General features: G+C 70.0%; 48 protein-coding genes (1 of these 48 cut by a window edge). 6 read left to right on the plus strand and 42 right to left on the minus strand.

What is annotated here, in order from left to right:
* The 6 genes in view from H6693_09515 to H6693_09540 are tightly spaced (at most 60 nt apart) and all read right to left on the minus strand, a layout consistent with a single transcriptional unit that may run on beyond the window.
* A protein-coding gene (locus H6693_09515) for a BtpA/SgcQ family protein (protein ID MCB9516417.1) crosses the window boundary here: on the minus strand, window positions 1-285 show its 5' portion. Its footprint begins 507 nt before the window's first position; the window shows 285 of its 792 coding nt (coding positions 1-285); it begins with the start codon at window positions 283-285; the stop codon falls past the left edge of the window.
* A 19-nt stretch (window positions 286-304) separates the two neighbouring features.
* Window positions 305-1384: a D-alanine--D-alanine ligase gene (locus H6693_09520; protein ID MCB9516418.1), complete on the minus strand. Its 1080-nt coding sequence runs from the start codon at window positions 1382-1384 to the stop codon at window positions 305-307.
* Window positions 1385-1444: 60 nt separating this feature from the next.
* The gene (locus H6693_09525; protein ID MCB9516419.1) at window positions 1445-2302 is read right to left on the minus strand and encodes a polyphosphate kinase 2 family protein; all 858 of its coding nucleotides are present in this window, start codon (window positions 2300-2302) and stop codon (window positions 1445-1447) included.
* A complete protein-coding gene (locus tag H6693_09530; GenBank protein ID MCB9516420.1) occupies window positions 2299-2703 on the minus strand; it encodes a DUF814 domain-containing protein in 405 nt (134 codons plus the stop codon). Before H6693_09530 ends, H6693_09525 begins: the two co-directional genes overlap by 4 nt.
* Window positions 2700-3407, minus strand: coding sequence for a hypothetical protein (locus H6693_09535; protein MCB9516421.1), 708 nt, complete (start codon window positions 3405-3407; stop codon window positions 2700-2702). Before H6693_09535 ends, H6693_09530 begins: the two co-directional genes overlap by 4 nt.
* Before the next feature lie 34 nt (window positions 3408-3441).
* A complete protein-coding gene (locus H6693_09540) occupies window positions 3442-3975 on the minus strand; it encodes a DUF1572 family protein (GenBank protein MCB9516422.1) in 534 nt (177 codons plus the stop codon).
* A 513-nt stretch (window positions 3976-4488) separates the two neighbouring features.
* Here H6693_09540 and H6693_09545 point away from each other — a divergent pair.
* The gene (locus H6693_09545; GenBank protein MCB9516423.1) at window positions 4489-5052 is read left to right on the plus strand and encodes a hypothetical protein; all 564 of its coding nucleotides are present in this window, start codon (window positions 4489-4491) and stop codon (window positions 5050-5052) included.
* A gap of 9 nt (window positions 5053-5061) precedes the next feature.
* Here H6693_09545 and H6693_09550 read toward each other — a convergent pair whose 3' ends face one another.
* The 8 genes from H6693_09550 to H6693_09585 form a co-directional block, all read right to left on the minus strand.
* Window positions 5062-7839 (minus strand): S8 family serine peptidase, encoded by a 2778-nt coding sequence (locus tag H6693_09550; protein ID MCB9516424.1) that lies wholly within the window; start codon window positions 7837-7839, stop codon window positions 5062-5064.
* Between the two features lie 102 nt (window positions 7840-7941).
* The gene (locus H6693_09555) at window positions 7942-8472 is read right to left on the minus strand and encodes a DinB family protein (GenBank protein MCB9516425.1); all 531 of its coding nucleotides are present in this window, start codon (window positions 8470-8472) and stop codon (window positions 7942-7944) included.
* On the minus strand, window positions 8469-9356 hold the full coding sequence (locus H6693_09560) for a hypothetical protein (GenBank protein ID MCB9516426.1): 888 nt from the start codon (window positions 9354-9356) through the stop codon (window positions 8469-8471). The genes H6693_09555 and H6693_09560 overlap by 4 nt, the downstream gene beginning before the upstream one ends.
* Window positions 9353-10276 (minus strand): cation diffusion facilitator family transporter, encoded by a 924-nt coding sequence (locus H6693_09565; GenBank protein ID MCB9516427.1) that lies wholly within the window; start codon window positions 10274-10276, stop codon window positions 9353-9355. The genes H6693_09560 and H6693_09565 overlap by 4 nt, the downstream gene beginning before the upstream one ends.
* A gap of 60 nt (window positions 10277-10336) precedes the next feature.
* Complete coding sequence (locus H6693_09570; protein ID MCB9516428.1) at window positions 10337-11881, minus strand: gamma-glutamyltransferase family protein; 1545 nt, start codon at window positions 11879-11881, stop codon at window positions 10337-10339.
* A 165-nt stretch (window positions 11882-12046) separates the two neighbouring features.
* Window positions 12047-12568 (minus strand): DinB family protein, encoded by a 522-nt coding sequence (locus tag H6693_09575; GenBank protein MCB9516429.1) that lies wholly within the window; start codon window positions 12566-12568, stop codon window positions 12047-12049.
* Window positions 12569-12640: 72 nt separating this feature from the next.
* Entirely contained in the window at window positions 12641-15286 is a 2646-nt protein-coding gene (locus H6693_09580) for a carbohydrate binding family 9 domain-containing protein (protein ID MCB9516430.1), read from the minus strand.
* Between the two features lie 180 nt (window positions 15287-15466).
* Window positions 15467-16738 carry a hypothetical protein gene (locus H6693_09585; GenBank protein ID MCB9516431.1) on the minus strand — a complete coding sequence of 424 codons (1272 nt, stop codon included), beginning with the start codon at window positions 16736-16738 and terminating at the stop codon, window positions 15467-15469.
* A 188-nt stretch (window positions 16739-16926) separates the two neighbouring features.
* On the opposite strand from H6693_09585, the gene H6693_09590 reads away from it, so the two are divergent.
* Window positions 16927-18021, plus strand: a complete 1095-nt coding sequence (locus H6693_09590) for a T9SS type A sorting domain-containing protein (GenBank protein ID MCB9516432.1) — start codon at window positions 16927-16929, stop codon at window positions 18019-18021.
* A 97-nt stretch (window positions 18022-18118) separates the two neighbouring features.
* Here the strand turns inward: H6693_09590 and H6693_09595 are convergent, their stop codons facing one another.
* A complete protein-coding gene (locus tag H6693_09595) occupies window positions 18119-19531 on the minus strand; it encodes a glutamate--tRNA ligase (GenBank protein ID MCB9516433.1) in 1413 nt (470 codons plus the stop codon).
* Window positions 19528-20700: a 2-C-methyl-D-erythritol 2,4-cyclodiphosphate synthase gene (locus tag H6693_09600; protein ID MCB9516434.1), complete on the minus strand. Its 1173-nt coding sequence runs from the start codon at window positions 20698-20700 to the stop codon at window positions 19528-19530. The genes H6693_09595 and H6693_09600 overlap by 4 nt, the downstream gene beginning before the upstream one ends.
* A 70-nt stretch (window positions 20701-20770) precedes the next feature.
* Here H6693_09600 and H6693_09605 point away from each other — a divergent pair, with 70 nt between their 5' ends.
* The 3 genes from H6693_09605 (at window position 20771) to H6693_09615 (ending at window position 27685) form a co-directional block, all read left to right on the plus strand.
* Entirely contained in the window at window positions 20771-22534 is a 1764-nt protein-coding gene (locus H6693_09605) for a S8 family serine peptidase (GenBank protein MCB9516435.1), read from the plus strand.
* 175 nt (window positions 22535-22709) lie between these two features.
* Window positions 22710-24287, plus strand: a complete 1578-nt coding sequence (locus H6693_09610) for an exo-alpha-sialidase (GenBank protein ID MCB9516436.1) — start codon at window positions 22710-22712, stop codon at window positions 24285-24287.
* Window positions 24288-24382: 95 nt separating this feature from the next.
* Window positions 24383-27685, plus strand: a complete 3303-nt coding sequence (locus tag H6693_09615) for a cobalamin B12-binding domain-containing protein (protein MCB9516437.1) — start codon at window positions 24383-24385, stop codon at window positions 27683-27685.
* Window positions 27686-27692: 7 nt separating this feature from the next.
* On the opposite strand, the gene H6693_09620 is transcribed toward H6693_09615, so the two are convergent.
* The 15 genes from H6693_09620 to H6693_09690 all read right to left on the minus strand — a co-directional run bounded on the left by H6693_09620 (window position 27693) and on the right by H6693_09690 (window position 41322).
* Window positions 27693-28307 (minus strand): hypothetical protein, encoded by a 615-nt coding sequence (locus H6693_09620; protein ID MCB9516438.1) that lies wholly within the window; start codon window positions 28305-28307, stop codon window positions 27693-27695.
* Window positions 28304-30511 (minus strand): hypothetical protein, encoded by a 2208-nt coding sequence (locus tag H6693_09625; GenBank protein MCB9516439.1) that lies wholly within the window; start codon window positions 30509-30511, stop codon window positions 28304-28306. Before H6693_09625 ends, H6693_09620 begins: the two co-directional genes overlap by 4 nt.
* A gap of 35 nt (window positions 30512-30546) precedes the next feature.
* Entirely contained in the window at window positions 30547-31431 is an 885-nt protein-coding gene (locus H6693_09630; GenBank protein ID MCB9516440.1) for a GNAT family N-acetyltransferase, read from the minus strand.
* 45 nt (window positions 31432-31476) lie between these two features.
* On the minus strand, window positions 31477-31935 hold the full coding sequence (locus H6693_09635) for a VOC family protein (protein ID MCB9516441.1): 459 nt from the start codon (window positions 31933-31935) through the stop codon (window positions 31477-31479).
* Between the two features lie 75 nt (window positions 31936-32010).
* Window positions 32011-32484 carry a PaaI family thioesterase gene (locus H6693_09640; GenBank protein MCB9516442.1) on the minus strand — a complete coding sequence of 158 codons (474 nt, stop codon included), beginning with the start codon at window positions 32482-32484 and terminating at the stop codon, window positions 32011-32013.
* Window positions 32481-33023 carry a hypothetical protein gene (locus H6693_09645; protein ID MCB9516443.1) on the minus strand — a complete coding sequence of 181 codons (543 nt, stop codon included), beginning with the start codon at window positions 33021-33023 and terminating at the stop codon, window positions 32481-32483. Before H6693_09645 ends, H6693_09640 begins: the two co-directional genes overlap by 4 nt.
* Window positions 33020-33373, minus strand: coding sequence for a translation initiation factor Sui1 (locus H6693_09650; protein ID MCB9516444.1), 354 nt, complete (start codon window positions 33371-33373; stop codon window positions 33020-33022). The genes H6693_09645 and H6693_09650 overlap by 4 nt, the downstream gene beginning before the upstream one ends.
* A gap of 8 nt (window positions 33374-33381) precedes the next feature.
* The gene (locus H6693_09655; protein ID MCB9516445.1) at window positions 33382-33846 is read right to left on the minus strand and encodes a DinB family protein; all 465 of its coding nucleotides are present in this window, start codon (window positions 33844-33846) and stop codon (window positions 33382-33384) included.
* Entirely contained in the window at window positions 33843-35291 is a 1449-nt protein-coding gene (locus H6693_09660) for an SUMF1/EgtB/PvdO family nonheme iron enzyme (protein ID MCB9516446.1), read from the minus strand. Before H6693_09660 ends, H6693_09655 begins: the two co-directional genes overlap by 4 nt.
* Window positions 35292-35348: 57 nt before the next feature.
* Entirely contained in the window at window positions 35349-36146 is a 798-nt protein-coding gene (locus H6693_09665; protein MCB9516447.1) for an alpha/beta hydrolase, read from the minus strand.
* Complete coding sequence (locus H6693_09670; protein MCB9516448.1) at window positions 36143-36439, minus strand: hypothetical protein; 297 nt, start codon at window positions 36437-36439, stop codon at window positions 36143-36145. Before H6693_09670 ends, H6693_09665 begins: the two co-directional genes overlap by 4 nt.
* 64 nt (window positions 36440-36503) lie before the next feature.
* Window positions 36504-36908 carry a VOC family protein gene (locus H6693_09675; GenBank protein MCB9516449.1) on the minus strand — a complete coding sequence of 135 codons (405 nt, stop codon included), beginning with the start codon at window positions 36906-36908 and terminating at the stop codon, window positions 36504-36506.
* 8 nt (window positions 36909-36916) lie between these two features.
* On the minus strand, window positions 36917-38329 hold the full coding sequence (gene radA, locus H6693_09680; GenBank protein ID MCB9516450.1) for a DNA repair protein RadA: 1413 nt from the start codon (window positions 38327-38329) through the stop codon (window positions 36917-36919).
* A gap of 44 nt (window positions 38330-38373) precedes the next feature.
* Window positions 38374-39759 carry a hypothetical protein gene (locus H6693_09685; protein ID MCB9516451.1) on the minus strand — a complete coding sequence of 462 codons (1386 nt, stop codon included), beginning with the start codon at window positions 39757-39759 and terminating at the stop codon, window positions 38374-38376.
* A 267-nt stretch (window positions 39760-40026) separates the two neighbouring features.
* A complete protein-coding gene (locus tag H6693_09690; GenBank protein MCB9516452.1) occupies window positions 40027-41322 on the minus strand; it encodes a hypothetical protein in 1296 nt (431 codons plus the stop codon).
* Window positions 41323-41474: 152 nt separating this feature from the next.
* Between H6693_09690 and H6693_09695 the strand changes: the two genes are divergently transcribed.
* Window positions 41475-44096 carry a hypothetical protein gene (locus H6693_09695; GenBank protein ID MCB9516453.1) on the plus strand — a complete coding sequence of 874 codons (2622 nt, stop codon included), beginning with the start codon at window positions 41475-41477 and terminating at the stop codon, window positions 44094-44096.
* A gap of 17 nt (window positions 44097-44113) precedes the next feature.
* On the opposite strand, the gene H6693_09700 is transcribed toward H6693_09695, so the two are convergent.
* From H6693_09700 to H6693_09750, 11 genes are all read right to left on the minus strand, one after another.
* A complete protein-coding gene (locus tag H6693_09700) occupies window positions 44114-45439 on the minus strand; it encodes a hypothetical protein (GenBank protein MCB9516454.1) in 1326 nt (441 codons plus the stop codon).
* A 41-nt stretch (window positions 45440-45480) separates the two neighbouring features.
* Window positions 45481-47997, minus strand: coding sequence for a hypothetical protein (locus tag H6693_09705; protein MCB9516455.1), 2517 nt, complete (start codon window positions 47995-47997; stop codon window positions 45481-45483).
* Window positions 47998-48072: 75 nt separating this feature from the next.
* Window positions 48073-48951 (minus strand): MCE family protein, encoded by an 879-nt coding sequence (locus H6693_09710; GenBank protein MCB9516456.1) that lies wholly within the window; start codon window positions 48949-48951, stop codon window positions 48073-48075.
* A gap of 11 nt (window positions 48952-48962) precedes the next feature.
* The gene (locus tag H6693_09715; protein ID MCB9516457.1) at window positions 48963-49709 is read right to left on the minus strand and encodes an ABC transporter ATP-binding protein; all 747 of its coding nucleotides are present in this window, start codon (window positions 49707-49709) and stop codon (window positions 48963-48965) included.
* Window positions 49706-50431, minus strand: a complete 726-nt coding sequence (locus H6693_09720) for an ABC transporter permease (protein MCB9516458.1) — start codon at window positions 50429-50431, stop codon at window positions 49706-49708. The genes H6693_09715 and H6693_09720 overlap by 4 nt, the downstream gene beginning before the upstream one ends.
* A 139-nt stretch (window positions 50432-50570) precedes the next feature.
* Window positions 50571-50969: a VOC family protein gene (locus tag H6693_09725; GenBank protein ID MCB9516459.1), complete on the minus strand. Its 399-nt coding sequence runs from the start codon at window positions 50967-50969 to the stop codon at window positions 50571-50573.
* A 313-nt stretch (window positions 50970-51282) separates the two neighbouring features.
* Complete coding sequence (locus H6693_09730) at window positions 51283-52860, minus strand: hypothetical protein (protein MCB9516460.1); 1578 nt, start codon at window positions 52858-52860, stop codon at window positions 51283-51285.
* Window positions 52857-54311 carry a hypothetical protein gene (locus H6693_09735; protein MCB9516461.1) on the minus strand — a complete coding sequence of 485 codons (1455 nt, stop codon included), beginning with the start codon at window positions 54309-54311 and terminating at the stop codon, window positions 52857-52859. The genes H6693_09730 and H6693_09735 overlap by 4 nt, the downstream gene beginning before the upstream one ends.
* Window positions 54312-54560: 249 nt before the next feature.
* Window positions 54561-55862, minus strand: coding sequence for an NADP-dependent isocitrate dehydrogenase (icd, locus tag H6693_09740; protein ID MCB9516462.1), 1302 nt, complete (start codon window positions 55860-55862; stop codon window positions 54561-54563).
* Between the two features lie 161 nt (window positions 55863-56023).
* A complete protein-coding gene (locus tag H6693_09745; GenBank protein ID MCB9516463.1) occupies window positions 56024-57124 on the minus strand; it encodes a metallophosphoesterase in 1101 nt (366 codons plus the stop codon).
* A 63-nt stretch (window positions 57125-57187) separates the two neighbouring features.
* Window positions 57188-57655 (minus strand): flippase-like domain-containing protein (locus H6693_09750; protein ID MCB9516464.1); only part of this gene is annotated, 468 nt, incomplete at its 5' end.

A 57655-nucleotide genomic window follows, 5' to 3' on the forward strand; every position in this document is an offset into this window, starting at 1 on the left:
GGCCTCGCCGTCGTTGCGCAGGACGTTCACGCCCAGGGCCAGGTCCGGCTGGTCCAGCCGCACGGCCCGGACGATGCGCGCCATCGCCGCGACGGTCTCCGGCCCCACGCGGTCGGGCCAGAAGGGCGCGTCGCCGAAGTTCTCCAGCACGAGTCCGTCGAAGCCGGCCCGGGCATAGGCGCGCGCGTCCTTGAGCGCGCGGGACTCCACCGCCTCGAGACTGAGCCGGTTGTCCGGGGCCCCGGGCAGGGCGGCCAGATGGATCACGCCGTAGAGGGCCTTCACGGAATCTCCTGGGCAGGGGTCAGACCCCGTCGCCGGCCTCGTTGGGGGGCACGGACGCCGCGGCGTCGGCGAGGGCGAGACGAGCAATCTCCGCCACCAGCGCGGGGAAGTCAAGGCCCGCGGCGGCCGCCGCCATGGGGAAGAGGCTCGTCTCGGTCATGCCGGGGATGGTGTTGAGCTCCAGGCAGTAGGGCGTGCCGTCGGCGGCGAGACGGAAGTCCACCCGCGCCAGATGGCGGCAGCCGAGCAGCTCCCAGGCGCGCAGGGCGTCGGCCGCCAGCCGCGCCGCCAGGGCCTCGTCCACGGGCGCGGGGCACAGGTAGCGCGTCTGCCCCTTGGTGTACTTGTGGGCGTAGTCGTAGAGGCCGCTCTCGGGGACGATCTCCACCGCCGGCAACGCCTTGCCCCCCAGCACGGACACGGTCAGTTCGCGCCCCGGGATGTACTCCTCCACCAGCAGATCGTCCGAGACCCGGATCACCCGCGGCAGCTTGAGACTCGCCTCCTCCCGGTCGGCCAGCACGGCCAGCCCCACGCTCGAGCCCTCGCGGTTGGGCTTGATCACGGCCGGCCAGCCGGGATCGGCTTCGATGCGGTGGGCGAGCTCGTCGACATAGCCGGGATCCGGCACGCGCTCGGCAGGCACCCGCACCCGATAGCCGGCCGGCACGGCGAGCCCGCCGTCGCGGAAGATCATCTTGCTGCGCCACTTGTCCATGGCCAGCGCGCTGGCGGCGAGCCCGCAGCCGGTGTAGGGAACGCCCAGCCAGTCGAGCACGCCCTGCAGCGTGCCGTCCTCGCCCACGCCCCCGTGCAGCGCGTTGAAGACGAGATCGGGCCGCCAGCCCGTCGCGCCCCCGGGGGCGGAGGCGACGAGCGCCCGCGTGAAGGCGGCCGGCTCGGGCAGCGCGGCCGCGGGGCCGGAGGGCAGGGCGACGAAGTCGTCCAGCGGCAGCGCCGGCAGCTCGGGGCGGCCGGTGTCCAGGACACGCAGATCCCAGCCCAGGCCCGCGAGGGCCCGCGCCACCGCCAGGCCCGTGGCCAGGCTCACGTCGCGCTCGTTCGAGCGCCCGCCCACAAGAACTGCAACGCGCGCCATGGGCCCTCCGGCTCGGCTGGGGTTCGCGCTAGCGTAGCACTCCCCGCGCCAGGGTCAATGTCAGGCCTCGGCCTCGAGGATGCGCCGGCATTCGGTGAAGCGCGCCTCCTGGGCCTCCGGCACCTCGGGGTAGCGCAGGTCCATGCCCTCCAGCGCCGCCCGCACGATCCGCGCCACCGCCAGCCGCGCGAAGGGCTTGCTGTCGGCGGGGACCGCGTACCACGGCGCCCATGGGCGGCTGGTGGCGGACAGCGCCTCGCGGAAGGCGAGCTGGTAGTCGTCCCAGCGCTCCCGCTCGGCCAGGTCCGCCGGCGAGAACTTCCAGTACTTGTCCGGCTCCTCGAGCCGCGCCAGCAGGCGCTGCCGCTGCTCCTCGCGCGAGATGTTCAGCCAGAACTTGAGGATCGTCGTGCCGTTGAGGCTGAGGTGACGCTCGTGCTCGCGGATCGAGGCGTAGCGCTCCGGCCAGCGCTCGGCCGTCGGGATGTCCCGCGGCAGATTCTGCGCGCCCAGGAACTCGGGGTGCACGCGCACCACGAGCACCTCCTCGTAGTAGCTGCGGTTGAAGACGCCGATCATCCCCCGCGCCGGCAGCACCCGGGACGTGCGCCAGAGGAAGTCGTGATCCAGCTCCACCGCGCTGGGCTGCTTGAAGCTGGTGACGCGACAGCCCGCCGGATTCACGCCGCTGAGCACGTGGCGGATGGTGCCGTCCTTCCCGGCGGCGTCGAGCGCCTGGAAGACGAGCAGCAGGGCGTGCCGGCCGTCCGCGAAGAGCCGCCGCTGCAGCGCGCTGATGGCCTTCACCTCGTCGGCGAGCGCCTTCCTGCAGTGCTTCTTGCCCGGGGTGTCGCTGGACGCCGTGGGGAAGCTCGGGAGGCTGCCGTCGAAGGGCACCAGGAAGGGGGACTCGGTCATGGCGTCTCCTCGCTCGCGGCCGGGATCGCCGGACGCACCTTGAACACGCGCTCCTTGCGGATGTTGACGGTCCCCCGCGGCGCCCCGCGGGGTTTCGTGACGAACTGGGCCAAGGTCCCGGACACCGCCACGGTGCCCCCTGTGCGCGCCTTGCTGTGCCAGGCCGCCACGGCGGCGGCGGCGTCGAGGATCTCGCGTGGCGGCTCTTCGTCCTCCACGCGCAGGAGCACGTGACTGCCCGGCATGCCCCGCACGTGGAACCACCAGTCGCGCGGCCGCGCCAGCTTGATGCTGAGGCGGTCGTTGTCCGCGTCGGTCTTGCCGGCCAGCACCGTCCAGCCACCGGGAAGGGTGTAGACGTAGAGGTTGGCCAAGTTCCGCGGGTCCTCGGGCGAACTCACGGGGACTCCTCCAGCGCCGCGGCGCGGCCGGCGATCGCCATCTCCCGCACGCGCGCCTGGGCGTAGTAGATGAAGAGCAGCGCCACGGGGAAGGCCAGCAGCAGGTCCCAGACGCAGTCGGCCAGCGCCGCGACCCACCAGCTCGCGTCGAGGCTCTCGCCGAAGCGGATGCCGACCCACCAGCTCAGGCCCCAGATGGCCATCACGGGCAGCTGCCAGGCCAGCAGGATCTCGGCGCGCGAGCCCTCGGTGAGGCTCACGCTGCGCGCACGCGCCTGCGACGGCACCGCGGCCTCGAACACCACCGCCGCATCGGCCAGCGCCCAGCGCGACATGAGGATCAACCCCGGCACGATGAAGAGCAGCAGCCCCGCCCCCACCAGGATCTGCACGATCAGCCGGTTGGCGAAGAGCAGCCCATAGCGCGCGACGGCCACCGACATGGCCCCGCGGTAGCCGGTCTTGCCCCCGTAGAGCGAGGCGCGCAGCAGCACGTAGAGCGCCCCCACCACGAGGGGCGCCGCGAGCAGGTCGTAGGCCAGCGCCACCACCAGCAGGCGGGCTGAGGTCTCTTCCCAGCCGAGCGACAGCGTCAGATAGTTGAGGAGCAGGTTGCCCGGCAGCCACATCGTGAGCACGATGAGCGCGGCCGTGAAGCCACGGCCCCAGAGCAGCCGCGCGGCCGCGTCCAGACGTTCGAACATGCTCCCCCCTGTGCCCGCTGCGGGCGAGGGGACCTTAGCATCGGCCGCGCTTTTTGTCGCTGGTGTACTGCTCGGACATGTCCCGCGGAATGCTCAGCGACCCCCAGTTGTCGAAGCGATAGTGCTTGGCCAGCAGCACGAGCTGCCCCACGTGGTAGGACTGATGGCTCAGTCCGCGATTGAGCGCCCCCGCCACGCTGTGCGGTTCGTCACGGATGGTGATCGTGCGCTCGAGGTCCCCGGCGGTGAGCGTGTCGAGCGTCTCGAACAGCGCGGACCAGCCCTGCTCCCAGGCCTCCATCAACGAGGCGCGGGAGTCGCTCGGCTCGCGCTTGAACTCGCGGTCGCGCTGACGATCGGGCTTCTCGCCGTCGCTGGTGAGGAAGTCCGTCCAGCGCGAGCGAAGGTGCCCCGCCACATGCTTCACGATCAGCGCGGGACTGTTCGACTGCCAGTCGAGGCTCCGGAAGAAGTCCTCCTCGCCCAGCCGCTCCAGGGCCTGCTCGGCGAGGTGCTTGAGTTCGCGGAGTCGTAGCCGGTAGTCGTCGAGGACGCTCGGTTCAGGCATGGAACCACCTCCCACCGTTGGACGCGCAGTTCGGCGCAGCATCACAGGTCGCCTCCCGGGACTCCACCGAATTGCCTGGCCCGGACACGCGAATGTGACAGCTCTCCCGCCCCCGGGGGCGGGTTGTTCAGCGGCGGCGCGTGTCTGGCGCTATCGGACCTCCTGGTCTCGCTCGCCCCCGGGGGCGGGTGGGGGCTGCCGCGGGAAGATTCTCTCGACTATCTGCTGTGCCGCCCTTGACGGCCTTCGCATGATACTATACATTGGTATCCATCGCAAGCCTCCCGCTCCACTTTCCTGGGACTTTCATCATGGAGACTCGAGCCGACCGCGCCCGGCGACTGCACCGGGCTTTGACGACTGAACTTCAGCGACTGCAACGCCTCGAGAAGGGCGCGCTGCTCTCCTTCGCTTCTATCATGGAAGGAGCTCTACCGCGAGCTGGGCTACTCCTCGATCCATGCCTACGGGCGAGAGGCGCTGGGCTTCTCCGAGCGCAAGCTCTCGGCCTTCGTGCGCATGGCGGGTGCGCTGGAGCGCCTGCCGGAGACCCGACGCGCCGTCGAAGCCGGCGAGCTGCCCTGGACCAAGGCGCGTGAGCTCGTGTCCGTGGCGACGCCGGCGAATGAGACCCTCTGGTTGAGCGATGCCAAGCGCCTCGGCCGCCGGGCGCTCGAGCGGAAGGTGATGGCGAGTCGGCCGCGGCCGCCAAAACGGCGCCAGGATCCTCCGGCGCTGTTCGCGGCGGGCGAGCCCGAAGCGCGCCGCGAGGAGGCCGAGGCCGCCGCGCCCCTGCGCGTCACGCTGAACTTCACGCCGGAGCAGTACGCGCGCTGGGAAGCGCTGATCGAGCAGCTGCGCAAGGACGGGCAGCTAGACTCGAAGGAAGAACTGGTGCTCGCAGCGCTCGCCACCCGCCCCCGGGGGCGGGTGAAGCAGGCCGCCACCGTGATCATTCGTCACTGTCCGGACTGCGGGGCGCAGGCCTACGTCACGGGCCGCGGCGAGCTTCCCACCCAGCCCGCCCCCGGGGGCGGGTCAGGCGAAATCGCCGCCACCGCGCGCGGGTCCCCGTGAACCTGGCCCCTACTTCAGAAGCACGACACGGCGCGACGCCGCCAGACCCTCGTCGCCGCGCAGCTGCAACAGGTAGACGCCGCTGGGCAGCGGCCGTCCGGCCTCGTCGCGCCCGTCCCAGAGCAGACTGCCGGGACCGGCCAGCGCCGGCCCCTCGCGCAGCGTGCGGAGATGGCGGCCGGCGGGATCGTAGACATCCAGCCGTAGCGATCCTGCCGACGGCAGGGACCAGGCCACCGTGGTGCTGGGATTGAACGGGTTGGGCCACGCGTCCACGCGTGCCCGCGTGGCGAGCGGCGCATTGTCGGCGGCGGTGACGACGGCGCCTGCGAAGAAGCTCAGGTCGTCGAGCCAGAAGCCGGGGCCCACGACACCGCCGTCGGAGCCGAAGTCGAAGCGCAGGCGAAAGTCCGCGCCGAGGTGCTCGGTGAGCCTGAACACAACCGGCTCCCAGTCGCTGCTGCTGCCGGACCAGCCGGCTTCGTTGCCGAGGCCGCCGAGCAACAGATCGGTGTAGCCGCCCATCGGCGTGAGCGGGTACCACTGGCCGCCGTCGTAGACGCGCACGCGCACGCCGTCGAAACCCGACTCCGTGCCGCGCCAGATGTGGAAGCTGACGTTGAGCGCGTCCACGCCGCTCATGTCCAGCGTGGGCGTGAGCAGGCTGCCCGACTGGTTGTCGCCATAGTCGCCGGTCATGCCCACGCCCCAGCACTTGCTGCCGCTGAAGGCGCTGGGCGGGCCGCCCGCGGTCGGCGTGCCCCAGCTCCAGACGGGATCGCCCGAGCTGCTGAAGCCGCCGTTGCTGGCCTCGAAGGTCTCGTCGGCGTCGGGGAGGACGATCGTGTAGGGCAGCGCCTGTCGATTGCCCAGACCTTGGCCGACGACCTGCCAGTCGCCCAGCCAGGCGGCGCCGTGCCCTGGCAGACCGCCCACGCGCAGCGGAAAGGAGACGCCCGCCGGAACATCCAGCAGATCGAAATCGCCGCCCGGCGCCGAGACCGCGGGAGCGAGGGGCACGTCCACCGGTGTGACCACCGCGCCGGCGAGGGCGGTGCCGGCCTCGTCCTCGATGTGGCCGCTCAGGGTCAGCAGCTCCAGCGGCGTGAGTGCCACGTCGAGCGTCGCATTGCTGCCATCGAAGATGGGGACGGGCACCGACTTCGTCTCGTGGAAGAAGTCCTCGAAGTCCAGGGTCAGCGTGCCGGCCTGCGCCACGACGGCGTAGTGCCCGGCGGCATCGGTGCTCACGAACGCGCCGGTCTCGGCCACGAGGATCGAGACCCCGGCGAGCGGCTGCGCGCTCACGACATCCGTCACGGTGCCCGACACGCGGCCGAGGCCCTGCGAGGCGACGAGACCCCAGGCGCCCACCAGGTTGGGCCGCGGACCGATGTGCGTCTGCGGCTGCTCCTGCGGCGTGCCTGTGGCCACGAGCAGCGTGCGGGCGAGCGAGGCGTCGAGGCTGAAGCCGTAGGCGCTCTCCACCATGCCCTGCAGCGACGCCACCGAGCCCACCACGATCGGGCTTGCGCTCGACGTCCCGCTGAAGCTGGACGTGTACCACTGCTCCTCGGGCAGCGGGTCGCCCTGCAGATTGCCGTAGCCGCAGGACACCACGTTGAAGCCCCAGCCGTGCAGGTCCACGCGGCTGCCGTAGTTGGTGAAGTAGGCGGGCAGGAGCGTGGAGCCGTCGGTGGCGCCGCACATGATCGCGCCGGAGTCGCGCACGCCGCGGTCGAAGAGGCCCTGGTAGACGGGATCGTCGAGGTCCTGGCTGCCGTTGCCCGCCGCCTCGCAGACGATGCGGCCGAGCGCGGTGACGGTCTGGATGGCGTCGAAGTTGTCCTGCCAGAACTCCATGGGCACGTAGCCGAACTGCCCGCTGCCGTTGGCGTTGGGCCCCGGCGCGTGCAGTTCGATCAGCAGGATGTCCCCGGCCTCCAGCGCGAGGGCGGCGTTCAGGATCGCGTCGGCCACGGACTGCGTGCCGATGGACGAGCCGCCCACGCCGGCCTGGGGCGCGATGCCGCGCACGCCGAGGCCGTTGTCGTCGCCGCGGATCTCGCCCAGCACGGCCGTGCCGTGGTTGCGCCAGCCGATGTCGGCGATCGGCGAGCCGATCTCCGCGATCGGCGCGGGGAGGTCCTCGTGGGACCAGAGCCAGGCGCCCTCGATGTCGATCACGCGCACGCTGGCGCCCAGTGCGCCGGCCTGCCCCGCGACGGACCAGGCCCCCACGCCGGTGGGGGCATCATCGAGATAGCCCTGCTGGCCGCTGAAGTCGGGAGTCGGGATCGCATCCGCCGCCCCCGGGGGCGGCCCTGCCGGCGAACCCGCTTCACCCCGAGCGAGCGCGAAGGCGTCGAAGCCCAGCGCCGCGGGAACGGCCACCGGCTCGAGCCACGCGGACGCGATCGCGGGATCCCGGCGCAGGCGGGCCAGCAGCGCCTCGCCGGCGGCGCGATCGCCGGGGGCGAAGGCCGCCGAGAGCTGGGCGTAGCCGTTCAGGTCCGGCAGGCCTGCCGGGCGCAGCGCGTCGAGGCGCGCGGCCGGGGCCGAGAAGCGCCGCTCCAGCTCGCCCCCGGGGGCGAGGGCGGCGAGACGCGCCGTGAAGGCGGCCGCGTCGCCGGCGCGTGTGGCCGTGACGCCGTCGTCGGCCATTCGCCAGCCGTCGGCGAGCTGCAGCACCACGCGGCCCGAAGGCGCGGGCGTTTCGGGGGCGAGCGGCGCGGCGGCGAGGGTGAGGGGCAGGGCGAGCAGCAGCAGGAACAGGGCGTAGCGCATGGCTGTCCTCTCGGCGGCGGCCCGAGCAAGGCCGCGAGGGGATGGGCAGTGAGGTGGCGTCCCTCAATTATACCGCGAACGTGGCGGCCGGGCCAAGCCGCGCTAGCGCGAGAGGTAGCGCTCGCGGATCACGTCCAGGTGATGTGCCTCGTGCCCCGCCACGATCCAGGCCACCGCGCGCACGGTGAACTCGCCGCCGTTGGCGCGGCCGCGGGCGTCGAGCTGGGCGGGGCTGAAGCCGTCGAAGAGCGCGATGCTGGCTTCGCGCACCCGGCGCAGCTCGGCGCGGAGCGCGTCCCAGGGGCGGGCGTCGCAGCCGGCGGCGGCCACGTAGGCATTCTCGTCGAAGCCGGGGAGTTCGGCCGATTCGCCACGGGCGAAGCAGAGCGCGCGCATGGCGAAGATGCGCTCGCTGTCGGCGAGGTGGCCGATCACGTCCTTGATGCTCCACTTCCCCGGCGCGTAGCGCGCCAGCGACTGCTCCTCGCCGATGCGCTCGAGCATCGCCTGCGTGGAGGCCAGCTGCCGGCCGAAGACCGCCGGGGGCTTGCCCACCTCCACGCGCTCGACGTAGGGCAGGTAGTAGGGCGGAAACTCGTCGGCGCCGGGACGGCGAATCCAGACAGGGCTCATCGTCGATCCTCCCCACCCGCGCGTGCGGGGTCGCGTGTGAACTCCACCAGCGCGCCCGCCACCCAGGTGGGCGGCGTCGCCTGGTAGGGACCGCTCATGTCATCGGTGACGAGATCGTGGACACGCCAGCGGCAGGGCCCCAGCAGTTCGCGGAGCACGGGGCCCACGTCGCGGGCGTCGCTCTTCGTGCGGACGCAGTGCTCCTGGTAGCCCGCGTGATCCCCGGCCGCGAGCAGGGCCAAGCCGGCGTCGATGCGCTGCGCCGCCATGGCGAGGCCTCCGTCCCCGGAGGCGAGCGGCGCCGTGTCGCCGTAGCCGTGCCCGTGGTGCACGAGGTCACCCGTGGCCACGAGCACGGTGCCGGGCTCGCTCACGAGCGAGGCGAGTTCGTCGAAGCCCGGCATGCGCTCCGGCGCGACGCCGGCAAGGAAGGGGAAGCGCGCGACCAGCGCCGGCGCGGGCACGTCGCGGCGAGCGGCCTCGGCGGCCAGCAGCCAGGCGAAGTGGTCGAGGGAGAACTCGCGCCGCCAGTCCTGGCGGGCGTCCAGCCCGGGGCCCTGCACGCCCCAGGCCGGCTCGTTCGCGGGGTCGCCGCCCGCCGCCACGCGACGACGGGCGTCGGCGAGCTCGGGACTCAGCCCGTGCAACACGCCGAGGGCGAGCACCTGGCGCGCGCCGGCGTCCAGCACGGCATGCACGACCGCGGCGATCTGGTGGCCGCAGACCGCCGCCGACGTGTGCGGAAAGAGCAGGGCCCCGCCGGCCTCGAGCACGGGCGCAAGCCGCCAGCGGCGGCCGGCCTCCAGCAGGTGCGCCGCGCCGACGTCGCCCAGGCGGGCGTGCTGCTCCGCGTGAAGCACTTTGAAGTCCGGCAGCGCGCTCACGACTCCAGCTCCCCCGGGGGCGCCTCGGCCTCCACGAAGACACGCCGCACGCGCGGGAAGTCGCGGCGGATCGTCGACGTGAGCGCGGCCACGCCCCGCTCGATCGCGCCGGCGGGGAGGTCGTCCGCAAAGTCCGCGCTCAGGTTGACGAGGATGAACTCCGGCCCCATGTGCAGGGTCAGCAGCTCGTTCACGCGCTCGATCTCGGGACGCGCCTCGGCCAGCGCGCGGATGCCGGCGCGCACCTCGGGTTCGGCCGCCTCGCCGATGAGCAGGCCGTGCGTCTCCACGGCGAGCCAGGTGGCCGTGCCGCCCAGGAGCAGGCCGATGATCACGGAGGCCGCGCCGTCGAAGCGGGGTTCGCCGGTGAGCTGGCTCAGCCACACGCCGAGGAAGGCGACGAGGATGCCCACGAGCGCGGCGCTGTCCTCGAAGAGCACCACGAACACCGACGGATCCTTGCCGCCGCGCACCGCCTCCAGCAGTCCGCGGCGTCCGCGCAGCTTGTTGAAGGCACGTAGCGCCAGCAGCCACGCGCCACCCTCGAAGACGAAGGCCAGCGCCAGCACGACGTAGTTCACGGTGGGGTCGCCCGCGGGCTCGGGGTGGCGCAGGTGCCGGACGCCCTCGTAGAGCGAGATCCCCGCGCCGACGGCGAAGATCAGGATCGCCACCACGAAGCTCCAGAAGTAGACCTCCTTGCCGTGCCCGAAGGGGAAGCGCGGGCTGGCGGGACGCGCCGCGCGCCGCAGCCCCAGCAGCAGGAGGCCCTGATTGCCCGTGTCCACGAGGGAGTGGATGCCCTCCGACAGCATGGCGCTGCTGCCGGTGATCGCGGCCGCCACCAGCTTGCTCACGGCGATGAGCGTGTTGCCCGCCAGGGCGGCGTAGATGACGGCTCTGGATTCGCTGCTGGCCATGGCCCCTCCTCGACGGCGGGACCATTATGCCCTCCCGGAGCGCCCGGGTCGAGGACCGGCTCAGTAGCCGGCGGCCTGTCCGTCCTTGCGGGGATCGGAGGCGGCGCAGTAGCCGTCGGGGAGGCGCAGCACTGCCTGGGCGCCGCCGAACTCGCGCCCGGGACGCTCCCGCAGCACCAGGTGACCGCGCGCGGCCAGCTGATCGGCCACACCGGGATCGAAGCCCTGCTCGAGGGCGAGGCGGCCGTCGGCGAGGAGGCGCCAGCGCGGCGCGTCCGCCGCGGCCTGGGGGTTCTGCCCGTAGTCGAGCACGCGCAGCAGGAACTGCAGCTGACCCTGGGGCTGCATCGGTCCCCCCATCACGCCGAAGCTCATGAGGGGGCGCCCCTCGTCGGTGACGAAGCCCGGCATCAGCGTGTGGAAGGGGCGCTTGCCGCCCGCCACGGCGTTGGGATGACCCGGCTTCAGCAGGAAGCCCGCGCCGCGATTCTGCAGCGCGATGCCGGTGCCCGGCACCACGACGCCGGAGCCGAAGCCCATGTAGTTGGACTGGATGTAGGACACCATCATGCCGCTGGCGTCGGCGGCGCTCAGCATCACCGTGCCGCCGGAGCCCAGCATGCCCAGCTCGCGGGAGCCGGCGCGCTCGCGGTCGATCTCCTCGGCCCAGCGCTCGAGCAGGCCGTCGTCGAGCAGCGAACTCGCCTCGATGCTCATGTGGTCCGGGTCCCCCACCAGGCCCTGCAGCAGGTTCAGCGCGCTCTTCATGGCCTCCACCTGCAGGTGCACGCCGGCCGCGGAGTCCACGGGATGTCGCTGCGGCTCCAGGTGGCGCAGGAGTCCCAGCGCCACCAGCGTGGCGATGCCCTGCCCGTTGGGCGGCAGCGCGTGGACGCGCACGCCGTGGTAGTCCAGATGCAGCGGCTTCACCCACTCCGACTGGTGGCTCGCGAGGTCCTCGGCCACGAGGGCGCCGCCGTCGGCGCGCGACGCCGCCACGATGCGCCCGGCCACCTCGCCGCGATAGAAGGCCTCGCCGCGGCTTTCGGCGATGCGCCGCAGCGTGTCGGCCTGCTCGGGGCAGCGGAAGCGCTCCCCGCAGGCGGGGGGGCGCCCGCCCGGCAGGAAGGTCTGCGCGAAGTCGGGAAACTCGCGAAAGCGTTCGGCGGCGCGGGCCCAGGCCGCGGCCGTCACCGGCGGGACGAGCCAGCCCTCGCGCGCGTAGCGCAGCGCCGGTCCGAAGAGCTGCGCGAAGGGCAGGCGGCCGAAGCGCTCCGAGAGGGACACCCAGGCGTGCACCGCGCCGGGCACGGTGACCGAGTCCCAGCCCGTCTCGGGCATGTGGGCGCGGCCGCTGAAGCGCTCGGGCGTCCAGGCGGCGGGGGAGCGTCCCGACCCGTTGAGGCCGTGGAGGTGTTCGCCGGTCCAGACCATCGCGAAGGCGTCGCCGCCGATGCCGTTCGAAGTGGGCTCCACCACCGTCAGCGCGATGGCGGCGGCCAGGGCCGCATCCACCGCGTTGCCCCCTTCCTGGAGCATCTCCAGGCCGGCGTGCGCGGCCAGGGGCTGGCTGGTGGCCACGACGTTCCGCGCGAAGACGGGCACGCGCCGCGAGGCGTAGGGCTGTTCCCAGGATAGCGCGGAGGGGTCCATCGTAGCTCCTGAAGGCGAGGGTCGTCAGATTCATGTGAAGCAAGGCGCTTGCCGATACGCCCTGTTTTGACAAGGACGGTTCCCATGGGGCGGCAGCGTGCCCCGCCGCCCGCGCGCTCAGTCCCGCAGCGCGCGGAAGAACGCGCGCCAGGGACCGACGGCCTCGCGGTAGCGGCACGCCTGCCAGCGCCGGATCTGCGCGAGATGCGCGAGGTCGCTGACGGTCCACGTGGCAATCAGTTCGGCGAGGGTCACCACGCCGAGCTCGGGGTGGCGTCCGCTGCGGGCGAGCGCGGCCGCGTCGAGCTGCCAGCCGCGAACGGTGGCCACGTTGTCGGCGCGCAGGCGTGCAAACTGGTCGAGCAGCGCGTCGAGATCGCTCAGATCGCGATCGAACTGCGCCATGCGGTCGAAAGGCGTGAAGGGACGGGCCTCGCCGTCATTCAGGATGATGCGCCCCCGCGCGACCCAGTCGTCGATCTCGCCGTGGATGAGATGGCCGACCACGGCCCGCGGATCCCAGTCCTCGCGATTGGCGCCGTCGCCCACCCAGTCGTCGGGCAGGCCGCGCAGGGCGGCGTCGAGAGCGGCGGGCGTCCGCTCGAGCATCATCAGGGCCCGGTCGAGCGTGAAGGACATGGGCGACTCCTCGGGTTGGCCGCGCCCGCGGCGCGGTTGCCGAGGATCGCCCGGTGCGGCGGCGGCGTCAAGCTAGAGGCTGAGCCACTTGCTGACCTTGATCAGGAAGACGTCGTGGGGCCGCACGCCGAACAGCGCGTCCAGATCGTGGCCGGGGTGGAAGTCGCCCTGGCCGACGAAGTCGCTGCGCGACTGGCTCCAGACCAGGTAGAGCAGCGAACCCGGATTGAACTCCCAGCGCAGCACGACGTTGGAGTTGAAGTCGCGAAAGTTGAAGTCCGGATTGCCGAGGCTGTAGTCCACCGTGCCGTCGGCGTTCTCGTCCACGTCGTAGCCGCCGTCGGCCGCGGCGATCTCGCCCGCTCCGAAGGTGTGGTAGCGGTCGGCGAAGCGCGCGGCGTCGGGGTCGGTGATGCGCTTGAAATCGCGATAGCTGCCCGCCGTCACGAAGGGCGCGCCGTAGACCTGCAGCGACAGATTCGGCGTCACCGCGTAGTCGGCGCGCAGCGTCATGCTCAGGGTCTTCTGGTCCAGCGTGGCGAAGAGGTAGCGGTCGTCCTCGCCGACGCTCCGCTGCGCGACGTACTGCATCGTCTGCTCGCGCGCCGTGTAGTCGGGGTTGAGCGTGAGTCGCAGGGCGTTGCTGGGACGCAGGCTCACGCTGAACCAGACGTCGCGAACGTCGTGCAGGCCGTGGTCGCCCTGAGAGGCGTAGCCGCCGAAGTTGTAGGTGAAGCGCGCGCGAGAGTCCGAGTTGAACCAGACGTTCAGCTCCCAGTCGCCGGGCAGGACCAGCGCCGGGCCGCCGCGCAGCGCCGTGTTGCTCGTCCACTCGGCCGTGCGCGTGATGCCGCCGCCGAGGCTCGCGTTGCCGGCCAGCTGCGCGTTGCTGTTCAGGTTCACCATGCGGCGCAGCAGGTTGCCGCCGAAGTCGAAGTCGAGCCACTGGTTCGAGTTCACGCTGAGGCTGCGCAGGGAGTGGAAGGGCTGGGCGTTCCAGCCGACCCAGGTGGACTGGTTGATGACGTCCGACTCGCGCATGTAGCCCAGGTCGTTGATCTCGAAGCCCGGCGAACGCCAGCCCACCTGCGTCTCGAAGCGCAGGCCCGTGGAGCCCAGACGCCCGAAGCGCAGCGACCCGGCGTGGCCGGCCAGGCTGCGGCGCGCGGGGTCGAAGTCGGCTTCGTCGTTGTCCGGGCGCTGGTAGTAGCGGGCGCTGGACAGCTGCGTGGCGGCCAGGGCCAGGCTGTCGCCGCGCACCTCGCTGCCGAGCAGGTTGGCGGCCACGCGCCACTTGCGATCCCAGAGCGTGCTGTAGAAGTCGACGCCACCGGCGTAGGCCTGGCGGTGCATGAAGTCGAGGCCGGGCTCGGCCTTGCGGTTCACCGCGGTCACCATGCCGCCGATGCGCGTGTCCCCCTGGCGATAGTCGCGCTGCAGGCGCCCCACGAGCCAGTTGGTGGCCGGCTCCACGGCCACCTCTTCCTCGCCGGCGCCGTAGTCGGCCCGCGCGGCTTCGCGCGCGGTGACGCTCTCCAGCACCCCCAGGGACCAGCCGCCCGCGGTCTTGCCCGTCAGCTTGGCCGCGCCGAGGATCGAGCTGGCCTCGGGCAGTTCCACGTAGTCGGGAAAGTCGCGCGTGGGCCAGGGCCAGTCGGGCCGCCGACCGATGCGGCGCGAGTAGAAGAGGATGTCGCTCGTGTTGCGCCCGCCGGTGATCGCCGGCGCCACCGGGTAGTCGAGAATGTCGTTCCCCTCGAGGAAGAAGGGCCGTCGCTCGCTGAAGAAGGTCTCGAACTCGCTCAGGTTCAGCTCCGAGGGATCCGCCTCCACCTGCCCGAAGTCCGGGTTGACGGTGAAGTCGAGCGTCAGGTTGCTGCTCACGCCGATCTTGCCGTCGAGCCCCGCGGCGAGCTTGCCCTCGCGGCCGTCGGCGAAGGGATCGCCCGGATCGGCGGCGAAGCGCTCGTGACGCCCCACGGCATAGGGCAGCAGCTCCACGCGCCGCTGCACGGGCAGCCCCACCAGCCCGCGCAGCTCGCCGAAGCGGCTCACCCAGCCGCTCTCCTGCTGGCTCTTGGGCTGCCAGGTGGAGCGCTCCTCCTCGCGGAAGACGCGCCGCGTGACCTGGATGCCCCACACCTGCTCCGGCAGCGGCTGATAGCGCAGCTGGCTGAGCGGGATGCGGACCTCTGCGGTCCAGCCCTCGGCGTCCACGTGGGTCTTGAGATCCCAGATCGGGTCCCAGCTGCCGTCCCAGTCGTCGCCGTCCTTGCTGACGAACTCGTCCCCGCGCACGCCCGATACGCTGGACGTGAACGAATAGGCCGTGCGCCGGTCGTGATAGCTGTCGATGTTGATCTCCACCCAGTCGCCGGGGAACCAGTCGCGGCGCGTGAGTCGGCTGACGATCTTCTCCGGCTCGTCGTCGTAGGCGCGATAGGCCACGTAGAGATTGCGATCGTCGTAGAGGATCTTGAACGCGGTTTGCTGGCTGGGCGGCTTGCCCTCGTCGGGGCGCCACTGGGTGAAGTCCGCCCCCCAGTCCACGAGGTTCCAGCAGGGGTCGTCGAGCTGGCCGTCGATGCGCGGGCAGCCGGCCCCGCAGTGCGCGGTCTGGTAGACGCGGGGGACATGCGAAGGCGCCGCTTCCTGCGCGGCGCCGGTCGAGGCGGCGGCGAGAACGAGCGCCGCGGCGAGAGCGGACAGGGGGCGCATCTCTACCTCTCGAGTCGGGGTGTGGGTGAGCACCTAGCGCGGCGACGCGCGGCAGGTTTCACTCGCGGCGTCGAGAGGTGAGACAGTCGAAGCCCGCCGTTGGTTCGGTAAAATGTGTAAACACGATGTGCCGCCGGCGGACCGACGGCACATCGCCAGATGCGTGCTGCGCCTCGCGGCCTACTTGACGAGCACCAGCTTGCTGAACCGCTCGCCCTCGTCGCTGGACAGCCGCGCCAGGTAGATGCCGCCCGGCAGCGCGTGCCCCGCGTCGTCGCGCGCCTCCCAGTCCACCGCCTGCGGGCCGGCGGGCAGGCGGCCCGCGAAGGCCGTGGCCGCGCGGCGCCCGTTCACGGTGAACACGTCGATCGACACGTCGCTCGCGGCGGCGAGCGAGAAGCGCAGCGTGGTCTTCGGGTTGAACGGATTCGGCTGCGCGGTCAGCCGCGACGCGAAGGCCGGCGCGTCGTCGACGCCGGTCAGGTCCGGCAAGGCCGCGCGGTAGCGGGTCACCGAGCCGCCGCTCTTGAAGAGCCAGCCATCGTGGGTGAGCAGCATGTTCACGGGATGCGCAAAGGGCGGCAGATCCTCGGTGAAGGGCTGGAAGTCCACGAAGTCCGGCGTGAGCCAGACGCTGCCGCCCGCCGTGCTGCCCGACGCGCCGAAGGCGAGCAGGTTGCCGTGCACGGCCAGCCCGTTGAGATTGCGGTCGCCCGAGGGCAGGCCGGTGATCTGCGTCCAGCTCGCGCCCCAGTCGTCGCTGCGCCAGAGCGAGCCCACGCCGCCGTAGTGGTAGACGCTCAGGATCAGCGCGCCGCCGAAGACCGTCTCGGCGCAGAGATAGCTCGAGGGGAGCGGGCCGGTGACGTCGGTCCAGGTCTGGCCGCCGTCGGCGGAGCGGTAGATCCCACCGCTGTTGATGAGGCCGGTCGCGCCGAAGAGGTAAGACCCCGCCGCGAAGACGCGGGTGATGGACCCGCCGTCAGGCTGCGCGAGGGGCGTCCAGCTGTCGCCGAGGTCGTCGCTGCGCTGGGGCGCCGAGCCGATGACCCCGTAGAGCGCGCCGTCCATGGCGAACAGGTTGTAGACCTCGCTCGCCTGGTAGGTCGCCGGCTGCCAGGTCTGCCACGCGCCGCCCACGCGCTCGACGCGCAGGTTGTAGGGCGCTTCGATGCTGCGGCTGACGAACATCCAGTCGCCCAGCTGCACCAGGCCGACCACCGGGGCGTAGGCGCCGGAGTCGAGGCCGTCGCCGGCGGGCGTCCAGCTCGCGCCGTGGTCCTGGCTCGCGAAGACGAGACCGGTGAAGGTGCCGGTGTAGAGGGCGTCGTCACCCGACATCAGCACTTCGATGTCGGAGGGGAATTCGGCGTCCGCGACGGGACTCCAGAGCGCCACCGCGGGCGCGGCCGCCAGGGCCACGAGCGCGAGCGCGGCCAGCAGGGTTCGCATTGTCGACCTCCCGGGTCATGGGGACTGCCACCACTTGCGCGCCATTATATCCCAATAATGACGACAAATCAAACCCCCGTGCGCGGCCGGCCGGCACACCGGCCTTCCGCTGACAGCCCAAACCGCTTATGATAAGAGCGGTTGCTCCCCGCCAACGCCCCACGCTGGCTCCAACCAGGAGGTGGGACGTGTCCCTCCGTATCGCCCTCGCTCTCGCGCTCGTCCTCGCGGGCTCCAGCTCGGCTCCCGCGCTCGATTTCAGCGCCGACGGCTCCCCGGCCCCTCCCCGCGCCGTCCGCGCGGACAGCACCTGGCTCTTCGCGCCCTCCGGCCTCGGCGCCCACGGCGAGCCCGGCACCACCGAGCGCGGCTACAGCTTCGACGGCTTCGGCGAGTGCCTGTCCGCGGACTGGACCGGCTTCGGCGGCAACACGGTCGCCCTGCGTGAGAACGACTTCCTGCCCGGCGTGAACGAGTCCTGCCTGTGGACCTTCTTCGATCCCGGCAGCGCCAACGAGGACTACCCCATGGGCATCATCCCCTACGGACCGCCTTACGTGGACATGGGGATCCAGTCGCCGCCGCTCGAGGTGGACGTCGATGGCCAGCCCTTCAACATGGCCTGGGGCGAGGGCCAGATCGTCCTGCAGTTCGACGTCTACCGCGATCTTCCGATCGACCCCCTGATCTTCTACACCTTCGGCCTCGCCGGACGGACCAGCAACGGCAGCTACTCCGGCTTCACGCCGGTGACCACGGTGTTCTACGGCACCGACGGCTGGATCACGACGACCGTGGACATGACCCAGGCGCTCTACGAGGTCATGGGGGCGAACGAGGACGGCATCTCCGGCGTCATGGTGCGTCTCGGCGTGCTGGACCTCTGCGCGGAGTGGTGCGGCGCCGTCGGCAGCGGAGAAAACCACACGCTCGGGCCGCTCTTCGACAACATCCAGGTCTGCGTGGTCAGGGAGTCCACGGCCGCCGGGGACGCCCCCGCCCCCACGACCAGCGCGCTGCTCGCGCCGCAACCCAACCCCTTCAACCCGAAGACATCGCTGCGCTTTGCCCTGGGCATGGCCGGACGGGCCGAGCTGAGCGTGCTGGACCTCGCGGGCCGGCGGGTGCGTCGCCTGCAGGCCGGCGCGCTCGAGGCCGGCGAACACCGCGTGGACTGGGACGGCCGCGACGATCGCGGACACGCCGTGGCCGCGGGCGTCTACCTCGTCCAGCTGCAGACGGAGACCGAGCGGCTGACGCGCAAAGCTGTGCTGCTGAAGTAGCGAGCTTGTGTCCTCTCGCGCCCCGCTTCGAAGGGGCGCGACCCGGACACAAGGCTCGCTCGCGGGCAGAGCAGATCCGCCCACGGGGGCGGGCCGCCTAGGCGGTCGCCGCGCGAAGGCGCGCGAGCACTTCGTCGCGGCCCAGGATCGCCGCCACTGCGGCGAGTTCGGGCCCGTGCGTCCGGCCCGTGAGCGCCACGCGCACCGGCATGAAGAGCTCCTTCCCCTTCGCTCCCACCGCCTTGCCCGCGTCCTTCAGCGCGGCCTTGAAGACCTCCGCGCCGAAGTCCTCCACCGCCGCGAGCCCATCGGCCAGCGCGGCGAAGAGCGGAGCGTGGGCGAGCCAGGGCCGGGCCTCCTCGTCCGGCGCGGGCGCGGGGCCGCGCAGCGCCGCCAGCTCCCGCGGCAGGTCGGCCGCGCAGCGCAGGTGGTCGATGACCGCCGTGATCTCCAGGAGTCGCTGGGCGTCGTCCTCGTCCGGCAGGAAGGCGCGCGCCGCGGGCAGCAGCGCCGCGGGACCGGCCTCGCGCAGCTTCAGCCCGGCGAGCCAGTCCAGCTTGGCCGCGTCGAAGACGGCCGCGCTCTTGTTGAGCCTTTCAATCGTGAACGACGCGGTGAGTTCGGCACGACTCATGGCCTCGCGGCCGTCGCCGGGGTTCCAGCCCAGCAGGGCCAGGTAGTTGACGATCGCGTCCGGCGGATAGCCCTCTGCACGGTACTGCTCCACGCTCACCGCGCCGTGGCGCTTCGAGAGCTTGGAACGGTCCTCGCCGAGGATCATGGACAGGTGCGCGAAGACGGGCGGCGGCGCGCCCAGCGCTTCGTATAGCAATAGCTGGCGCTGCGTGTTGGGCAGGTGGTCCTCGCCGCGCAGCACGTGGGTGATGCCCATGGCGGCGTCGTCCACCACGCAGGCGAAGTTGTAGACGGGCAGGCCGCTCGCGCGCAGCACGACGAAATCGCCCAGCGTGCCGGCGGCGAAGCGCACGTCGCCGCGCACGGCGTCGGTCACCACCACGTCTTGCGCGGGCACGCGGAAGCGGATCGCGTGCGGCTCGCGCGCCGCCCGAGCTTCCGCGAGGGCCGGATCGAGGGCGGCGCAGCGGCCGTCGTAGCGCGGGGCGCGGCCCTCGGCGCGCGCCTGCTCGCGCGCGGCGGCGAGACGCTCCTCGCTGCAGAAGCAGGGATAGGCCTGACCCGCGGCCGTGAGGCGCGCCGCGGCGTCGCGATAGAGCGCAAGGCGCTCGGACTGGCGATAGGGACCGTGCGGGCCGCCGACGTCGGGGCCCTCGTCCCAGTCCAGGCCCAGCCAGCGCAAGCTCTCCATGAGCGCGCGCTCGCTCGCCGCGTTCGAGCGCTCGGCGTCGGTGTCCTCGATGCGCAGCACGAAGACGCCGCCCTGCTGCCGCGCGAGCAGCCAGTTGAAGACGGCCGTGCGCGCCACGCCCATGTGCAGGCTGCTCTCGGCGCTGCCGGTGGGACTCGGCGCGAAGCGGACACGCACGGTCATGGAAGCTCCCTCAGCACGGCGATGGCCAAGGCGGCCATGCCCTCGCCGCGGCCGATGGCCCCCATGCGCTCGTTGGTGGTGGCCTTCACCGAGACACGCGACGCCGGCAGGCCGAGCGTGTCGGCCAGACGCGCGCGCATCGCGTCGATGTGCGGCGCGAGCTTGGGGCGTTCCGCGATCACCGTGGCGTCCACCTGCCAGGGCGCCAGCCCCGCGCCCGCCAGCAGCGACCGCACCTGCGCCAGCAGGTCGACGCTGTCCGCGCCCGCGAAGACGGGATCCGTGTCCGGGAAGTGGCGACCGATGTCGCCGAGGCCCGCGGCGCCGAGCAGGGCGTCCATGATGGCGTGCGTGAGGACGTCCGCGTCCGAGTGCCCTGCCAGGCCGCCCACGTCGCTGGGCACGGTCACGCCGCCCAGCACCAGCGGGCGCGCGGGGTCGAGGCGGTGGGAGTCGTAGCCCTGGCCCACGCGCAGGGCGGGCGCGCCGAGCACGCGTTCGGCGGCGGCCAGGTCGGCGGCGGTCGTGATCTTGACGTTCGCGGGATCGCCAGGCATGGCGAAGAGCTCCTTGCCGAGGGCGAGCAGCAGGCTCGCGTCGTCGCTGGCGTTGGTCTCGCCGCGCTCGATCGCCGCCCCGTGGGCCGCGCGGAGCAGCGGGAGCGGAAAGAGCTGCGGCGTCTGGGCGCGGCCGAGAACGTCGCGGTCGACGTGACCCACGACCCGGTTGCCCACGCGCTGCAGGATGGTGTCCGAGAGAGGCAGCACCGGCAGCAGGCCCACGTTGCCGGCGGCCTGGAGATGGACGATCCAGTTGTGCAGGGCGTCCGCGGGCGGGAAGGGACGCGCCGCGTCGTGCACGGCCACGATGCCCTCCTCGGCGGGAATCGCCGCGAGACCGGCGGCCACGGAAGCCTGTCGCGTAGCGCCACCCGTCGTCAGCCGGAGGCCGGCCAGCGCGGGCGGCAGCAGGGCGCGGATGCGGGCTTCGTCCCCCGCCGGGTGGACCAGCACGAGCCGCTCCGCCGGCACCATGGCCACGAAGCGCTCGAGGCAGTGCAGGAAGAGCGGCCGCCCCGCCAGGGGCAGGTACTGCTTGGGAGTCTCCCCGCCCAGGCGCCTGCCGCTGCCGCCGGCCACCACCACGATCCAGAGCGCGTCAACCAGCATGGCGGCACTCTAGCACAGCCATCGCTACCCCCGTGCTATAATTGCGGGGCTCACCAACCGGGAGGTCCCCATGAAGCGTCTCGCCATTCTCGCGATGCTGGTGCTCGCCCTGCCGAGCCTCGCCCTCGCCCTGGACACCAGCACCCGTCCGGTCTCTCCGGTCCGCGCCTGGAGCGCGGACGATCTCGCCACCTTCGACCCGTCCTGGCTGCACGTGAAGTTCGTGGAGGGCAGCGCCGTCCGGCTGGAGGCGGGGCAGTTCCGTTCGGAGCGCGGCCTGGCACTGGCGGACGTCAACGCGCTCGTCGCCGGGGCCAGCGCACTGCGCGCCACCTTCGCGATCAGCCCCGAGCGCGGCGCCGCGCTCAAGGCTGCCGGCGAGCTGGCCAGCGGCCGCGTGGGTCCCGATCTGTCGCTGTGGTACGACGTGCGGGTCGAGGGTGGACGACCTGCCCTCGCGTCCGCGTTGAACGCCTTCAACGCGGACCCGATAGTTGAGATCGCCCACCCCGCGCCCCTCTGCGAGCCGGCGGTGCTGAACGACCCGCACCCGGCCGCCACGCTGCGGGCCGAGGCGCCGCTCGTCCCCACGCCCGACTTCAGCGGCATGCAGGGCTATCTCTACGACCCGCCCACGGGCATGGACGCCCCCGCCGCCTGGGCCCAGCCCGGCGGCCGCGGCGCGAACATGCACTTCATCGACGTGGAGCTGGGCTGGACGCTCACCCACGAGGACTTCACCGCCGCCAACCACTTCTTCCAGGGCGGCGCGCCCATCGATCCCGGCTACATCGACCACGGCACCGCGGTGCTGGGCGAGATCATCGGCGGAAACAACGGCTACGGCGTCACCGGCTTCGCAAGCGACACGAACTGGGGCGTGGAGGCCATCACCGTGGGCGAGTGGCCCAACGTGCCGCACCGCTTCCAGGACGCCATCGACAACCTGAGCGCGGGCGACGTCTGGCTGATCGAGCTGCAGATGTACCCCACGGGCGCCAGCGCCACGCCGATGGAGTACGTGCAGGTGAACTACGACGTCATCTGGACCGGCTGCTGGTCCCTGGGCGTGGTCTGCATCGAGGCCGGCGCCAACGGCAGCCAGGACCTCGACTCGGCCTTCTGGGGCGGCATCTTCGACCGCAACGTGCGCGACTCGGGCGCGATCATGGTCGGCGCGGGCACGCCCACCGGCCGCGTGGCCGAGTGGTTCACCAACTACGGCACGCGCATGGACGTGCACGGCTGGGGCTCGTCGATCGTGAGCACCGGCTACGGTGACCTGTACAGCTCCGGCGGCGCGAACTTCTACTACACGTCGGGCTTCAGCGGCACCAGCGGCGCGTCGCCGATGATCACGGGCTCGTCGCTCTGCCTGCAGGGCATCGCCCGGGCGAGCTACGGCGTCCCGCTCACGCCGAGCGCGCTGCGCGATCTGCTGCACGACACCGGCGTGCCCCATCTCGACGCCAGCAAGGAGATCGGCCCGCGGCCCGACCTGGGCGCGGCCGTCGAGGCGCTGATCGACCTCTCGGCCGTGGGTGACGATCCCGGCGACGCGGCGCTCCGCGTCACCGGCACGCCCAACCCCTTCAGCGAGAGCACCACGCTGCGCTTCGTCCAGCCGCGTGCCGGGGCCGCGCGGCTCGCGATCTACGACGCCGCCGGCCGCCGCCTGCGCGAGCTGGCGCTGCCCGCCGGTCCCGCCGGCGAGCGCAGCCTCGCCTGGGACGGCCGCGACGCCGCGGGACACGCCGTGGCCAGCGGGGTCTACCTCTATCGACTGGAGGCGGCGGACGCGCTGCGCAGCGGGCGGCTGGTGAAGCTGCGCTAGTCGCGCACTTGCGTAAAGCCACGAAGGCGCGGGCCGCGAGGTCCGCGCCTTTTGTGTGCGGGTCGCATGGCGTTGCTTGAGTGGGAGTCAGCTCTGCTCGGCCGTGCGGCTTTTCTTTGGGAGATCCGCCGTCCGGACAAACAGCCGCTCCGAATCCCTCACCAAGGAGCACTCGATGAAGGCACTTCGGGGCCAGGCGCTGGCCCTCCTCACGCTGTCCCTCCTGCTCGGCGCCTGTTCGAGCAGCGATCCCGCGTCGCCGAGCAACGCGGACCCCGCGGCGGTTGTTCTGAGCGCACCCGCCGATGGCGCCACCGGCCTCGACGGCGCGCTCACCCTGAGCTGGGACGCCGCCACCGACCCCGACGGCGACGCCGTGACCTACACGCTCTACCTGGACGGCGACGCCGACCCCGCCACCGCGGTGGCCAGCGGGCTCAGCGGCACCTCGCACACCCTCGCCGCGGCGCTGCCCATCCAGAGCACCTTCTACTGGAAGGTCACGGCCGACGACGGCCAGGGCGGCAGCTCCACGAGCCCGACTCGCAGCTTCAGCACCCGCGACAACGCGGCCCCGAACGCCTTCGACCTGCTGGGCATCGACGACGGCAGCACCGGCGTGCCGCTCGCCCCCACCCTCAGCTGGGAGACCGCCGTGGACCCGGACGGCGACGCCGTCCTCTACGACCTCTACCTCAGCACCGCCACGAATCCGAGCGCCCCGCTGGTGGCGGGCCTGGCGGGGACGTCCTACCCCCTGGGCGAGCCGCTGGACGTGGAGACGAGCTACCACTGGAAGGTGGTCGCCCGCGACGCGTTCGGCGCCGAGACGGCCACCGCCCTGCGCAGTTTCACCACCCAGGCGTTGATCAGCGCGACGCAGGTGACCGCCGCGGCCCCCTTCGCGGCCCGCAGCGGCCACACGTCCCTGGTCTTCGACGACAAGATGTGGGTGATCGCGGGCAGCTCCTGCTGCGGAGGCCGCTACAACGACGTCTGGTCCAGCGCGGACGGCGCCACCTGGACCGAGGTCACCGCCAACGCCGGCTTCCCCGGGCGGACGGTGCACGCGTCGGCCGTCCACGACGGGCGCATGTGGGTGATCGGCGGCAACAGCAGCTACAGCACGGGCAACGAATTCGCGGATGTGTGGTCCAGCGCTGACGGCGTGACCTGGCAGCAGGCCACGGCCGCGGCGGCCTTCGGGCCCCGCTACGGACTGCGTGCTGCGTCCTTCGCCGGCAAGCTCTGGGTGTTCGGGGGCCGCGACGCGGCCGGCAGCTACTCCCAGTCCCAGATCTGGAGCAGCGCGGACGGCGCCACCTGGACCCTCGAGACCGACAACGCGGCGTTCGGCGGCACGGGCAACTTCCAGATCGCCGAGTTCCAGGGACAGCTCTGGAAGACCGGCGGACGCGACGACGCGGTCTACCGCAGCGCGGACGGCGTGAACTGGGTGCTCGTCACCGACAGCGCCCCCTTCGGCGCGCGCCAGCAGCACACGAGCGTGGCCTTCGACGACAAGCTCTGGGTGCTGGGCGGCAACAACAACGACAACGTCTACCTCGACCTCTCCGACGCCTGGTACAGCGAGGACGGGGCCAGCTGGGTGCGTGCCGCCGCCGACGCGGGCTACGAGCCGATCACGGCCCACTCGTCCGTGGTCTATGGCGGGCGGATGTGGGTCATCGCCGGCGGCGGCGGCTTCGGTAGCAGCTACGTCTCGAGCGCGGTCTACAGCCTGGACTACTGAGGTCGGACAGCCCCGCCGGGGTCCGCTCAGCACTGGAAAAGGCGCGGGGGATGTGCCAGATTGACCCTGCGCCTTTTCCTTTGCGAGGAGGACCCATGGCCCTGGACGCGTCTCACGGCACCGACCGCAAGCCCGGCGACCGCTACCGCCTGACCCATCAGGTGCGGGTGGTCACCGCCACCAGTCTCTTCGACGGCCACGACGCGGCCATCAACATCATGCGCCGCATGATCCAGGCCGGCGGCGCCGAGGTGATCCACCTCGGCCACAACCGCTCCGTTGCCGAGATCGTCGAGGCCGTGATCGAGGAGGACGCCCAGGCCGTCGCCGTGAGCTCCTACCAGGGCGGCCACATGGAGTTCTTCACCTACATGCGCGACATGCTGGCCGAGCGCGGCGCCGGCCACGTGAAGATCTTCGGCGGCGGGGGCGGCGTGATCCGTCCCGACGAGATCCGGGCGCTGGAGGCCCACGGCATCACCCGCATCTACGACCCCGAGCACGGGCGGACCATGGGCCTGGCGGGGATCATCGACGATCTGCTCGAGCGCAGCGACTACTTCACGCTGAACCTGCCCTCGCTGCCCGCCGATGACCATCGCGGCGCGCCCGTGCCCACGCCCGAGGCGCTGCGGCGCGAGGACCACGCGGCCGTCGCCCGCATGATCACCCTCACGGAGATCGGCGGCGAGCCCTGGGCGCGCGTGGCCGAAGGCGTCCGCGCCCGCGCGGCGGCGAGCCATGCCCCCGTCCTCGGCGTCACCGGCACCGGCGGCAGCGGCAAGAGCAGCCTGCTGGACGAGCTGGTGCGGCGCTTCCGCGTGGACAACCCGGACGTTCACATCGCGCTGCTCAGCGCCGACCCCTCCAAGCGCAAGACCGGCGGCGCGCTGCTGGGCGACCGCATCCGCATGAACGCCATCGACGGCCCCCAGGTCTACATGCGCTCGCTCGCCACGCGCGGCAGCAAGAGCGAGCTGCCGGAGACGATCCGCGACGCCATCGACGTGGTCAAGGCCGCCGGCTTCGACCTGGTGATGGTGGAGACCAGCGGCATCGGCCAGGGCGACACGGAGATCGTGGACGTCACCGACCTCGCCCTCTACGTCATGACCGCCGAGTTCGGCGCGCCGACCCAGCTCGAGAAGATCGACATGCTCGACTACGCCGACCTGGTGGCGATCAACAAGTACGAGCGCAAGGGCAGCGAGGACGCCCTGCGCGACGTCCGCCGCCAGATGCGCCGCGCCAGCGAGCGCTTCGAGGTGGAGCCCGAGGCGATGCCCGTCTACGGCACGATCGCGAGCCAGTTCAACGACGTGGGCGTCAACGGCCTCTACGCCGGCCTGGTGGAGCTGCTGAAGGCGAAGTGCGGCGCCCGGTTCGCCTGCCGCATCCCCGCGGGGCAGATCGCGCGCACCAGCCGCAGCCACAGCCTGGTGCCGGCCGATCGCGTCCGCTACCTGGGCGAGATCGCCGCGGCCGTGCGCGACTACAAGCGACGGGCGCGCGAGCAGGCAGGAATCGCGCGGCGGCTGCAGCAGCTGCGTGGCGCGCGCGAGCAGCTGGGCGCCGCGGCGGACGCGAACGTCTTCGCCGCGAAGATCGGCGAGCTGGAGCGCCAGCTTGGCCCCGGCCACGCGGCGCTGCTCGCCGGCTGGGACGACCTTCGCGAGGCCTACAGCGGCGAGCGCTTCTCCTACGAGGTGCGCGGCCGCGAGTTCACCGTGGATCTGACCAGCGAGACCCTGGCCGGCACCAAGGTGCCGAAGGTCGTCGTGCCGCGCCTCGCCGACCACGGCGACCGCCTGGAGTACCTGCTGCTCGAGAACGTGCCGGGCAGCTTCCCCTTCACCGCGGGCGTCTTCCCCTTCAAGCGCGAGGGCGAGGATCCCAAGCGCCAGTTCGCGGGCGAGGGCGGCCCGAAGAAGACCAACCAGCGCTTCCACTTCCTGTCCCGCAACGACGAGGCCAAGCGCCTCAGCACCGCCTTCGACTCGGTCACGCTCTACGGGCAGGACCCGGACGAGCGCCCCGACATCTATGGTAAGGTTGGTGATTCGGGGGTCAGCATCTGCTCGCTGGCCGACATCAAGACGCTCTACGCCGGCTTCGATCTGTGCCACCCCTCCACCAGCGTGTCGATGACCATCAACGGCCCCGCGCCGATCATGCTGGCCTTCTATCTCAACGCCGCCATCGACCAGCAGGTGGACGCCTTCCGCGCCAAGGAGGGCCGCACGCCCAGCGCCGACGAGCTGGCGCGCATCCGCGCCTTCACGCTGAGCACGGTGCGCGGCACGGTGCAGGCGGACATCCTCAAGGAGGACCAGGCGCAGAACACCTGCATCTTCTCGACGGACTTCGCCCTGCGCATGATGGGCGACATCCAGAGCTACTTCATCGAGCACCAGGTGCGGAACTACTACTCGGTGTCGATCAGCGGCTATCACATCGCCGAGGCGGGCGCGAATCCCATCAGCCAGGTGGCCTTCACGCTGGCCAACGGCTTCACCTACGTGGAGTACTACCGCTCCCGCGGCCTGGCCGTGGACGACTTCGCCCCCAACCTGAGCTTCTTCTTCTCCAACGGCATGGACGCCGAGTACACGGTGATCGGCCGCGTGGCGCGGCGCATCTGGTCGGTGGCCATGCGCGACCTCTACGGCGCCGGCGAGCGCAGCCAGAAGCTCAAGTACCACATCCAGACCAGCGGCCGCAGCCTGCACGCGCAGGAGATGGCCTTCAACGACATCCGCACCACGCTGCAGGCCCTGCTCGCGCTCTACGACAACTGCAACAGCCTGCACACGAACAGCTACGACGAAGCCATCACCACGCCCACGGAGGAGAGCGTGCGGCGGGCGATGGCGATCCAGATGATCGTCAGCCGCGAGTTCGGGCTCACGAAGAACGAGCATCCGTGGCAGGGGAGCTATGTGGTCGAGGAGCTGACCGAGCTGGTGGAGGAGGCGATCCTCGCCGAGTTCGAGCGGATCAGCGCGCGCGGCGGCGTGCTGGGCGCCATGGAGACGCAGTACCAGCGCGGCAAGATCCAGGACGAGTCCATGCTCTACGAGATGCGCAAGCACAGCGGCGAGCTGCCCATCATCGGGGTGAACACCTTCCTGAACCCCGACGCCGAGAACCTGATCGCCGACAAGGTGGAGCTGCGCCGCGCCACGCCCGAGGAGAAGGCCGAGCAGATCGCCCACGTCCGCGCGCTGCAGCAGAAGAACGCCGGCGAGATCGCGGCGAGCCTGGACAAGCTCAAGGGCGTGGCGCTGGCGGGCGGGAACGTCTTCGCGCAGCTCATGGAGACGGCCCGCGTAGCCAGCCTCGGGCAGATCACCCAGGCGCTCTACGAGGTGGGCGGGCAGTACCGGCGGAACATGTAGGCGCGGGCTAGTAGTAGACTTCGATGTAGTCGATGAGCATGTTGGCGCCGCTGCTGGCCTCGAACTCGAAGCAGAGTTCGAACACTCCAGGCGCACCGTCCAAGTAGTCCCAGGTGATTTCTTCGGTCACCCAGGTCCCAAAGGTGTGGTCCTCCGGCCAGACCATTTCCTTGGCCCACACGATGTCGCCGTTGACTCGCACGTAGACGAAGTTGCTCATGTTGGTCTCGCCAACGTAGCCCATCCAGTGCCAGCGGATGTGCGGCGTCCAGAGGTAGATGTCTTGGCAGAAGGAATTGCTGTTGGCCCCATCACAGAAGCCCCCCAACCATGCCACCAGCTCACCCTCGTAGGCGGGGTAACCCCACGTCGGCAGAGGGTCGACTATCCACGAGCACGTGGTGTTGGTGATGCAGGTCCAGTCCGAGTACACACCACACTCACCGAACTCGAAGCTGCCGTCGTTCACGAGGTGCCAGCCTCGTGTGGAGTCGACCGCCGCATCGGGCCTTTCAATACGCGGGGCCTTGATGGGTTCTCCTTCGGCCGTAAGGCGCGGCTCACCCTGGCAGGGGATGACAGAGAAGGAGAGCAACAGGATGGCAAGAGCGTGCGCCTTCATTTCACCAAGACCAGCCTTGCCGACAGATCCATGGTCTCTGCTTCGGCCCTGAGTAAGTAAACGCCACTGGCAACGAGGCGACCGTCGTCGCGGCGCCCGTCCCAAACGAAGCGATGTAGCCCCGGATCCAGCCGCCTATCATCGAGTGTTGCGCAGTGCCGTCCATTGACCGCTTGCACCGTGAGGCGAACGCGCTGCGCCCGGTCGAGTGCGAGTTCGATATTGAATGTGGGGTTGCCTGGGTTCGGATACGCGGCAAGGTGGATTTGCCCCGGAGCTCGCGGCGCCTTCCGATTGGCCGCTGTCGCTGCACCCAGGGGCAGGTAGCCGAACTCCAAGCTCGACCACCGGCCCGCGCAGAACCACTCTGGGCCGGCCCAGAGCGCCGAAGCATCCTGAAGGGTCACGGAATTCACCGCTCCCACCCAGCGCGGCTGGCTTGGGTCGGCGACGTCCAGAATCTGAACACCCTCTCGATGGCACCTGAGGTACGCGTAGTCCCCGCCAACGCTGAGCGCATGTCCAGTCGTCGGAGTTCCGACACTGCTCAGGATCTCTGGAGCCCACGAGTTGCTGATGTCAACGATGATGTACCCGACATTGCGAAACAAGATGTGGGCAAGACTCCCTCGAATCTCGATCGACTCTGGAGCCTCTGAGCGAGTGATGGCGCCGACTGGTGTCGGCGTCGTCGGGTCGCTGCAATCGACGAGAAGCATCCCGTCCGCAGCCGTCCCGACCACGAGGACTCTCCCAGGCCCGAAGCCAAGCTTCGAGATGTTCGACCCAACATTTAGGTAGCCCACCGCGCGAGGATGGGCGGGGTCCGAGACATCGAGGATCTGGAGGTCATGCTCATGCAATGCGAGGGCGCAGAGACTCTGCCCTACGGCGAGTGCCGTCGCTGTGGAGGTCGCTGGCGCGGCGGACAGCTGCCTCAGCTGCGTCAGATCGGAAACATCGTAGATGACAAGGCCGATTCCAGCCCCTGTCACGAAGGCCAGATCATTGTCCAGCACCAATCCGGTGCAGGACACGCCATAGAGGAAACGAGCGATAGACTGCGCGTCGCGAGGATCGGTGGCATCGAACACCTCGACACCGCCCACCCCCGCCACGAACAGCTTCCCCCCCCAACCCTGAATCGCCTGAGGCGTACTGCCATTCCCGAGATGGGCTGAGCCAATCGTCGGGGCGGTGACCGGCGGCAGGCGTCTGTCGATGACGACACCTGTCGGGTGAGAAGTGACGAGGGCAGAGTCTGCGAACACCGCACCCTGCACTTGCCCGGCAGGGTACTCTTCGACCTCCACTGGCGTGCTGGGACTAGACATGTCGTAGATGTGCATGCTGCTGAAATAGCCGCCATCGACGGTAAGGAGGTTATTGCCTTGGCGCGACAGACCGGAGACAGAAGCCGGTGCGCTCTCCCCTATCAGACGCTGCCAGTCAAGTGGATTCGATACATCGATGGTGGCGATCCCCGCGTCCTGGTGGGTCACTGCCGCAAAACCGTCGAAGAGCTCCACGTCGAAGGTCTTGTCTTCGAGTGAGGTGATGTGCTGCCGTCGCGGGTGCTCTGGATCCGCGATGCTGACCAACTCAAGCCCACCTCGCCCATCGGCAACATAGAGCAGCGTGTCGTTGACGGCGATCCCCGAGGCATCCACCGTCTGAAGTGTCCCCCTCGGGACGGGCGCCAAAGGGTTGGTCACATCGACAAGCGCGATTCCGCGTCTGCCACCAGCAATGACGAGGGTATTCCCGCTGATCCGTAGCTCGCCCTTGTACGAGAGCGGCAGGGCCGAGAGCAGTTGCGGCTGCTCGAGATTGCTCAGATCCAGGGCAAAGAGCCCGTAGTCGCAGCTCACGAAGAGAAGGTCTCCGCTGCGCCGTTGACCGCAAATCGTCGACGGCGTGGCATCGAGGGAAAACAGCGAGAGCTCGACAGGGAGGTCCGGCTGGCTAAGGTCGAGGATGTGCACCGCAGCCGAGTCGCCCATAACGGACTTGCCGCCCACAAACAGAAGCGGGGAATCGTAGACCAGGGATGTCGCCCCGTAGGCGGAACTCACAGCCAGATGGTGGTAGTAGGGCGAGTAGTCCAGGTATTCTGGCGTGGCCCAGGCTGCTTGCGGCACGGCCTGGAGGAGAATTGCAAGCGCGACGCACGCTTCGATCCGACTCGCCATCGCCTTGACCACAGGGATATCCTCCCAGCCACTGGAACACTAATAGTCTAGCGGCCCGCGCCGGGTACGTCAACGGGACCGGACGCAAACCCCAGCTGCAGCGCGTCCGTCACCGGCCGGTAGCCGATGCGCTGGTAGATCGCGTTCGACGTGGGGTTCGCGAGGTCGGTGTAGAGGAAGCAGAACTGCCGGCCCGCATCCAGCTGCGCCTGGCTGAGCGCCGCCACGCAGGCGCTCGCGTAGCCGCGGCCGCGTCGCTCGGGCGGCGAGTAGACGAAGTTCACCCGCACACCGTGCGGGGTTGGCGACACGGCCGCCGCCATGCTCACGGCCTCGCCGTCCTCCCAGACCCAGAGCACGGCCTGCGCCACGAGCCGCTCCACCGCGCCCGTGAGGTCGGGCCGCGGTGCGTCGCCGGGGCTGGTCTCAACCTGGAAAGCGCCGGCCCAGTCGGCAAGGCGGGGAACATCGCCGGGCGCCGCAGGGCGGAAACGCCCAGGCGGCGGCGAAGCCGGCGGTGTGACGTCCGTGAGCGCATAGATGCGCAGCGCCATGTCGTCGCGCAGCGCCAGCCCCCGCGGCGCAGCCCAGAGCCGCGCCGCCTCCCGGACGACCTCCGGCGGACCCAGGATCCCCGGCAACGCGGGGTGCAGCCGCCCCACGGCCTCCACGAGCGCGGGCAGGGCGGCGGGCGGCATGGCCGTCAGCCCCAGGTTGAAGGGCGGCGTGCGCCAGGCGCAGCCCACGACCTCGTCGCCCTCCTCCACGGTGATCAGGCTGATGGGATCGTCGTAGGGGTTGTGCCCGTCGCGCAGGCGGCCGGCGATGCCCAGCAGCAGGTTGTGGGCGGCCTCGTCGCGCAGGAGCCACTCCGTGGCGCGCTCCAGAAAGGCGGCGGCGTCCCCGTGTTCGACGATTCGGAATGCCTTCATCGCTGCCTCCGGCGCCGGGCCAACGAGGAGGCCGCCGCCCGGCGCCTACTTGCCCTCGGCCGCGCGCTTGGCCATCTCCTCCGCCATGCGGCGTTCCATCTCGGCGGGCTCGACGTCCTCGATGTGCGTCGCGATCCACCACTGATTGCCCCACGCGTCCTTGATGCCGCCATGGCGGTCGCCGTAGAACATGTCGGTGGGCGGCATGATCGTCTCGCCGCCGGCGGCGGCGGCCCGCTTGAACACGGCGTCGCAATCCTCCACGTACATGTAGAGCATCGTCGGCAGGTGCTCGGAGGCATCGCGCGCCTCGCCGATCATGACGCGCGAGCTGCCGACCTGCATCTCGGCGTGGGAAAACGCGCCGTCGGGGCGCTTCATGGGCGGATGGACATGGGACGCGCCGAAGGCCTGCTCGAGGAAGGCGCAGAACTTGTCGGCGCCCTGAACGGAGAAGAAGTTGGTGAGAGTGGTGTATCCGTCGGGAACGGGCTTCACGGACATGGCAGACTCCTGGTGAATCGGGGAGGGGGGCCCGTAGTCTAGCAGACCCCCACCCCTACCGCCACCGGACCGGCCCTAGCGGCCGAAGTCGTCCGGAATCTGGACCGCCACCACCTCGCCCGTGGCGGTCACCACGCCCTCCGCGCTCAGCTCCGCGCTCACCGTGACCTTGCGGCCCTTCACCTCCTCGATCCGGCAGCGGATCGTGAGCTCCGGGCCCAGCGGCGTGGGCTTGAGGTAGTTCACCGTCAAGCGCCCGGTGACGAAGCGGAAGGCCTCGCCCTCCCCGATCTTGCGGCCGACCGCGCGGTAGGCCGCGGCGGCGGCGGTGCCCGTCCCCGAGCAGTCGATCACCGAGGCGATGACCCCGCCGTAGACGAAGCCAGGGATCGCCGTGTGCTCGGGCCGGGGCGTGAAGGCCGTGACGGTCTCGCCGGCGGCCTCGTCCGTCCAGCGCGTCTTGAGCTGGTAGCCCTTGGGATTGTCCTTGCCGCAGCCGTAGCAGCGGGCGAAATCGTCGGGATAGTAGTCCTGGAAGGCGTCGCTCATGGGTGGTCCTCCGGGTGAGCGTCGAGAAGGCTGCCGCGCGGGGTCACGCCCCAGCGCGCGGCGAGGAAGGCGGTGCTGTCGAATGCGGGCAGCTGGCCCTCGCCCGCGGCCAGCGCCCGCGCCGCGGGCGTGCAGAGCAGCCGCGGCCAGGGGCGGACGCCGATGCGCGTGAGGTCGAGGCGATCGGCGTCCCAGCAGACCTGCACGGCGGGGACGTCCTCCACGCGCCCATCGCTGTGAAAGGTCAGCGCGCGCTGGAGCTCGGCGAAGGCGGCGTCGGGCAGCTCGAAGTGCTGCCCGCGCAGCGCGATCGCCAGCGCCGCCGCGCGGGCGCCGTGTTCGGGATCGCTGCCGTCGTTCCAGCGGCAGGCGTCGTGGAGCAGCGCAAAGAGCTCCGCGAAGTCGGGGTCGACCGCAGCGGCCTCGGCGAGGTGGCGCCCCGCGGCGCAGACTCGCGCCCAGTGCGATACGCCGTGGATGCCGTCCGGCGCGAGGACGTACTGCTCCAGGACCGCCCGCATCAGGCCGCGCGGCTTCATCCGCCGCTGCGCTTGGCGCGGAAGCCCTCGGCCACCAGGAAGGCCAGCACGGGCTCCACCTTGTCGCCCTGGATGACGAGATCCGCCCCGTCCATGCCGCCGCCCACACCGCAGCGCTGCTTGAGCCGCCGGGCGAAGTCCTTGAGCGCATCGCCCGCCAGCGGCAGGCCGCTGACGCGGGTGACGGTCTTGCCGCCGCGGCCCTTCGTTTCGCGCCGCACGCGGACGAGGCCGTCCCGCGACGCTGCGGACGCCGGCTCCTTGCAGCGGCAGTCCGCGCGCGGCCGCCCGCAGTCGGGGCAGTGCTGGCCGGATTCGCTGGAGTAGACGGTACGCGCGTCGTCGCTCACGAAGCCTCCTAGACCGGGTAGAAGCCGCCCGCGCGCGAGCCGTAGCGGCGGCGGAGGCCTCTGATCTGGGCGGCGTGGGCGATGTCGTGCGCGAGCATCACGCCGAAGAAGCTCGCCGCGCTCTCGCCGTGGAAGTGCGTGCGGACGGGCTGCTGCAGCGCGTCGTCGTCGCAGCTCTGCAGGCACTCCAGCAGGTGGAACTGCGCGCGGTCCAGCAGCTCGAGGAGGGCGGGCAGGTCGTCCACGCAGCGGGTGAAGCTGCCCTGCCAGGCGCCGAAGCCCTGCTGGCAGTACTCGATCTTGGTGCTGGCGACGTGGTAGAGGATCTCGCCGATGGTCCAGAGCTCGCTGTCCGCGCGCCAGACGAGCTCTTCGGGCGTCAGGCCATCGAGGGCGTCGAGCAGGGACATCTCGGCGTCGCCGGCATAGGCCCAGCGGCTCTGGGCCAGCAGGTGCTCACGCAGCGCGGTCACTCGGACTCCGTGACGCCGCCGAGGAAGTCCAGCAGCACCTGCCAGGTGGCGCCGGCGTCGGCCGCGCGGTCCGGGTCGAGCATGGACGCCCCGTGCACGCCCTCCTCGGCCACGTAGGTCTGCAGCCCCGCCGCGCGGCAGGCGGCGAGATGGTCGCGCACGCTCTCGCGTTGCATCTCCGAGCCCGGGCGCAGCACCAGGGCCGGCAGGGTCACCTGGGGAATCCAGGGCGCGGGATCGCAGACCGCCATGGGCGGCCCCGACGCCGGCGAGCAGGCCACGACGGCGGCGAGCGCGTCCTTTTCCTCCACGGCCAGACGCAGCACCAGCCCCGCGCTGTAGCTGCTGCCCAGGGCGACGCGCGGGCCGCGCAGTCCCGCCGCCTCGGCGTAGCGCAGGGCCGCCACCAGGTCGGGGTAGGCGTCGCAGTAGGGCAGCTCCTTCGCGCCCGGGGGCAGCTCGGCCACGGTGCGGTTCTCGTCGCCCAGATGGCTGCCGCCGCTGCGCTGATCCACGGCCAGCACGTTGTAGCCGGCCTCCATGAGTCGCGGCACCACGTTGGCGTACTCGCCGCGGGCGTTGCTCCGCGCCTGGTGGAAGAGGATCAGCAGCGGGCGCCTGCGGTCGGCGTCCACCAGGTGCAGGTCGACGTGCACCACCTGGCCGTCGGCCGCGCGCACGGTCGCGTGCTTCGGCCCCGGCGGATCGGCGGCGCAGCGGAAGCCGACGTTGAAGTCGCGCCAGTTGCCGCGCAGCCCGTTGCGGAAGACGATCCCGCAGCAGCCCGGTCCCGTGAACCAGCCGCCGCCGCGGATGCTGCGGAACTTGGCGAGGGCGGGGCCGACGGGATTCAGCGGCGCGCTGACGCCGTAGTAGTCCCAGTCGTAGTAGTCGGCGGTCCACTCCACCACGTTGCCGGTCATGTCGTAGAGCCCGAAGCCGTTGGGCGCGTAGCTGCCCACGGGGCGGGTGCCCTTGGGCGACGTGCGCGCGTAGCTGGCCAGGTTGCCGGCGAGCGTGTCGCCCACCGCGTAGCGGGTGTCGGGGTCGCCGCCGAGCGCCGCGAACTCCCACTCGGCCTCGGTGGGCAGGCGCTTGCCCGCCCACTCGGCGTAGGCGCGGGCGTCGCCCCAGCTCACGCCCACCACCGGGTAGTCGGGGAAGTCGGGACCGCTATGGAAGTCGGCCATGCCCCAGAAGGTGGGCAGGTCGCGGTCGGTGGCCTCGCAGAAGGCCTGGTACTCGGCGCAGGTGACTTCCTTCGCGTCCAGGTAGAAGGGCGACAGCTCCACCGTGTGGGCGGGGTTGTCGCCGTCCTCGCCGGCGCCCATGGTGAAGACGCCGCCGGAGATCGCGACCATGCCCGGCGGCGGCGTGGCCGCGGGCTGGGCGAGGGCGGTGAGGGAAGTCAACAGGAGGCAGGCGGACAGGAGGGTCCTGAGCATGCGTGGCTCCTCGCGTGCGGGTGGCGGCGGGGAGTGTACACGCCCCGCGGGGGGCTGTCAGGCGTTTTGCCCCCGGGCGAGCTGGAGCCAGGCCCGCAGCACGGCGAAGAAGCCGTCGCGCGCCTCGCGCTCGCGCCAGGGGTAGTGCCCGCAGCGCTGCCATTCGCGGTACTCGAGCTGGGGCAGATGGGGCTCCAGGCTGTCGCGCACCATGCCACCGGGATGGGGATCCTCGGCGCCGTGGAGCATGATGACGGGAACGCGGATCGCGGCAAAGGCCGCCGGGTAGCGCCCCTCGGCCTGGAGGCGCAGCATGTCGGCCCAGGTTTCCGCGTTGGCGCGCGCGTCCACCGCGACCGGTCCCGGTTCGGGCAGCATGTCGACGCCGTAGATGGACTCGAGCAGCGCAGCCCTGGCGCTGAGACGGGCGTCGGGATCCAGGTCGTTCAGGGCCTGCATCGCGGCCTCGAGGCCGCCCGCCGCGCGCTCGGCGATCAGGTCCTGCATGCGGGCGCGCGCGGCCACGTCGAAGGTGCCGCAGCCCACCAGCGCCAGCGCCGCGAAGGCGTCGGGGGCCTCCGCCGCGGCGGCCAGCGCCAGCATCGCGCCCCAGGAGCTGCCCACCAGCGCGGGGCGCTCGCCTGGGCACTCCGCCGCCGCCAGTTCCAGCAGGTCGGCCACGTGCCGTGCCACGCTGAGTTCCCCGCCGTCGGCGCTGCCCCGCTGCCAGGGCTCGAGGACGCGGAAGCCGTCCCCCAGACCGCGCGCCAGACCCCCGGCCGAGCCGGGCGCGCCCGGCCCGCCATGGAGGACGATCACCGCCGGCCCCCGCCCCCCGTGCCGGACGAGCTTCACTCCAGCTCGAGCTGGATACCCCCCGCCAGCTTCGCCAGGCCGTTGTAGAGCGCCGAGACCACGATGCCGACCACGAAGCCGAGGACGCCGTAGAAGATCGGCAGGAGGATGATCGCCCCGAGCCCGAAGAGCCCGGCGATGAGGGAGCCGCCCAGGCCGTCCTCGAAGGCCGAAGCGAAGACGCCCAGCAGGGAGAAGAGGGAGAAGAAGCCGCCCACGATGAAGCCGATGATCCCGTAGAGCATGCCGAGGATCTTGCCCGCGCTGAGCACGCCGATGCGTTTGAGTACCATGATCGCCTCCGGGTTGAGATACGGCCAACGCCGTGCCGAGTCTACCCGCGCGGAGCGGCGGCATTCAAACGCGATCGACGTCCCCGGGCAGGGGGCAGTAGACGTCCACCCGCAGGCCGAAGGGATCGTCCACCACGGCGAAGCGCATGGGGACGTACATCCACGTGTCCTGGGGCTCCATGCAGGGACTGGCCCCGGCCGCGAGGAAGGCGGCGTAGAGGACGTCCACCTCGGCGGGCGCGGCCACCTCGATGGCGAACTCGGCGTTGCGCGGGTTGGCGTCCGGCGCCGGCACCGCCCCCTTGGCGGGGAAGAAGGTGAGCCAGCTGTCGCCGAGCTGCCAGCCGCGGAGCCCGTCCTCGTTGGTGCCGGGATCGCCGAGGAGCCGGGTGTAGAAGGCGACCGCGGCGTCGTAGTCGGCCAGGTAGAAGCTCGGATAGCGGAGCGCGCGGAGCGTGTAGCCGGCCATGCTTCGCCTCAGCGGCCGGCGGCGCCCCGGCGCCGCCCCGGGGCGAGGCCGCAGGCGGCGATGAGCGCGGGCACGTCGGTCGCGGCGGTGATGGCCCCGGCGGGCAGGTCCTTGCCGGGCGTGGCCGTCCCCGCCACCAGGACGCGCTCGAAGCCCAGGCGCAGCGCCTCGTGGCAGCGCTCGTCGAGATGGCTGCCGGCGCGCAGGTTGCCGCGCAGGCCGACCTCGCCGAGGGCGAGCGTGGCGTCCGGCAGCGGCTGGCCCAGGAAGCCGGAGGCCAGCGCGAGGAGCAGCGCGGCGTCGGTGGCGGGGTCGTCGAGGCGCAGGCCGCCCGCCACGCTGACGAAGAGGTCGCTCCCGCCGAGTTCGAGCCCCGCGCTGCGCTCGAGCACGGCCACCAGCAGCGAGACGCGGCGCGGGTCCACGCCCTGCACCACGCGAGCGGCGGTGCCGTAGCGCGGCGCGCTCACCAGGGTCTGCACTTCCACGGCCAGCGGCCGCGTGCCGCTGAAGGTCACCGTGACCGCCGAGCCCACCTCGCCCTTCAGGTGACGTCCCCCGAGGAAACCCGCCGGATCGCTCACCGGCAGCAGGCCCTGGCCCGTCATCTCGAAGAGCGCGATCTCGTGCGTGGGGCCGAAGCGGTTCTTCACCGCGCGCAGGATGCGGCCGAGCCCGGCCTCCTCGCCTTCGAAGTAGAAGACGGCGTCCACCATGTGCTCGAGCAGCCGTGGCCCCGCGATCTGCCCCTCCTTGGTGACGTGCCCGATCAGCACCAGCGGGAAGCCGCGCTCCTTGGCCGCGCGGCTGAGCACCTGCGTCACGTGGCGCACCTGGCTGACGGAACCGGGGGCCGTCTCGAGCTCGGTGTCGCCGACCGTCTGCACCGAGTCGAGGATCACCAGCCGCGGCGCGAGCTGCTCCACCGCCGCCAGCACCGGCGCCAGCTCCGTGGCCGCGAGAAAGTACAGCGACGGCGCCAGCGCCCCCAGGCGCTCGGCCCGCAGCCGCACCTGGCCCGGGCTCTCCTCGCCGCTCACGTAGAGCACGGGCTCCGGCCCCGCGCCGGCCATCGCCTGCGCGGCCTGCAGCAAGAGCGTGGACTTGCCGATGCCCGGGTCCCCCCCCACCAGCAGCACGGACCCGGGGACGAACCCGCCCCCCAGCACGCGGTCCAGCTCGGCGAGGCCGCTGGTGAGGCGGCGGCTGGCGTCCAGCGGCAGCTCGGCCAGCGGACGCGGCACGGCGGCCGCGCCGATCGCAGGCGCGGGGTGCGGGCCGCGCGCGACGGCCTGCTTGCCGATGACGCGGGCCAGCTCGGTGAGCGAGTCCCAGGCGCCGCACTGGGGGCAGCGGCCGAGCCACGTGGCGGTCTCGGCGCCGCATTCCTTGCAGAGATAGCGGGTGTTCTTCTTGGCCATGGCGACATCCTAGCACAGGCGCGTCATGGGAGGTAGCAGGAGAGCTAGGGGGATGAGTTCACCCAGAGCGTGTCAGTGGGGACGCTATTGGGGGGGAGCAACTCACTGACATAGGCCTGCACTCGGATCAGGGTGTCCGCAGGCGGCCACTCAGGGTCGGTACTCACTAGATCTAGTCGTGCAAGCAGACAGTGGCGACCTGCATCGGGAGCGAAATCCCGCAGCAACTCGTGCCATCCGTTCCAAAGGAAGTGATAGGCGCCCAGCCAGTCCCAGCTGCTGACGCCGTTGTCGCCAGGGTAGATCGTCGGAGAGACCCGGAAGAGGATTCGGCTCTCGCTGTCTTCCGTGAGAGGGAAGGTGTATACAAGATAGAGTTGCGTCAGCTCGAACGGTGGGATCGATACTACTCGCTGCGTTGCCTCGGAATCCCCGTAGAGGCCGATGCGGCCATTCGGCCACAGGACATCAACCTCGAATTCCGCGGAGGTCGTGACTGTGTGCCCTGCGCTCAGCACGAACAGGTCCTGACTTTCCGCCGGACCGAGGTACCCACCGACCTCGGCGAACTCGGCGGAGTAGAGGCCCGTCGGAAGTGCCGGCAACAGCTCTGCCCCAACGCCATCCCAAGTCAACCCGTAGGGACCATCGAGATGCCAGGGAGCAGGGCATCCTACCGGCTGAATCTCGATCTCGACATCGCCGGTGGCCCCGGAGTACTGGAACTCACCGTCAAAGGCGATCCAACTCCCGTCACCGAGGTGAAGGGTTACGACATTGTCTTCAGGCTGCTGCCAGCCATCAATCGGAAGCCACTGGATCGTGTAGTCCCCCGGCGTCATGCCGGTGAGCAGTAGGGAACCCTGGCCGAGCATCGTGGCGCCATTTGCGCACAACAAGGACCAGGGAGCGGGGAGAGCTGGCGGCTCAACTTGAACCCGAATGAAGCTTCCTCCAGGCGCCTGTTCGTAGATGGCCTGAAAGGTCTCATCCTCAAGCTCTTCCAGGTCAGCCTCGATTGGATTCTGGGTGCTGACCGACCAGCCGGGTTCGTCGTCGAACTCGATGCGATAGTGGCCGGCCGGAACGCCCAGCAGCGTCTGATCTCCGGTCCCCTCGGCCCTGACTCCTCCAGGCATGTCGAGCGACCAGCCAGCGTTGAGGAAGTCGGGTTCCACATTGATGCGAACGACGGCTGGGCTTGATGGGCTGTGATACACACCCGCGAAACGGAGCGCCGAACCATCGCGGATGAAGCCGGACTGCGGATTCTCGGTCGGAGTCGCCCACCCTTCCTCCGGCTTCCATTCCAGTCTGTATTCGCCGTCCGCCATCGAGTATCGCGTCCGACTGCCGCTGAACTCGCCGAGCGACTCGTCGTCGCGGAAAAGCTCCCAATGGAAGTGCGATCCGGTCGGGTAGACTTCCACCAGCACAATGCCCTGCGGGGATTCGGGGCCGGTGGAATCATCGCTACAGCTGGATGCTAGCAGGCAAATCGCGCAGACACAGAGAGCAGCGGATGTCACCGCACGACGAACTCCCACGATTCACCTCCCGTTTTCACTCACATCATCTAGAATAGCAGACTCGAAGGCACCGCAGGGGAGATTCTGGCGGGTGTGACCTCGATGTCACCTCCACACACACGACCAGAGAGGGGCGAGCACCCAACGTGATGGGGGGGCTTGCTCGCCTCAGGGCAGGCGCAGCAGCGGGTTCACGAGCAGCGAGTCGCCCAGCACGAGGCGTTCCAGCGAGTTCTCATCGACGACCAGCGGCAGGTCCTGCTCGCTGCCCTGGACCGTGATCCGCGTGTTCGGCGCGGGCCACGAGGCGTCGAGGCTCACGACCCTTGCCGAGCCCAGGACGATGTTGTCCAGCGCGTCCGTCACCGGACCGTCGCCTTCGAAGGCCATCGTGATCCCATCGCGGATGTTGCCGACGAGCAGGTCGGTGCGCCACTGCAGGTCCGTGATGCCCAGGCTCCCGGGGTCGAACCACGCCGGCACGGCGAAGTCCACCGCCTGCAGGCGAAGGTCGCCGAGACTCGGCAGGTGGGCGACGATGTAGAGCGTGGTGACCACGTTGGGCTCGATGACCACGCTCGTCACCGCGCCGAGCGAGTCGGCGTAGATGCCGATGTGGTCGCCCTCGCCGGTGGGCTGATACTCGCCGCTGAAGACGAGCGGCGTCAGTTCGTCGAGCGCGCCGGCGGCGGGGTTCTCCGCGGGCGGGAAGTAGTACTCCACGTCGCCCCAGGTGAGTTCGTACTCGCCGAGCGGAACGCCGTCGAGGGTCTGGTCGCCCTGGCCCTCGGCCGTGTAGCCGCCGGGTCCGCTCAGCGACCAGGGCGCGGCGATGTAGTCCGGGTCGGGGTCGATCGCGATCGTGCCCGTGGGCAGGGCGTAGCTGTAGGCCCCGGTGAAGGTGAGCGAGTCGCCGACCATGAGCTCCCCGGCCACGGGATTGGGGTGCGGCGCGTTCCAGTCGGCCACGGCGCCCCAGGTGATGGTGTAGGTGCCAGGCGGCAGGTCGGGCAGGGTGGCGTCGCCGCTGCCGGAGGCCGTGGCCCCGCTGGGGAGCGTCACGCTCCAGGGGGCGTCCAGGTAGTCGGGCGCCGCGTCGACAATCAGCGTGCCCAGCTGCGACCCGGAGGTGTAGGTGCCGGTGAAGTAGCCCGTCTCGCCGTCGTCCACGAAGCGGATGCGCGGATTCTCCAGCGGCGGCGTCCAGCCCGCGAGCGGCAGCCACTCCAGCGTGTACTGGCCGGTGCGCATGTCTTCGAGGACGATGGACCCGCTCCCGGCCCGGAGCGTGCTGTCGGGGCTCGTCAGGCGCCAGGGCGCGGCGAGTTGGACGGGAAAGGTCTCCACCACGATCGTGCAGCGGCGCACGTGGACGCTCGTCGTGCTGTTGTCGTCGCACGAGGTACCCAGCAGCAAGGCGCCGCCCAGCAGCAGCGCGGCCAACGCCACGCGACGAAGCTCCACGTCCCACCTCCAAAGGGTTTAGAAGTCGGATTATAGCAGATAGGAGGCCGCGCCGGGAGGGTGCGGAACTTGCGGGGGATTCGCGCGCCCTGCTATCATTGGGGCGTCCTGCGGGGGTCCCACGCCCCGCGCCACAGGATTCGAAGGCATCCATGCCCCGCCACTGGCCGTCGCGCACCCCTCACCGCCGGCTGGCGACCCGGGCGCTCCGGATCGCGCTGGGCGTCGCCCTGCTCGCTCCGCTGGGCGCCGGCGTCGTGCGGGCGGAGCTTCCCCCCTACGAAGAGCATCATCCGCGCCTGCTCCTCGGTGCCGAGGACGTGGACGGCATCTACGCCGCCATCCAGACCGATCCCACGCGCCGTGCCGTGTGGCTGGAGACGCAGACCGCGGCGGCGCAGCTCGTCACGCTGGAGCCCGACTCGCTGCTCGACTATTACTACGGTTTCGACCACGTGGAAAAACTGGCGCTGCTGTCGACACTCGACCCGGGGCCGGCGGCCGCCACCGACGCGCGCGCGGTCATCGACGCCCTGCTCTGGCAGTGCCGGGAGTTCGACACCGAGCAGGACCCCTTCCTGGCCACGCTCGGCGTGAGCCTGCGCCTGCACAACCTCGCCTGGGGCTACGATCTCGCGGGCTGGGCCGCCACGAGCGCCGAACGTGACACCATCGCCGACGAGATGCTCCTCTACATGCGCGAGATGTGCACGAGCTTCGACTACACGCGCTTCCTCTACAACCCCTACGTGAGCAACAAGGGCATCAGCATCGGCGCCATGATCACGCTCGCCGCGCTGGCGCTGGAGGCCGACCTGCCTGGCGATCCCGCCGTGCAGCAGGGCCTCGCGGTGGGGCAGGAGTACATCGACTTCGGGCTGAGCCAGATGGTCAGCCGGGACGGCGGCTATCGCGAAGGACTCGGCTACATGGTCTGGGCCTTCCGGACGCTGCTGCCCACCTGGAACGCGCTCGACCGGCTGCACGCGCGGCCCTGGGACCCGGATCAGCTCGAGGCCATCCTCGAGTGCACCGCCTACCAGGCCTTCGACGAGGGCGGCGGCGCCTTCCTGAACCGCAACGACCACATCACCAACACCTTCATCGCGAGCCGGCATCACAGCCTCTTCGAGTTCGCCACGGCCTTCGGCCCCAAGCCCGACTTCGCGCGCTGGCTGCTGCGCCGCACGTCCGGCGACCTGGGCCACGACCTCGGCCTCGAGAGCGATCCCGTCGCGACGATCCTCTGGCACCGCAGCGGCCCCGAGACCGGCCCCGAGAGCTTCCCCCACGGCCGCTTCTTCCCGGACGCCGGCTTCTGGGTCTACCGCACGGCGTGGCCGGGCGATCCGCTCGAGGACAGCTTCGCCGTCACCCTGGAGGCGGCGCAGTTCCGCGGCGGCCACGCGCAGGAGGACGTGGGCAACTTCACGCTGCGCGCCTTCGGTCACGGCTTCGCGCTGGACAACGGCGCGGGGCTGCCCGCCAAGGAGACGGAGGCGCACAGCCTGCCGCTGGTGGGCAGCAAGGGGCAGCACAATGCGGGGTCGTCAATCGGCACCGATGGCAAGCTGCGGCGCTTCCTCGCCGGACCGCGTTGGGAGGCGCTGCGCGCCGACATGACCGCCGCCTACACCACGCACTCGCACTTCAACGATCCCGACTACCCCTTCGACGGGATCATCTGGTCCTGGGGCTACGACGGCGGCAACCCCATGCGCCGCGCCTGGCGCGAGTTCCTGCTGCTGCCGGGGCAGGGCGGCGAGCTGCCCACGCTGTGGATCCGCGACCGCATCGACCCGCTGGACGTGTCCGCCACCCGCATCGACTGGCGCATGCACCTGGGCCAGGACGCCGCGCTCAGCTTCGCCGGCAACGGGCTCTGGCACGCCAGCACGCCGGACGGCACGCTGCGCATGCAGCTCCTGTCGCCGGACCCGGGGGCGGTGGACTGGGCGGCGAACACCTTCGACAACCAGAACGAGGACCCCGACAGCCGCGTGCTGGACGTGGGGCTGGTGACCAGCTCGGCGGAATTCGTCTGGCAGATGGCGCCCCTGCGGCCCGGCGAGGAGGAGCCCGTCGTGCTGCGGGAGAACTACCTCGGCGGCCAGCGCATCTACTCGACCCGCGGCGCGCGCGAGCGGAAGCTGCTGCTGCAGCGGGGCGTCTTCTCCATGATCGCCGACGCCGACACGCTCGACGGTTCCTGGGGACTCGTGGAGCGCGAGAACGGCGCCAAGCGCACGCTGCTGGTGGACGGCACCCGCCTCATCGAGGACGGCCAGCGACTCATCACGCTCTGGCCCGCGGCCAGCGCCGGCTGCGAGGGCGACACGGTGCGGATCTCGGCCTACGTGGACAGCTTCCGCGTCTGGGCGCCAGAGGCCGTCGCCGTGCTGGCGGCCCAGGTCCCGGTGGGCTTCGAGCGCGTGGGCGACTACGTCCGCGGGCCTGCACCGCTCGTCGACGCGCCGCCGGTCGGTGAACCCGCCGAAGCGGCGCTGCATCCCTGGCCGAATCCGGGCCCGGCGCCGATCCGCTTCACGCTGGGCGAGGCCGCCGCGCAGCGCGGGCCGATCGAGCTCGCCATCTACGACCTGCGCGGCCGGCGGGTCGCCAGCCGCAGGCTCCCCGCGGGCGCGGGCGACCTGAGCACTCTGGAGTGGTCGGGCGACGACGAGGCCGGCCGGCCTCTGCCCAGCGGCATCTACTTCGCCCGCGCGCGGGCGGGCGGCGAGACTGCGACCTGCAAGTTCGTCCTGCTGCGCTGAGCCTACGTGCCAGGTGGCTAATACAGCGACTTGATAGCGCTCATGCTCGTCTCCTGCGTCGTCACCGTATCGCAGTTCACCGGGAGGGCGCCGATGAGTTCGCCACAGGAGTTGTTGGCTGGCGCGCAGGGCGAGTCACTCTGCAGGTAGTAGTTCCCGCTACCCGGAATGCCGCAAAACTGTGGGTCAGCTTCGATGTTGCCGTTCACGCCGAGTTGATCAGCGTAGCTATCGACCCATGCATCGCCCGCAGAGGAGTATATGTTGCAGCACTCGAAGCTGGGAACCGCGCTGGCCCAGCCATATGCCTTCATGCCCTCGGTGACGATGAAGAGGGAGTTGATTATCTGAGGATCGACTCCCCCGCTGAGAATGGCGCTGTCGTAGGGTGTCCCGAGCGCTACGAAGGTCGACTGGGACACCAGGAGTGTCTCGCTCGGACCCATGTGGATTTCCGAGATGGAGCTTATGTTTGACGCGGCGGTCACAACCAGACATCCGACCATATCCAGAGAACCTCCACCACCAATGCACGAAGCAAAATACCCGCCTCGGTTTTCCATGAATAGCGTGCCATCAGCGTGTACGGAGGCGCTGTTCAGCGCGTAGATTGCACCCGCGACACCGTAAGTCCAGTTCCCAACGAACTCGCTGTCGACGATATCGACAGCCGACCTGTTGGCGAATATCGCTCCGCCGGAGCCGCCGAGATTGTGGTCAGCGCAGTTGTCGAAGAACAGGCAGCCTTCGATCCCAAGGGTAGACAGGTAGCATGCGATGGCGCCTCCCTCGCCCCCCCCATCAAGGGCCCCCGTGCCCTGATTCGCGTGGAACTCGGAGGCCATGATCTCGAGGGTCGCACCTTCGGCATAGATCGCCCCGCCTTTGTCTCCCCCGAAGTCTTCCTCAAACTGGCAATTTCTGATCTCGATGCTGCAGTTCCTGGCATTGATTCCTCCGCCCCTCTGCGAGAGCTGCTCGAGCCAGCCCCCGTGCGCCAGAGTCAGGCCTCCAAGTCGGGCGACCTCGGTGCCATTCGCGCAGGTGATGATTGAACCTTCGTATCCGCCCTCGATGGTGACGCAAGATGGATCCCCGGCCTCGCTCAGCAACGTCACACCAGGACGCAGGACCAGACCCGATTCCAGGTACGTACCACATGCGACGAGCACGGAATCGCCTGCATAGGCGTGCAGGAGCGCATCGCCGACGCTGGAGTAATCGACGGGAACCAAGATGGCCGCGAAGCTGGGAGCCGAAAGGCCTGCCAGCGCCAAGGGCACCACTAACGCCCCCACGGCTCGCCTCACTCGCTTCCCTGGATGAAGTGCGTTGGCAAACATGCACGTCCTCCCTTGCCATGGTCCGCCGAAAGGATGACTGGCTAGGACGGTAGAGAGTAGGTCAACAGGTAGCCTAGTTCGTTGCCCTCCATGTCATACACCATCATGATCTTCTGCGAGTCGCCGGGAAAGCCGGACGGGACGTCCTGCGCGTTCCCGAGCGCAAGACCTGCCCCCGCCTTCACCCGGGCCTGACTGACGATGCTCCCGTCAATTGAGGCGTCCCCGGAGACCTCAAGAGGGCCAAGCAACCGGTGGGCACCCGACTCATCCAGGTTGCTACCACTCAAAGTATACTCCCCACTTCCCCCAGCAGAGATGCTCCAAGAGCCATCGTCTCCCTCCAGTTCGCAATTAAAGATCCTTACCTCCGCTGGAACCACCTCACCGCTTATCATCATCGGAGGGAACACCCCCTCTCCGGGCAGTTTGAGGCACAGCGCATACGACATGCTGCTATCGAACAGTCTGATCTTGAGTGCGGCGAGTATCACACGGAAGGACCACAGAAACAGACCAAAGTATCCGTCCCGCCACGCGGGGCTCGACTCAACACCATCGAGCTCAACGAGCACCGGAAAGACGAACGGACCCTTAAAGCCGAAGTCTGGGTGCAGCCCACTGTAGTACCAGCCTGAGCCCTGGTGGATGAACCGGCAGTTCCGGATGACCAGCTGGCCGCGTATGGGCGAGGGGTGGCCGACGTCTCCGTCGATCGGAGTCCACAGGCTGCCCGAAGCTGTATGCGGTGGGTCAAAGGAAGGCCCTTCCTGGGTGTCAACACACTCGTAGATTCCATAGTGCCAGACGTCTCCCACCTGCCACGCATCTCTCACCCAATCCCCCGGGAGGTATCGCCAGCCGCTCTGCCAGCGGCGCGGATTGCTGTAATCGAAGTGCCCGAAGAACCAGTAGTAAGGGACGTCGTCATCCAGGCGATTGGGGAGCTCCAGATTGCAGTCACGAACGATCAGGCTCGACATGTTGCAGACGCGGAAGAGGCCCTTCTGGTAGCCCTCCTGCGTGCAGTTGACCATCTCGCAGCCAACGAGAGGGTTCTGCCCCCCAAAGGCCAATGTCTCACCATCTCCCGATGGCTGACCTTGGTCGTCTGTCGGCAGTTGGATACCGCCCCCGAAGTCGAAAGCGTAGCTCTCCACACCCGGGCTTTCCGCACGGCAGTTGAGGTAGCGCGTGTAGCTTACCCTCGTGGAGAACCCCGCACCGCTCCCATTGATCGCCTGGCAATCGACAAAGTCGAAGTAGCGGCCTGCGCCATGGGGCCCGAAACCACTATTCACCGAGTCGAAGGCCCTGCAACACCGAGTGAGTGACCAGAACACGCCGCAGACACGCGAGAGCAGAACATCACCGTCATCGTTCTCGAGATCGGCCCACGTGACATCCGAGAAATGTCTTAGGCCGTGGGAATCGGAGTTCAACAGCTGTCCGTGCGATGTGGCCCCGGCAAAGTGCACGCCATAGACGCCGTCAGTGGATCCGCGCGGAAGGTTCACTGAACTCAGTATGACTCCATCTGCCACGGGTCCGAAGCAGTGCTCGAAGCGCACGTACGCCGAGTATTGATACTCCAGCCCATTTAGCCGTGTACCCTCAATCCGGGGCTGAACACAGTGGCAAAAGCGGATACAGTAGCTGACTCCGGGCTGTCCTCCGCCAGCCTGGCTGTCGTCAGTCCGAATCTCACCTCCGCGGATGACCGGGCCGATCCGCTTGAAGGAACGCAGTTGTATTCCGTCCGATGCCTTCATGCCTTGGATGAACGCGTCCGAGACCGTCACCGTGCCTCCATCCACTCTTTCGACGAGAAAGGCCTGTCCGTAGTGGGTGTTGCCATACTTGTACTGCCGATCGATCCAGTCGTAGTCAGTCGTAAAGAGAAGGTAGTCCCCCTGGCTGTATGGCGGGTCCTGTTCCAGCCACTCCCGGGTACCTGCTTCGACATCGGTGGGCCAAGTGATGGCGAATTGCTGCGGCGCTCGGAACCGGAACAAGCCCCCGACGGAGGCTGTGGCAGTGTGCTCGATCACCGCCCCGGAGAGGTCGAGCGTGAGTGTCTCCTGCACGAGTACTTCGCCCAGGATACGATATGTTCTGCCAGGCCTAAACCGAACGGTGCTGCCTGGGCCTATCCCAGTAGCCGCGTCGACTGCAGCCTGGATGGCGGTACGATCATCCGTGACACCATCGCCCTTGGCGCCAAAGCTTTCGACACTCACCACAAAGGGCGTCTGACGGGCCTGAATCGGCACATCATAAAGATTCAGAGCCGGCGTCAGCGCCGTCACGTAGCGCAAGTCGACGATGGGCTCGGGGGTGTAGAAGCTGTAGTTGCCTTGTGCGTCGGATGTCAGTGGCTGTTGAACTGGTACGGCACCAAGTTCGTCTGAGAAGGTCGCAACGTAGGTCTGCGTCCCGGGGAGGTAGGCGTGAACGTGGGCCTGGGCCAGGACGTTGTAGTTAGCATCGCGTGAGACTCCAGTGTGATACCGCAACATCCGGCCACCCCCGATGTCCAAGTTGATAAACTTGAGCATCTCACAGGGGGGGGGATAGGTCAACGACAAACAGACAATGTCACGCGAATGCTCCACAATGAGCGTCTGGCTTTCCTAGAACAACGAGAAGCTCACGAACTTCTTCGGGTTGGCCTTGATCTCGGCGATCAGGCTGTCCAGGCGCGACACCGTGTGCACGATCGAGTCGTGCAGCGCCGGCGACGTGAGCGCCATCCCCAGCGTCCCCTCGCCCGCCTCGAGCCCCTCGCTGATGCGCGTGAGGCTGCGGGTGAGGCGCCCGAGGTCCACGGCCAGGCTGTCGGCGCGCTGGGCCGCCTTGCCCATCTGCTCGACGGTCTGGCTGACGGGCTCGGCGTTCTCGTCCAGGAAGCGCTCCAGATCCCCCGTGAGCCGATCCACGCGCTTCAGCACGGCGCCCGTCTGGTGACGGCTCTCGCCCGTCCACGCGCGCAGCTCGCGCACGCCGCCCTCGAGGTCGGTGGCCAGGGCGTCGAGCCGCCCTCCCGCGCTGATGCTGTCCAGCCGCGCCGCCAGCGCGCTGAGGCTGGTCACCAGCCGCGCGCCCTCGCCCATGAGCTGCGCGATGTCCGTGCCGCTCGAGCCCCTGAGCGTGGCGCCGGGCTGGATCGCCTCGGTGGAACGCCCCGGCTCGATGCGCACGGCCGTCGGGTTGAAGAGATCGGTGACGAGCATCACCTGGGCGTCGGTGCCCACGAAGGTGCCTTCGTCGATCTCCAGGCCCACGCGCACGCGGTCCTGCAGCAGCTCCACGCTCGACACCTTGCCGCGCGTCACGCCGAGGATGTCCACCGGCGCGCCGGCCTTGATTCCCGCCACCTGGCCGAACTCCACCGTCAGCGGGTAGGTGTCGGTCTTGAACTTGAACTCCTTGAGGAAGAGCAGCCAGGTGGTCATGGCCACGATCGCCAGGATCACCAGCAGACCCACTCGCAGTTCCACGTTGCCTCTCACGCTGTCCTCCTCTAGCGGACCTTGATCGGCCCCTGGCTGCGGCCTTCCACGAACTGGCGGACGTAGGGGTCGTCGGTCGCGCGCAGGGCCTCCGACGTGCCCGTGAAGATGATGCGCCCCTCGTAGAGCATGCTGATGCGGTCGGCGATCTTCGTGGCGCTCACCATGTCGTGGGTCACGACCACCGACGTGATGTCCAGCTTGCGCTGCAGCTCCAGGATCAGGTCGTTGATCACGTCGGCCATGATCGGATCGAGGCCGGTGGTGGGCTCGTCGTAGATCATCACCTCGGGATCCATGGCGATGGCGCGGGCCAGGCCCACGCGCTTCTTCATCCCGCCCGACAGCTCGGCCGGCTTCTTCGCCTCGATCCCCTCGAGCCCCACCATCGCCAGGCGCTCGGCGACGACCTTCTCGATCTCAAGATCGGGCAGTCGGCCGTGCTCCTTGAGGCCGAGTCCCACGTTTTCCCCCACGGTCAGCGAGTCGAAGAGCGCCGCGCCCTGGAAGAGATAGCCGAAGCGTTTGCGCAGCTCGAAGAGCGCCTTGCCGCGCAGGCCCGTGACCTCCTCGCCGTCGAAGGTGATGCTCCCGGCGTCCGGCCTGATCAGGCCCAGCAGGTGCTTCACCAGCACGCTCTTGCCGCTGCCGCTGCGGCCGATGATGACCAGCGTCTCGCCGCGCTCGATGTCCAGGTCGACGCCGCGCAGCACGGGCACGCCGCCAAAGGTCTTCTCGAGGCCGCGCACCTGGATCACTTGCCGCCTCCGAAGATCATCTGGAAGAGTACCGCGGCGAGGAAGTAGTCCAGCACCAGGATCATCAGGCAGTTGGCCACGACGGCCTTCATCGTGGCGCGGCCCACGCCCTCGGCGCCGCCGCCGGCGCGCAGTCCGTAGAAGCTGCCGCTCGACGCGATGATCATGCCGAAGAACAGCGCCTTCACGAGGCCCGCCACCAGGTCCTTCATGTAGAAGTTGAGTTTGACGCCCTCCATGAAGAGGTGGTGCGTCATGCCGTCCACCGTGAGCAGCGCCACCACGTAGGCGCCGCCCAGGGCGAGGACGTCCGCCAGCGCCGTGATCACCGGCAGCATGATCGTGGCCGCCCAGAAGCGCGGCAGCACGAGGAAGCGGACGGGGTCGATGGCCATGGCCTCGAGGGCGTCCACCTGCTCGGTCACCTTCATGGTGCCCAGCTCGGCGGCGATGGAGGCCGAGACGCGCCCGCCCACCACCAGCGCCGTCAGCACCGGCCCCAGCTCGATGATCACCGACCGGTGCACCGTGCTGCCCAGCAGGATGAGCGGCACCCAGGCCTGGAACTGGTAGCTGGCCTGCACGGCCGTCACCGCGCCCGTGAACACCGACACCACGAAGACCAGCGGCATGGACCGGTTGCCGATCTCCAGCATCTGGTCCATGGTCAGCCGCCAGGTGGAGAAGAGCTTCGGCGTGGCGCGGAAGACGCGCCAGGACAGGATGGCGCCGCCGCCGATCTCCTCCAGGAGCCCGAGGACGTTCCGGCCCAGGGCCTGCGTGGCTGATAGAAGGGTGTTCACGGCAACCGTTGTACGACGCGTCCGCGTGAGGGTCAACACAAAGGCCGGCGGCGGCCGATCACTCGTCGTGGAACCAGAGCCGCGGCGTGGCCAGTTCCAGGCTGTTTCCCGCCGGATCGCGGAAGTAGAGGCTGAAACCGCCGCCTGGCCAGTCCACCTCCCGCTCGATCGCCACGCGCTGCTCGGCCAGCCAGTCGCGCCAGGCGGGGATCGCGTCGGCCGCCATGGCGAAGGTCACGTGCGCCGGCCCGTGGGCGCCGTGGGCCGGCGCGCGGCCGTCCAGCGCCGTCTCCGCCGGGTTGAAGATCAGCAGCATGCCCCGCCCGCAGCGGAAGAACACGTGCCGCGTCGGGTCGCGGGTGATGCGCTCCAGGCCCAGCACGCGCGCGTAGAAGTCCTCGGCGACGTCCAGGTCGTCCACGTAGATGCAGGTCTCCAGGATGCGATCGGCGCGCATGCTCCCTCCCCGGCGGCTCCCCCGCCCACGCAGGGTAGCCATTCGCCGCCGCCGGCGAAACCCCGCGACGCCCGATTCTCGGCCGGCCTACCGCCTCCGACCCGGCCAGCTGCAAAGCGACGCACCGCTCGGCTGGCCTACCGCCTCCGACCCGGCATGCTCGTAGCGGCACGGCCCGGACCTCTTCTCGCCGCGAGCGCATGGACCTCGGGGTGCACGGGGTGGCAAACGCGACCGGGCCCCTTTCTCGCCGCGAGCTTAGGAGCGCGAGCAGCGAGGAAGGGGCCCGGTTGCGTCTGCTACGCCGCTGGACCTAGAGTCGGTAGGCGAGCCGCAGCTGCACCAGATTCCCCGCCCCCACGTCTCCGCCCGTGTGCCCGTAGATCCCCTGCAGGGAGACCTCGCGGGAGAGGCGATAGCCGCCGTAGACGCGGACGTACGAGCTGCTCTGGTCGGCGAGAGCGCTCTCGGCCTCGACGCCCTCGTAGTTCCTCACGCCGAAGCCGAGTCCCAGGTCCAGCGCGTGGCCGAAGCGGCGCTGCAGATCCAGGCTCGGCACCTGCGTGCGGGTGAAGCGGCCGTCGGCGTAGGCGTAGCGCGCCTGGGCGTTCACGCCGCTGCCGGCGAGGTCCGTCACCGAGAGATCGCCGTTGAAGAACACCGGACGCTTGTCCTCGCTCTCCTTGTCGCGGTAGCCGACGCTCGCACCCACCGTGACCTGACGCGTGACGCGCAGCGACGCGCCGGCCTTCAGGCCCTGCTGCAGGGTGAGCGTGTAGAGGCTGTCGGGGATCTCCCGGTTGTAGAGGTCGCGCACGGGGTCCCAGCGGTCGTAGCTGAGGCGCAGGCGCAGGGCCGGCGTCACGCGGTAGATCACGCCCGCGTTCAGACGGCTCAGCGTGCTGCTCTCGCCCTGGGCCTCTTCGCGCCAGTCGCGATTCATGTCGAACTCCAGCGTCTGGTAGACGCTCAGCTGCTCGTACTGAATCGTGTTGCGCATGTTGATGAACTCGCGGCTGGCCACGTGGCCGTCGTACTGGCCCACCCAGCCCAGGCTGCCGCGGTAGCGGTTGTCGCCGAGCGCTCCGTCGTGGAAGAGCAGGTAGGCGCCGTAGGTCTGCTTGTCCTTGTCGAACGCGCTGTTGATGAGACCCGGCGTGTAGCCGCTCAGGGCGCCCGCGCTCCAGCGCGGACCGAAGTTGTACTGGAACTCGAGGCCGTCCCAGTTGCCGGCGCCGGGCAGATCGCCGTTGTAGAGACGTCCCGCCGACAGGCGATAGGGGAACTTCGGGCAGTTCCACACCAGCGCGGCCTCGTAGACGCGGTGCAGCCACTCGTCCTGCGGGCGCTCCTCGTCGATCTCGCGGCTGCGCTGGCTGTACTTGCTGCGCACGCGCAGGCGCAGGTCCAGGGGCCGTCCCCAGAGGTTGTCGCCGTCGATGTGCGCGGCGAAGGCCGGCTGGGTGAAGTCCTCGCCGGCCTCGCTGTCGTCGGTGAAGGACCGCCACTCGGCGGCCAGCGTGCCGTGGAGGTTGAGGCCGCCGTCGCCGTGCCCGGCCATGGCGAGCTTCGGCTTGCCGGTCTGGGGCAGATCGGTGGCGATGGGCGTCTCGCTGCGGTAGCCCACACGGTCGCCACTCGCGAAGGAGGCGGTGGAGGCGAGCACCGTGCAGGACGACGAATGCGTGGCCGCATACGCCACCTGCAGCGTGCCGATCTCCTGGCCGTCGCGCTGGACGGCCACCACGTCGCCCTCGCGCAGCCCGTCGGCCGCGCCACGGTCGATGTAGACCGAACTCGCGTTCACCACGAGGATGCCCCCGGTGCCGGCCACGGCCGGCAGAGCGAGAACGAGCAGCAGGGCGACGGCCCAGAGTGTGCGGCGCGTCATCGCGTCACCTCCCAGCGCTGGCCCCGGAGGCCGAGCGTATCGTGCCAGTCCGTGGGCTGATGGCAGTCCTCACAGGTCGTGGGGAAACCCAGATCCCGGTGATTGGGCGACGCGGCGTTGTAGTACTCCGCGTTGTGGCAGATGAAGCAGTCCGCCGGCAGGCCCGCGTAGGTGTTCGACGTGTGGCAGGCGTTGCAGTCCGCCGCCGCGTGCTGACCCACGCCGCCGGGGAAACCCGACGCGTTGTGCGAGTAGCTCGTCACGCCGGCGAAGGTCGTCGGCAGGTGGCACTCGGAGCAGTCCGTCGGGAAGCCGCCCGCGATGTGCGGCGGGTTGTTCGCGCGGTGGCAGGCGAGGCAGTCGTCCAGGGCCGGCGTCACCTGGCCCGGGCGGTGGCAGCTCGCGCAGTCCACGCCGATGTGCCCCGGCGTCGCCGCAAAGCTCACCGGATGCTCGAAGCGCGCCTCGCTCCAGAACATGTCGTTCACGGAGTGGCACTCCTGGCAGTCGGTGCCGAAGCCCAGCGCGCTGTGGTTCGGGCTCGCGGTGCCCAGGTAGTCGCCGCTGTGGCAGCCGATGCAGTCGGTGGGCAGGCCCGTGTACTCGTCGTGCTGGACGTTCGTGTGGCAGGCCTCGCAGTCCATCACCGCGTGGCGGCCCATGAGCGGGAAGCGCGTCTGCGTGTGCTCCACGAGGCGCGCGGTCGAGAGCGTCCAGTCGTGGGGCTCGTGGCACTTCGCGCAGTCGAAGCCCAGTTCGCCGCGGTGGTTGATGTCGCGGTGACAGTCCACGCACTGCACGCCGATGCGCGAGAAGCGCAGGTCCTGGTGGCAGTCGTCGCAGCTCGCGTTCTCGTGGTTGCCTACCAGCGCGAAGCCCGTCTCGGCCGCGTGGTCGAAACTGGGCTTGGCGAGGAGCTGATTGAAGGACGTGGGCTGGTGGCACTGCGCGCAGTCCATGTCGCGGCCGTGCGGCCCCTCGTGGCAGCCCGTGCAGCTGGCGCTGAGGCCGAGGAAGGTCTTCGTCTGGTCCTCGCGCGCGCTCACGCCCTGCATCGCCAGCGTGCTGTTGTGGCACTGGCGGCAGTCCAGCTTCGCGTGCGTGCCTGTGAGCGGGAAGCCCGTGGGGCTGTGATCGAAGCGGCGCATGCTGGGCTCGTCGCTCCAGAGCGCCAGCCGCTTGCCCGGCGCCTCGTGCTCGAGGTGGCACTCGCCGCAGTTCTTGCCGGCGACGATCACTTCATTGTAGTGGAAGCCGTGCTGGCCAGAGAGCTCGGTGTCGATGGCCTCGTGGCAAGACAGGCAGTTCGAGCGGTCGATCTCGGGCGGTCCGTCCGCCACGTGACAGCTCGTGCAGGAATCGTCACCGAGGACTCCCCGGTGCATGTCCTGCGCGAAGGCGCCGCCCGCCGCCAGGGCCAGGCAGAGCGCGGCAAGGAACAGTCGTTTCACGGTTTCTCCCCCGCGGCTTGAGCAGGTCGTCGCCGTCCGTGGCGTCCCGCGGACGGCGCTTCCCGACCGTCGCCGAGACTACCCAAAGCGTCCCCGTCTGAGAAGGGGTAATTTCGGGTCAGGCTGGCGGGTTTAAGGTCGGCCGTTGCGGTAGAGAGCTTTAGGTGAATCTGACGCGCTCTGAGGGCGGGTACAAACGAAACGGGCGCCGTCGCCGGCGCCCGTCCCGCTGCACTTCTCGTCGTCGTGCTAGCCCATGTGCTTCACGATGGCCTCGCCGAACTCGCTGCACTTGAGGAGCTGCGAGCCGTCCATGAGGCGCTCGAAGTCGTAGGTCACCGTCTTGGCGGCGATGGCCCCGGCCAGACCCTTCTCGATCAGGTCGGCCGCCTCCTGCCAGCCCATGTACTCGAACATCAGCTTGCCGCTCAGGATCACGCTGCCCGGGTTGACCTTGTCCTGGTTCGCGTACTTGGGCGCGGTGCCGTGCGTGGCCTCGAAGACGGCGTGGCCGGTGTGGTAGTTGATGTTCGCCCCGGGCGCGATGCCGATGCCCCCCACCTCGGCGGCCAGCGCGTCGCTGATGTAGTCGCCGTTGAGGTTCATTGTGGCGATCACGTCGTACTCGGCGGCGCGGGTGAGGATCTGCTGCAGGAAGGCGTCGGCGATGACGTCCTTCACCAGCAGCTTGCCCGCCGCCATCGCCGTCGCCTGGGCGCGGTTGGCGGCCTCGGCGCCGTCGCGGGCGGCGATCTCGTCGTACTCGGCCCAGGTGAAGGTCTGCTTGCCGAACTCACGCCGCGCGAGGTCGTAGCCCCAGTTCTTGAAGGCGCCCTCGGTGAACTTCATGATGTTGCCCTTGTGCACGAGCGTCAGGCTCTTGCGGCCGTGCTCGAGGGCGTAGCGGATCGCCGCCTCCACCAGGCGCTCGGTGCCCTCACGGCTCACGGGCTTGATGCCCAGGCCGCTGCTGTCCGGGAAGCGCACCTTCGTGACGCCCAGCTCCTTCTGCAGGAACTCCATCAGCTTCTTCGCCTCGGGGGTGCCCGCCTCCCACTCGACGCCGGCGTAGATGTCCTCGCTGTTCTCACGGAAGATCACCATGTTGACGTCCTGCGGGCGCTTCACCGGGCTCGGCACGCCGGGGTACCACTTCACCGGGCGCAGGCAGACGTAGAGGTCGAGCTGCTGGCGCAGCGCCACGTTGAGGCTGCGAATTCCGCCGCCCACCGGCGTGGTCAGGGGACCCTTGATGGCCACCAGGTACTTGCGCACGGCGTTCAGGGTGTCCTCGGGCAGCCACTCGCCGAACTGCGAGTGGCTCTTGTCGCCCGCGAAGACCTCGAACCAGTGGATCTTGCGCTTGCCGCCGTAGGCCTTCTCCACCGCGGCGTCGAAGACGCGCTGGCTGGCGCGCCAGATGTCGGGGCCGGTGCCGTCGCCCTCGATGAAGGGCAGGATGGGATGGTTGGGCACGCGCAGGCTGCCGTCGGGGCCCAGGGTGATGGCCTCGCCCGTGGTCGGCGGGCTGACTTGCTTGAAGTCGATCATGTGCTGCTCCTGATCTGGAGGGACGGCCCCGAGCGGAGCCCCGAGTGGGGATTGTCGATAACACCGCTATGATACTCGCTTCGGGACGCGCCGCAAGTCGCGCGGGCGTCCGGGCGAGGACCTTTGCGGCCCAGGCCCCGTGCGGCTTTGCTATATCGTCGCTATTTCGACTTCTCGGCGTCGGCGAGGGGCACGCCCAGGGTCATGCAGGCCGCCAGCAGGTCCCGGGGCCGGGGGAAGCGCTTGCGCAGGGCGCGCCGGCCCAGGCGACCGCGGTAGGCCAGCAGCAGGAGACGTCCCTCGAGGCCCTGTCCCGCCCGCTCGCGGAAGCGCCGGCGCTGCTCCTTGCCGTTGAGCTCGGCGAAGCCGGGCTGCGTCTTGAGGATCTTGGCCATCACGCGGCTGCGCTTGCCCAGCACCTCCAGCAGGATGTCCAGGCTCGCCTCGGCACGCCGCCGGAAGCGGTGCAGGCGCTCGCGCCGCTCGGCGAGGCCGGGCGGCAGGTCGTGGCGGCCGTCGATGTCCTCGAGCAGCGTGTCGAGCTCGGTCCAGGTCAGGTCGGCCTGGGCGTCGGGGTCGTAGGCGCGCAGGTCGGCGAAGTCCTTGCGCTGGGCCTGCCAGTAGCGCTTGCCGGCCGGCACGCTGTGCAGCGCGAAGTCGGGCAGCGTGAGGCCGGTGAGACGTCCCCCGCGCACGCAGCCCGTGTCGAGGCACCAGACGCGATCCGCGTAGACGAAGGGCTGCCCGTTCTGCAGGTAGTCGAGGTGGCCGACCACGAGGGGCTTCGGACCGTCGTAGAGCTCGTACCAGGGCCGCGCGTGCTGCTCCCAGATCCGCTCGAGGCCGCCGGGCAGGCCCGTGAGGATGTCCGGCCGCTGCTTCGCCGCCGGCACACCGGCCTCCCAGTAGGCGTGGACCACCGTGGCCTCGCGCAGCTCACGGCGCCGGCGGAGACGTCCCATGGCCGTCACCGCCTCCTGGTAGTCCGCCGCGCTCCACTGCAGCCGCGCCACCTCGTGGGCGAAGCCCAGCGGCACGTTGCCGCGGCGCGCCTCCAGGTGGCGCTCCTCGTGGTTGCCGCGGATGCTCGCGGCGTTCGGCGTCTGGCGGAAGAAGTCGAGCACGCGCGGCGAGTCGGGTCCCCGGTTGACGAGATCGCCCACCGCGAGGATCAGATCCCGTTCGCCGGGGCCCACCTTGTCCAGGAGCGCCTGCAGTTCGGCCCAGCAGCCGTGGATGTCACCGATGATCAGCGTGGCCATGGGGGCTACTGTGGCGAAGCTGCGGGGCGCAATCAAGCAGGAAGCGTTGACCAGACGCGAGGATCAGTCGCGCGACGCATCGAGCAGCGGTTCCAGGCGCGGCTCCCCTCGCGGCAGCGCCAGCAGGCCCACGGCCACGAGAGTGGGCAGGTAGTAGCCGAGCAGACGCCAGGCGCTCATCAGCAGCAGGAGCAACGGGCCCGGGATCTCGGCCGCGAACAGCCCGAGAAAGAGCAGCTCCGCCCCCCCGGCGGCGCCCGGCGTCGGGACGAGGGCCATGAGCGTCGAGCAAAGCCACTGGAGCACGAGCACCCGCAGCGGCTGGGCATCGAGGCCGAACGCGCCGAGGAGCGCCACCAGCAGCGAGTAGCGTGCCAGCCACTGCAGGGCGCTGAGAAGCAGGTTGCCGGCCCAGGCCAAAGGGCGCTCGCGCAGCGAGGTGCCGATCAGTCGGCGCGTGTGGCGCCAGGCATCGAGGAGGCTGCCGAGAACCCGCCGACCGCGCGCGGACCAGCGCACGACGAACACGGC

This window comes from Candidatus Latescibacterota bacterium (genome assembly GCA_020633725.1).
GTDB lineage: Bacteria > Krumholzibacteriota > Krumholzibacteriia > JACNKJ01 > JACNKJ01 > VGXI01.

Coding starts and splice junctions, on each gene's coding strand:
- H6693_09520 (MCB9516418.1), bottom strand. CDS start 1,384: ATGGCGCGCGTTGCAGTTCTTGTGGGCGGGCGCTCGAACGAGCGCGAC.
- H6693_09525 (MCB9516419.1), bottom strand. CDS start 2,302: ATGACCGAGTCCCCCTTCCTGGTGCCCTTCGACGGCAGCCTCCCGAGC.
- H6693_09535 (MCB9516421.1), bottom strand. CDS start 3,407: ATGTTCGAACGTCTGGACGCGGCCGCGCGGCTGCTCTGGGGCCGTGGC.
- H6693_09540 (MCB9516422.1), bottom strand. CDS start 3,975: ATGCCTGAACCGAGCGTCCTCGACGACTACCGGCTACGACTCCGCGAA.
- H6693_09550 (MCB9516424.1), bottom strand. CDS start 7,839: ATGCGCTACGCCCTGTTCCTGCTGCTGCTCGCCCTGCCCCTCACCCTC.
- H6693_09555 (MCB9516425.1), bottom strand. CDS start 8,472: ATGAGCCCTGTCTGGATTCGCCGTCCCGGCGCCGACGAGTTTCCGCCC.
- H6693_09565 (MCB9516427.1), bottom strand. CDS start 10,276: ATGGCCAGCAGCGAATCCAGAGCCGTCATCTACGCCGCCCTGGCGGGC.
- H6693_09575 (MCB9516429.1), bottom strand. CDS start 12,568: ATGTCCTTCACGCTCGACCGGGCCCTGATGATGCTCGAGCGGACGCCC.
- H6693_09580 (MCB9516430.1), bottom strand. CDS start 15,286: ATGCGCCCCCTGTCCGCTCTCGCCGCGGCGCTCGTTCTCGCCGCCGCC.
- H6693_09585 (MCB9516431.1), bottom strand. CDS start 16,738: ATGCGAACCCTGCTGGCCGCGCTCGCGCTCGTGGCCCTGGCGGCCGCG.
- H6693_09595 (MCB9516433.1), bottom strand. CDS start 19,531: ATGACCGTGCGTGTCCGCTTCGCGCCGAGTCCCACCGGCAGCGCCGAG.
- H6693_09600 (MCB9516434.1), bottom strand. CDS start 20,700: ATGCTGGTTGACGCGCTCTGGATCGTGGTGGTGGCCGGCGGCAGCGGC.
- H6693_09605 (MCB9516435.1), top strand. CDS start 20,771: ATGAAGCGTCTCGCCATTCTCGCGATGCTGGTGCTCGCCCTGCCGAGC.
- H6693_09610 (MCB9516436.1), top strand. CDS start 22,710: ATGAAGGCACTTCGGGGCCAGGCGCTGGCCCTCCTCACGCTGTCCCTC.
- H6693_09615 (MCB9516437.1), top strand. CDS start 24,383: ATGGCCCTGGACGCGTCTCACGGCACCGACCGCAAGCCCGGCGACCGC.
- H6693_09620 (MCB9516438.1), bottom strand. CDS start 28,307: ATGAAGGCGCACGCTCTTGCCATCCTGTTGCTCTCCTTCTCTGTCATC.
- H6693_09630 (MCB9516440.1), bottom strand. CDS start 31,431: ATGAAGGCATTCCGAATCGTCGAACACGGGGACGCCGCCGCCTTTCTG.
- H6693_09635 (MCB9516441.1), bottom strand. CDS start 31,935: ATGTCCGTGAAGCCCGTTCCCGACGGATACACCACTCTCACCAACTTC.
- H6693_09640 (MCB9516442.1), bottom strand. CDS start 32,484: ATGAGCGACGCCTTCCAGGACTACTATCCCGACGATTTCGCCCGCTGC.
- H6693_09645 (MCB9516443.1), bottom strand. CDS start 33,023: ATGAAGCCGCGCGGCCTGATGCGGGCGGTCCTGGAGCAGTACGTCCTC.
- H6693_09660 (MCB9516446.1), bottom strand. CDS start 35,291: ATGCTCAGGACCCTCCTGTCCGCCTGCCTCCTGTTGACTTCCCTCACC.
- H6693_09670 (MCB9516448.1), bottom strand. CDS start 36,439: ATGGTACTCAAACGCATCGGCGTGCTCAGCGCGGGCAAGATCCTCGGC.
- H6693_09675 (MCB9516449.1), bottom strand. CDS start 36,908: ATGGCCGGCTACACGCTCCGCGCGCTCCGCTATCCGAGCTTCTACCTG.
- radA (MCB9516450.1), bottom strand. CDS start 38,329: ATGGCCAAGAAGAACACCCGCTATCTCTGCAAGGAATGCGGCGCCGAG.
- H6693_09695 (MCB9516453.1), top strand. CDS start 41,475: ATGCCCCGCCACTGGCCGTCGCGCACCCCTCACCGCCGGCTGGCGACC.
- H6693_09700 (MCB9516454.1), bottom strand. CDS start 45,439: ATGTTTGCCAACGCACTTCATCCAGGGAAGCGAGTGAGGCGAGCCGTG.
- H6693_09705 (MCB9516455.1), bottom strand. CDS start 47,997: ATGCTCAAGTTTATCAACTTGGACATCGGGGGTGGCCGGATGTTGCGG.
- H6693_09725 (MCB9516459.1), bottom strand. CDS start 50,969: ATGCGCGCCGATCGCATCCTGGAGACCTGCATCTACGTGGACGACCTG.
- H6693_09730 (MCB9516460.1), bottom strand. CDS start 52,860: ATGACGCGCCGCACACTCTGGGCCGTCGCCCTGCTGCTCGTTCTCGCT.
- icd (MCB9516462.1), bottom strand. CDS start 55,862: ATGATCGACTTCAAGCAAGTCAGCCCGCCGACCACGGGCGAGGCCATC.
- H6693_09745 (MCB9516463.1), bottom strand. CDS start 57,124: ATGGCCACGCTGATCATCGGTGACATCCACGGCTGCTGGGCCGAACTG.